The sequence below is a fragment of the Vibrio sp. CCB-PB317 genome (assembly GCF_022808245.1).
Lineage (GTDB): Bacteria > Pseudomonadota > Gammaproteobacteria > Enterobacterales > Vibrionaceae > Vibrio > Vibrio diabolicus.
The window spans coordinates 1,266,676-1,324,346 of sequence record NZ_JALGNU010000002.1 but is presented as its reverse complement, the minus strand read 5'-3'; the positions used below and the strand labels follow the sequence as shown (position 1 = coordinate 1,324,346).

Annotated in this window: 51 protein-coding genes and 1 pseudogene (2 of these 52 only partly in view); 33 read left to right on the top strand and 19 right to left on the bottom strand. The window is 45.4% G+C overall.

All coding sequences use genetic code 11. The features are described 5' to 3' along the window. The 5 genes and pseudogenes from MTR11_RS24220 to MTR11_RS14980 all read left to right on the top strand — a co-directional run. A pseudogene (locus tag MTR11_RS24220) lies at positions 1 to 379 on the top strand (DUF4150 domain-containing protein) (its annotated part extends 102 nt beyond the left edge of the window); the annotation flags it as partial. Positions 380 to 1,368: 989 nt separating this feature from the next. Continuing rightward, positions 1,369 to 3,606: a glycoside hydrolase family 19 protein gene (locus tag MTR11_RS14995; protein WP_243327960.1), complete on the top strand. Its 2,238-nt coding sequence runs from the start codon at positions 1,369 to 1,371 to the stop codon at positions 3,604 to 3,606. Then, entirely contained in the window at positions 3,606 to 4,169 is a 564-nt protein-coding gene (locus tag MTR11_RS14990; protein ID WP_243327959.1) for a hypothetical protein, read from the top strand. The genes MTR11_RS14995 and MTR11_RS14990 overlap by 1 nt, the downstream gene beginning before the upstream one ends. Before the next feature lie 78 nt (positions 4,170 to 4,247). Further along, positions 4,248 to 4,736 carry a hypothetical protein gene (locus tag MTR11_RS14985; RefSeq protein WP_243327958.1) on the top strand — a complete coding sequence of 163 codons (489 nt, stop codon included), beginning with the start codon at positions 4,248 to 4,250 and terminating at the stop codon, positions 4,734 to 4,736. A 203-nt stretch (positions 4,737 to 4,939) separates the two neighbouring features. Next, positions 4,940 to 5,350, top strand: a complete 411-nt coding sequence (locus MTR11_RS14980) for a hypothetical protein (protein WP_006741077.1) — start codon at positions 4,940 to 4,942, stop codon at positions 5,348 to 5,350. 114 nt (positions 5,351 to 5,464) lie between these two features. Here MTR11_RS14980 and MTR11_RS14975 read toward each other — a convergent pair whose 3' ends face one another. After that, complete coding sequence (locus MTR11_RS14975) at positions 5,465 to 6,601, bottom strand: multidrug effflux MFS transporter (RefSeq protein ID WP_243327957.1); 1,137 nt, start codon at positions 6,599 to 6,601, stop codon at positions 5,465 to 5,467. A 99-nt stretch (positions 6,602 to 6,700) separates the two neighbouring features. Between MTR11_RS14975 and MTR11_RS14970 the strand changes: the two genes are divergently transcribed. Then, entirely contained in the window at positions 6,701 to 7,474 is a 774-nt protein-coding gene (locus MTR11_RS14970) for an AraC family transcriptional regulator (RefSeq protein ID WP_243327956.1), read from the top strand. A gap of 93 nt (positions 7,475 to 7,567) precedes the next feature. Here MTR11_RS14970 and MTR11_RS14965 read toward each other — a convergent pair whose 3' ends face one another. Continuing rightward, positions 7,568 to 8,476: a LysR family transcriptional regulator gene (locus MTR11_RS14965; RefSeq protein ID WP_243327955.1), complete on the bottom strand. Its 909-nt coding sequence runs from the start codon at positions 8,474 to 8,476 to the stop codon at positions 7,568 to 7,570. Positions 8,477 to 8,611: 135 nt separating this feature from the next. Here MTR11_RS14965 and MTR11_RS14960 point away from each other — a divergent pair, with 135 nt between their 5' ends. The 9 genes from MTR11_RS14960 (at position 8,612) to mnhG (ending at position 16,684) form a co-directional block, all read left to right on the top strand. Further along, positions 8,612 to 9,331, top strand: coding sequence for an SDR family oxidoreductase (locus tag MTR11_RS14960; protein ID WP_046875926.1), 720 nt, complete (start codon positions 8,612 to 8,614; stop codon positions 9,329 to 9,331). 396 nt (positions 9,332 to 9,727) lie between these two features. After that, positions 9,728 to 10,663: a universal stress protein gene (locus MTR11_RS14955; RefSeq protein ID WP_046875927.1), complete on the top strand. Its 936-nt coding sequence runs from the start codon at positions 9,728 to 9,730 to the stop codon at positions 10,661 to 10,663. A 110-nt stretch (positions 10,664 to 10,773) separates the two neighbouring features. Beyond that, on the top strand, positions 10,774 to 10,965 hold the full coding sequence (locus MTR11_RS14950; protein ID WP_005392611.1) for a hypothetical protein: 192 nt from the start codon (positions 10,774 to 10,776) through the stop codon (positions 10,963 to 10,965). Between the two features lie 166 nt (positions 10,966 to 11,131). Further along, positions 11,132 to 13,801, top strand: a complete 2,670-nt coding sequence (gene mbhE, locus MTR11_RS14945; protein WP_243327954.1) for a hydrogen gas-evolving membrane-bound hydrogenase subunit E — start codon at positions 11,132 to 11,134, stop codon at positions 13,799 to 13,801. After that, positions 13,801 to 14,154, top strand: a complete 354-nt coding sequence (locus MTR11_RS14940; RefSeq protein ID WP_167427378.1) for a Na+/H+ antiporter subunit C — start codon at positions 13,801 to 13,803, stop codon at positions 14,152 to 14,154. The genes mbhE and MTR11_RS14940 overlap by 1 nt, the downstream gene beginning before the upstream one ends. Further along, the gene (locus MTR11_RS14935) at positions 14,151 to 15,647 is read left to right on the top strand and encodes a Na+/H+ antiporter subunit D (protein WP_243327953.1); all 1,497 of its coding nucleotides are present in this window, start codon (positions 14,151 to 14,153) and stop codon (positions 15,645 to 15,647) included. Before MTR11_RS14940 ends, MTR11_RS14935 begins: the two co-directional genes overlap by 4 nt. Beyond that, a complete protein-coding gene (locus MTR11_RS14930; protein ID WP_145534735.1) occupies positions 15,644 to 16,120 on the top strand; it encodes a Na+/H+ antiporter subunit E in 477 nt (158 codons plus the stop codon). The genes MTR11_RS14935 and MTR11_RS14930 overlap by 4 nt, the downstream gene beginning before the upstream one ends. Then, a complete protein-coding gene (locus MTR11_RS14925; RefSeq protein ID WP_005392606.1) occupies positions 16,113 to 16,391 on the top strand; it encodes a cation:proton antiporter in 279 nt (92 codons plus the stop codon). The genes MTR11_RS14930 and MTR11_RS14925 overlap by 8 nt, the downstream gene beginning before the upstream one ends. Beyond that, the gene (mnhG, locus tag MTR11_RS14920) at positions 16,391 to 16,684 is read left to right on the top strand and encodes a monovalent cation/H(+) antiporter subunit G (protein ID WP_243327952.1); all 294 of its coding nucleotides are present in this window, start codon (positions 16,391 to 16,393) and stop codon (positions 16,682 to 16,684) included. Before MTR11_RS14925 ends, mnhG begins: the two co-directional genes overlap by 1 nt. A 26-nt stretch (positions 16,685 to 16,710) precedes the next feature. Here mnhG and MTR11_RS14915 read toward each other — a convergent pair whose 3' ends face one another. The 3 genes from MTR11_RS14915 to MTR11_RS14905 all read right to left on the bottom strand — a co-directional run bounded on the left by MTR11_RS14915 (position 16,711) and on the right by MTR11_RS14905 (position 20,480). Then, complete coding sequence (locus MTR11_RS14915; protein WP_243327951.1) at positions 16,711 to 18,717, bottom strand: acetoacetate--CoA ligase; 2,007 nt, start codon at positions 18,715 to 18,717, stop codon at positions 16,711 to 16,713. 87 nt (positions 18,718 to 18,804) lie between these two features. Beyond that, positions 18,805 to 19,731, bottom strand: a complete 927-nt coding sequence (locus MTR11_RS14910; RefSeq protein ID WP_237309485.1) for an electron transfer flavoprotein subunit alpha/FixB family protein — start codon at positions 19,729 to 19,731, stop codon at positions 18,805 to 18,807. Next, positions 19,728 to 20,480, bottom strand: a complete 753-nt coding sequence (locus MTR11_RS14905; RefSeq protein ID WP_243327950.1) for an electron transfer flavoprotein subunit beta/FixA family protein — start codon at positions 20,478 to 20,480, stop codon at positions 19,728 to 19,730. Before MTR11_RS14905 ends, MTR11_RS14910 begins: the two co-directional genes overlap by 4 nt. 156 nt (positions 20,481 to 20,636) lie before the next feature. Between MTR11_RS14905 and MTR11_RS14900 the strand changes: the two genes are divergently transcribed. From MTR11_RS14900 to MTR11_RS14855, 10 genes are all read left to right on the top strand, one after another. Next, entirely contained in the window at positions 20,637 to 22,274 is a 1,638-nt protein-coding gene (locus MTR11_RS14900; RefSeq protein WP_243327949.1) for an electron transfer flavoprotein-ubiquinone oxidoreductase, read from the top strand. Positions 22,275 to 22,515: 241 nt separating this feature from the next. After that, on the top strand, positions 22,516 to 23,316 hold the full coding sequence (locus MTR11_RS14895; protein ID WP_005392600.1) for an ABC transporter ATP-binding protein: 801 nt from the start codon (positions 22,516 to 22,518) through the stop codon (positions 23,314 to 23,316). Continuing rightward, on the top strand, positions 23,316 to 25,268 hold the full coding sequence (locus tag MTR11_RS14890) for a long-chain fatty acid--CoA ligase (protein ID WP_243327948.1): 1,953 nt from the start codon (positions 23,316 to 23,318) through the stop codon (positions 25,266 to 25,268). The genes MTR11_RS14895 and MTR11_RS14890 overlap by 1 nt, the downstream gene beginning before the upstream one ends. Continuing rightward, positions 25,268 to 26,161, top strand: a complete 894-nt coding sequence (locus tag MTR11_RS14885; RefSeq protein ID WP_006741061.1) for a branched-chain amino acid ABC transporter permease — start codon at positions 25,268 to 25,270, stop codon at positions 26,159 to 26,161. Before MTR11_RS14890 ends, MTR11_RS14885 begins: the two co-directional genes overlap by 1 nt. Before the next feature lie 11 nt (positions 26,162 to 26,172). Continuing rightward, positions 26,173 to 27,240, top strand: coding sequence for a branched-chain amino acid ABC transporter permease (locus MTR11_RS14880; protein ID WP_104973556.1), 1,068 nt, complete (start codon positions 26,173 to 26,175; stop codon positions 27,238 to 27,240). 45 nt (positions 27,241 to 27,285) lie between these two features. Then, positions 27,286 to 28,530 (top strand): ABC transporter substrate-binding protein, encoded by a 1,245-nt coding sequence (locus MTR11_RS14875; protein WP_006741059.1) that lies wholly within the window; start codon positions 27,286 to 27,288, stop codon positions 28,528 to 28,530. 80 nt (positions 28,531 to 28,610) lie between these two features. Next, the gene (locus MTR11_RS14870) at positions 28,611 to 29,432 is read left to right on the top strand and encodes an ABC transporter ATP-binding protein (protein ID WP_005392594.1); all 822 of its coding nucleotides are present in this window, start codon (positions 28,611 to 28,613) and stop codon (positions 29,430 to 29,432) included. A 9-nt stretch (positions 29,433 to 29,441) separates the two neighbouring features. Continuing rightward, positions 29,442 to 30,644 (top strand): phenylacetate--CoA ligase family protein, encoded by a 1,203-nt coding sequence (locus MTR11_RS14865; protein WP_319941537.1) that lies wholly within the window; start codon positions 29,442 to 29,444, stop codon positions 30,642 to 30,644. Positions 30,645 to 30,768: 124 nt separating this feature from the next. After that, on the top strand, positions 30,769 to 31,374 hold the full coding sequence (locus MTR11_RS14860) for a methyltransferase domain-containing protein (protein WP_243327946.1): 606 nt from the start codon (positions 30,769 to 30,771) through the stop codon (positions 31,372 to 31,374). A 150-nt stretch (positions 31,375 to 31,524) separates the two neighbouring features. Then, the gene (locus MTR11_RS14855; protein WP_243327945.1) at positions 31,525 to 33,438 is read left to right on the top strand and encodes a BCCT family transporter; all 1,914 of its coding nucleotides are present in this window, start codon (positions 31,525 to 31,527) and stop codon (positions 33,436 to 33,438) included. Positions 33,439 to 33,527: 89 nt separating this feature from the next. Here the strand turns inward: MTR11_RS14855 and MTR11_RS14850 are convergent, their stop codons facing one another. Genes MTR11_RS14850 through budA form a run of 3 tightly spaced genes read right to left on the bottom strand, consistent with a single transcriptional unit; the run spans position 33,528 to position 36,801 of the window. Continuing rightward, positions 33,528 to 34,286 carry an SDR family NAD(P)-dependent oxidoreductase gene (locus tag MTR11_RS14850; protein WP_069549253.1) on the bottom strand — a complete coding sequence of 253 codons (759 nt, stop codon included), beginning with the start codon at positions 34,284 to 34,286 and terminating at the stop codon, positions 33,528 to 33,530. Beyond that, positions 34,283 to 35,986 (bottom strand): acetolactate synthase AlsS, encoded by a 1,704-nt coding sequence (gene alsS, locus MTR11_RS14845; protein ID WP_047008215.1) that lies wholly within the window; start codon positions 35,984 to 35,986, stop codon positions 34,283 to 34,285. The genes MTR11_RS14850 and alsS overlap by 4 nt, the downstream gene beginning before the upstream one ends. A gap of 29 nt (positions 35,987 to 36,015) precedes the next feature. Further along, the gene (gene budA, locus MTR11_RS14840) at positions 36,016 to 36,801 is read right to left on the bottom strand and encodes an acetolactate decarboxylase (protein WP_170901808.1); all 786 of its coding nucleotides are present in this window, start codon (positions 36,799 to 36,801) and stop codon (positions 36,016 to 36,018) included. Positions 36,802 to 36,898: 97 nt separating this feature from the next. Between budA and MTR11_RS14835 the strand changes: the two genes are divergently transcribed. From MTR11_RS14835 to MTR11_RS14825, 3 genes are all read left to right on the top strand, one after another. Further along, positions 36,899 to 37,780: a LysR family transcriptional regulator gene (locus MTR11_RS14835; protein WP_243327944.1), complete on the top strand. Its 882-nt coding sequence runs from the start codon at positions 36,899 to 36,901 to the stop codon at positions 37,778 to 37,780. Between the two features lie 129 nt (positions 37,781 to 37,909). After that, positions 37,910 to 38,566, top strand: a complete 657-nt coding sequence (gene hxpB, locus MTR11_RS14830; RefSeq protein WP_243327943.1) for a hexitol phosphatase HxpB — start codon at positions 37,910 to 37,912, stop codon at positions 38,564 to 38,566. Between the two features lie 422 nt (positions 38,567 to 38,988). Continuing rightward, a complete protein-coding gene (locus tag MTR11_RS14825; protein ID WP_243327942.1) occupies positions 38,989 to 39,744 on the top strand; it encodes a PhzF family phenazine biosynthesis protein in 756 nt (251 codons plus the stop codon). A gap of 69 nt (positions 39,745 to 39,813) precedes the next feature. Here the strand turns inward: MTR11_RS14825 and MTR11_RS14820 are convergent, their stop codons facing one another. Genes MTR11_RS14820 through MTR11_RS14810 form a run of 3 tightly spaced genes read right to left on the bottom strand, consistent with a single transcriptional unit; the run spans position 39,814 to position 42,363 of the window. Next, positions 39,814 to 39,942, bottom strand: a complete 129-nt coding sequence (locus tag MTR11_RS14820) for a DUF2474 domain-containing protein (protein WP_015313385.1) — start codon at positions 39,940 to 39,942, stop codon at positions 39,814 to 39,816. A gap of 20 nt (positions 39,943 to 39,962) precedes the next feature. Then, the gene (gene cydB, locus MTR11_RS14815; protein WP_243327941.1) at positions 39,963 to 40,970 is read right to left on the bottom strand and encodes a cytochrome d ubiquinol oxidase subunit II; all 1,008 of its coding nucleotides are present in this window, start codon (positions 40,968 to 40,970) and stop codon (positions 39,963 to 39,965) included. Positions 40,971 to 40,998: 28 nt separating this feature from the next. Then, positions 40,999 to 42,363: a cytochrome ubiquinol oxidase subunit I gene (locus MTR11_RS14810; RefSeq protein ID WP_218762194.1), complete on the bottom strand. Its 1,365-nt coding sequence runs from the start codon at positions 42,361 to 42,363 to the stop codon at positions 40,999 to 41,001. A 154-nt stretch (positions 42,364 to 42,517) separates the two neighbouring features. Here MTR11_RS14810 and MTR11_RS14805 point away from each other — a divergent pair, with 154 nt between their 5' ends. Then, positions 42,518 to 43,933, top strand: coding sequence for a PLP-dependent aminotransferase family protein (locus tag MTR11_RS14805; protein WP_047732476.1), 1,416 nt, complete (start codon positions 42,518 to 42,520; stop codon positions 43,931 to 43,933). A gap of 9 nt (positions 43,934 to 43,942) precedes the next feature. On the opposite strand, the gene MTR11_RS14800 is transcribed toward MTR11_RS14805, so the two are convergent. Together MTR11_RS14800 and MTR11_RS14795 are read right to left on the bottom strand one after the other, a co-directional pair. Further along, positions 43,943 to 44,491 (bottom strand): sugar O-acetyltransferase, encoded by a 549-nt coding sequence (locus MTR11_RS14800; protein WP_005499187.1) that lies wholly within the window; start codon positions 44,489 to 44,491, stop codon positions 43,943 to 43,945. Positions 44,492 to 44,740: 249 nt separating this feature from the next. Next, on the bottom strand, positions 44,741 to 45,061 hold the full coding sequence (locus MTR11_RS14795) for a DUF1840 domain-containing protein (protein WP_005392576.1): 321 nt from the start codon (positions 45,059 to 45,061) through the stop codon (positions 44,741 to 44,743). Positions 45,062 to 45,193: 132 nt separating this feature from the next. Between MTR11_RS14795 and MTR11_RS14790 the strand changes: the two genes are divergently transcribed. Beyond that, positions 45,194 to 46,030, top strand: coding sequence for a phosphate/phosphite/phosphonate ABC transporter substrate-binding protein (locus MTR11_RS14790; RefSeq protein WP_167713190.1), 837 nt, complete (start codon positions 45,194 to 45,196; stop codon positions 46,028 to 46,030). A gap of 11 nt (positions 46,031 to 46,041) precedes the next feature. Further along, positions 46,042 to 48,663 (top strand): ATP-binding protein, encoded by a 2,622-nt coding sequence (locus MTR11_RS14785; protein WP_243327940.1) that lies wholly within the window; start codon positions 46,042 to 46,044, stop codon positions 48,661 to 48,663. 86 nt (positions 48,664 to 48,749) lie between these two features. Here MTR11_RS14785 and MTR11_RS14780 read toward each other — a convergent pair whose 3' ends face one another. The 6 genes from MTR11_RS14780 to MTR11_RS14755 form a co-directional block, all read right to left on the bottom strand. Next, a complete protein-coding gene (locus tag MTR11_RS14780; RefSeq protein ID WP_243327939.1) occupies positions 48,750 to 49,652 on the bottom strand; it encodes a hydroxymethylglutaryl-CoA lyase in 903 nt (300 codons plus the stop codon). Continuing rightward, positions 49,633 to 51,693, bottom strand: coding sequence for an acetyl/propionyl/methylcrotonyl-CoA carboxylase subunit alpha (locus tag MTR11_RS14775; RefSeq protein WP_243327938.1), 2,061 nt, complete (start codon positions 51,691 to 51,693; stop codon positions 49,633 to 49,635). Before MTR11_RS14775 ends, MTR11_RS14780 begins: the two co-directional genes overlap by 20 nt. Beyond that, the gene (locus tag MTR11_RS14770) at positions 51,686 to 52,468 is read right to left on the bottom strand and encodes an enoyl-CoA hydratase-related protein (protein ID WP_243327937.1); all 783 of its coding nucleotides are present in this window, start codon (positions 52,466 to 52,468) and stop codon (positions 51,686 to 51,688) included. Before MTR11_RS14770 ends, MTR11_RS14775 begins: the two co-directional genes overlap by 8 nt. 94 nt (positions 52,469 to 52,562) lie before the next feature. After that, positions 52,563 to 54,170, bottom strand: a complete 1,608-nt coding sequence (locus MTR11_RS14765) for a carboxyl transferase domain-containing protein (RefSeq protein ID WP_243327936.1) — start codon at positions 54,168 to 54,170, stop codon at positions 52,563 to 52,565. A 113-nt stretch (positions 54,171 to 54,283) separates the two neighbouring features. Continuing rightward, positions 54,284 to 55,453 (bottom strand): isovaleryl-CoA dehydrogenase, encoded by a 1,170-nt coding sequence (locus tag MTR11_RS14760; protein ID WP_005392567.1) that lies wholly within the window; start codon positions 55,451 to 55,453, stop codon positions 54,284 to 54,286. Positions 55,454 to 55,498: 45 nt separating this feature from the next. Continuing rightward, positions 55,499 to 55,885 carry a MerR family transcriptional regulator gene (locus tag MTR11_RS14755; protein WP_005373242.1) on the bottom strand — a complete coding sequence of 129 codons (387 nt, stop codon included), beginning with the start codon at positions 55,883 to 55,885 and terminating at the stop codon, positions 55,499 to 55,501. Positions 55,886 to 56,094: 209 nt separating this feature from the next. Between MTR11_RS14755 and MTR11_RS14750 the strand changes: the two genes are divergently transcribed. Next, positions 56,095 to 57,273 (top strand): thiolase family protein, encoded by a 1,179-nt coding sequence (locus tag MTR11_RS14750; protein ID WP_243327935.1) that lies wholly within the window; start codon positions 56,095 to 56,097, stop codon positions 57,271 to 57,273. 70 nt (positions 57,274 to 57,343) lie between these two features. Continuing rightward, positions 57,344 to 57,671, top strand: the 5' portion of a protein-coding gene (locus MTR11_RS14745; protein WP_029798081.1) for a CoA-acylating methylmalonate-semialdehyde dehydrogenase. It continues 1,166 nt past the right edge of the window; the window shows 328 of its 1,494 coding nt (coding positions 1–328); its start codon is at positions 57,344 to 57,346; its stop codon lies off the right edge, out of view.

The window sequence follows — 57,671 nt, the reverse complement described above, 5'->3', positions numbered from 1 at the left end:
AAGCCAGTCGTTCCTATCCCTTATGGCAACAATGCTAAATCAGCAGACCTTGCAGGTGGGACTACGACGGTCTCTATGGATGGCGGTAACAGTGTCGCTATCAAGGGCAGTACGTTCTCAAAAAGTACTGGCGATGCGGGCGGTGACAGAAAAGGCGTTGCCTCAGGCACGATAGAAGCCGAAGCGAAATTCATTTCAGCCTCACCAACGGTTAAATTTGAAGGTAAGGGCGTATGTCGCCTGTCCGATCAAATGACCATGAATAAAGCTAACACTATGTGTTTGGGTGGCGCACAAAACCCATCGGTTTCTGTGACTGAAGAGCAGGAAGGGACGTATACGCTGGATATAGAATGCAAATATCCAAATGGGCTCCCTTACTCTAATGCACAATTTTCTTTAGTCGAACCTTCAGGTGCTGTCATTGGGAGTGGAGTGCTGGGCTCTAGCGGAAAAGCATCTGTTAATGGTCTCGCTCTAAAAGAATGCAGGTTAGTGCTCAGCGAAACTCAAGACTCTTACACCCCGAACCAATCTTTAACTGAAAATATTGTTACGGAAACTTACCCTGATCCGAATGATTTTTGTACGTTTGTCGCAGGTCGCCGCTCGCCATTTTGGGAAGATCGTGTTGGGGTTGCTAATGACTGGGGCATATTGATGTCCCCATCCTTCAGTGATGATGACTTTAAAGATATTGTGTTAGAGCAAAGCCGTATATCGTCTCCTTATGCGATTAGTCAAAATCACTCTAAAGATTTTTCTGATGCTTATGTTTCGGCACTTTATCACATCCAAACTGATACTACTGCGCTAGAGAAATATGAACCTTTAGTTGAACTGCTCTTGGAGCAAGTGCACGAAAATGGCGATATATTGAGAGTCTTATATCAAGCTGATGTGTTTGAGCCTCCCTATGAATTATTAGCGAAGCTTCGCTTTTTAGGGACTGGGAACACTGTGAAGTATTTGCAGTTTGTTTTATGGACGTTGATAAACAATCAAATCTGTTCATACATCGATGAGCTAAACAGTGAAATCATCGGTCGTTTAGATTTCATACAAAGCCAAGCTTCTGCAAGATCATTGAGTTCTGTTGAAGAGGGTATAAACGGTTATACAAAAGCACTTAACCACTTCAAACAAGCACTTCCTGACGTCATTAGCCAAATTTTCGAGACCAAAAATGACACCCTAATCTCTATATCGGCAATGGCCCTTGGGAGTACCGTTAATATAGCGAGCCAATCTAGCTTTGCTACTAATTTAGGTAGGGTTAATGCGGTGGTGTACACGAAGTCAAACAACTTGAACCGCCCATCATTTGTCACTTTTGACGATAACTTTTCTGACTAGGACATTTAAATCATGGATGCAGTTTTTCCGATAGCGCAACGAGAAGGTGACGCTTACTACACGCTCAGTGATTTTACGAAATTGTTTGCTCAAGCTAAGAGTGGTCGTTACTTAATAGGACAAGGATATGGTTGGCATAGTGGCGTTCACTTAACATCAAAAATGTTACCGTGGGGGAAAGGGCTCAGACCTATTCAAGCGATGCTTGATGGAAAAATAGTGGCATTTCGCATAAATCCTGATTACCTAACATCAACGTACCAAGAGCAAGAGTTTAAATACAGTAATAACTTTGTGCTTATCGAGCATGAGGCTGTAAACCCCGAAGATAGTGAAGATGTATTTAAATTCTATACACTTTATATGCACCTTGCGCCACCTTCAGATATTGGCGCTAATTCATCAATAAACACGCGTTATCGCTTACAAGAAAGGCGTAATGTACGCATTTTCGAACATAGTGATGTGCCTACTAACTCTAGCGTAAAAGTAAAAAAACGGTCGATGTCTAAAGGGACATTACTTGAATACTTGTATGCTGAAGAGAAGGAAACCCACCCATACCAGATCGGCAAAAATACCTACAAAATGATAAAGTGCCGTGTGGTAGAGAATGGTGAATCGGCAAGTGGTAGCGAAAAAGCACTGTTAAACAAGATTGTTTGGTTTGCTTCGGGTCTCAATAGTGACTTTGACATTTTAGAAGATTCCTCTGCTGTCCTATCAGAACCAGTTTCAGAACCTAAATGGATGTCGGACAACGCGGCAATGATTAGGGACGGTAGTGTGGTTTGTTTACTCCCGATCTTATTTAGAGAGGGAATAAAAGTTTCAGCTGGGGAAGATATCGGCTACATGGGACTGCACGAGTACAGCAACGATGCAATAGGAACTAAGAAAGACGATAATCGCGTGCATATCGAGATGTTTTCTTTTGAGGAGCCGCCCGAATTTTTCAAAAAACAGATTTCTCCCAAAAATGCGGAAGAAAATCCACTGGTCGTTCTCGATGGATCCGATAGTAGTGGTGCCGTTGATATGAGTAATTCGTTTATTCAGCAATTACTTGAATCTGTGACAGAAGATCAAGTAACGGACTTCTCCTCGTTCACTGCTCGCGATGCCAAAGTATACTTAGACGGTAAGCGTAAACACTTTGAGCGATTTATTGTGAAACATCCTACAGATTGGCATACAGAGTCGTCACAAAGTCTTTATGAATCAATCCATCAGACCGCAAAGGAAGATCTAGATATTAAGTGCTCCGCTGGTTTTGTGACTATAGAGGACTACCGTAACTCCCCATGGCGCGATCAAGTGATGGATAGCTTTGATCTTTTCTCGCAATTCGAACTGGAAAGAGCAGATAAGTTCTCATGGATGCAAGATTTACAAGGTGATTTGCAACTAAGCGATGATAAGAGTCTTTGGCATTATTGGCCTTTTATTCCTCAAACTCAAGGTGCCTTTAAGTTTACTCTAGAAATGCTACAAGAGGTATACCCTGAAGTTAAAGACTCTAAGCGGGATGTCTTACAAGGTATTGTTAATGAACTAAATGATCACATGCTTTTTTATAAGCTAGATACGCCTTTACGTAGAACACACTTTTTTGCTCAGCTTATGCAAGAAACCGGTGAGAGCCTAAATATGGCTGAATATACCAATTATCGTATTTCTACGCTGGATACATCAGAATTTAATACTGCTAGGTCACGTCGATATCCTTTAGATCACCCTAAATATGCAGGTAAGCGCTATATTGATGTTCACGGTATCGCAGACAAGAAAAATGGTAAATTCGTTAAAAAAGATGGTACTTCTCCTACTCTTGATGACAAAAGGATATTGTTTAACGTTATGTATGGAGGCAGAAGCGAAATGAAGAATGGTGATTTTTTGACAACTGATGATGGGTGGATTTTTAGGGGGCGTGGATTAAAACAGCTTACCGGCAGAGACAATTATGAGCGTTTCAATAAATGGCATTTACAAAATCAATCAGAGTGGCCATTGGACGTCGTAGATTTTTTAAATACACCAGAGCTTATATTAGAGGCTAAATATGCGACTCGCTCTGCTGCTTGGTTTTGGCTAGATATTAAAGGTCCTGAGAGGGCAGATAAAGGAGCCAACGATAAAGTTGTGAATGAAATAACACGTAAGGTAAACCGTTATACTAGCAATAAATCTTACCGGAAGCGTAGAGAAAACTTCAAACTTTTATGGGAAAATAAGGTATTTAACTAATGATAAAAAATATTAAACTTCATGCTATGTCAAGCTTTCTCATAATAAGCTTCCCAGTTTTAGCAGTACACCCACAGATAGACAAAAAACTAAGCGATACAACAGTCACTTTGTGTAAGAGCAACGAGGACATTTACTTTAATGCAAAGTTAGAGAACCGAAAATATGTTTCCTTGTGTGGGGCTGGGCATAGAAGTCCAAGTACTGGTTATGTAAAGTATCGATATGGGACAAGCGATAAAGTAGAATTAGAATACCCAAAAAGTGCAGAAACCCCAAAAGGTAAGTTTTTAAGTTATCATATAAGACTTGGTAAGTTACAAGGTAGGAATATTTTTTTCTATTCAGGGGATTACAGATATAGTATCGGTTATTTAGCTGATAACTGTAGCTTGCATGTTTATAAAGGTAGTGAGCTTGTATTTAGCTCATCTTGCGAAGAGACTTCCGAGCTGAACACGTTTGGTGGAGGTCAATCATCAGGCTCGGTGATATTAGAAGAAGAACTAATCAAAAGATTTCCTGAACAATTTCAAGACCCAAATGAACCGGAGTTTCACTGAATTTACAATAGATGTGTTAGCTTATAACGATCCTCTGGTTCTTGCGCGTGACTCTTGAATGTTTGATGAGGGGGCTCCTTGTTCATTAGGAATATAAACATCATTAGCTTTTTATCGTCCTTGTCTCTTTCACTTTCTGTAAGTGCAAGCTGTGATCAAGAATCCACCGTATTCACATGTGATTTAGAAAATAAAGGTGGCAGTTTGAAAGCTTGCTTTAATCAAGCCGAGAATTCGATGTATTTTTTTGTTGACGAAAATGGGTTGAAAACAGTTTATACTCCAAGACAAGGGAAGAGTTTAGATAACTATAAATGGATAGATATTTCTTTTGAAGAACCTGAATTCATTCCTTTGAAGTTTGAAGTAAATGAAAACAAGAATGCGTATTTTTCATTGACTAGAGGTGGTGGGCGGTTGAGTGTCGTTGCTAACTCCGTTGACATGATTGAAGATGAAAATGCTGTTGAGTACTACTGTGAATTGGAAACTGAAACAGCTCTGGATCCCAACGTTAGATTAAAAATAAAACACGTAAAGCCCAATGAGTTTGAAGCTTGGGATTAAATAGCAATAGATTCCAGTGAGAGCCTAAATAAAATTCATTTTAATAAAGAGTTAGCTTTTCTAGAAAATTTACTCGAGATGTTTGGATAAGAAATGTTCAGATAAAAAGCGCCGAAAGGCGCTTTTTATTTTCTTTAAAATAAAGTATGGTCTCCCTCCTTTTAAAATGGTAAGTGTTGAATAATTATACAGTGGTTAGGTAAATGAATAAAATAACTAAACTCGCTTTGGCTTTGTCCGTATTGACATCTGTTGTTGGGTGTCAACTGGTGTCAAATACGCCGATGCAATCGACAGCAACGAAGGAAATAATTGAAAAAGCAAAGGCAGAGTTTGATGGACAACGTTTTTATAAGTTGAATGAATATGATGAAGAAATCAACGTTTCAGATGACGGTGTCATTACCTTCAAGTCTTACTTACCACGCAGCGGCGGCTATGAATGGGTACCAATTGTGATACGCGATACTAGTTTTCGTGTTTCTTGCGATTATTTCAGTGAATATGTTGAAGCTGGAATGGTTGTTCAGGTTCAGTTTGTAGGTAAACGCGGGCGCATTGAAAATTACGACAAGCAACGTTGTGAAGAGTTTGGCGAGCCAACATGGCAATAAGATCTATGGATAATTAAAGCGCCGACAGGCGCTTTTTATTTACGTTTTAGTTAACCGTTAGAAAAGATGTAGACCAATCTTCGGAAGATTAGGCAAGCAATGCGTAGTATCTGGTCACAAGTTGGTATGAACTTGCCTTTTAGAAAACGCTAATAAAATCGCTAAACAGCTACATGCTAATAGAACGACACCTAAGTTTTGTGCTGTTCCAGCCATCGCTAATCCCGTCCCGATCATGATGTAGTACATGAGCCCAAATAAAGCGCCTGCGCTACCTACCTGTTGTTTATAATCAACGAGTGCGTCACTGAGTATATTGGGTATCGCAATCCCATAAGACATGACGACTAACACCATTGGAGCAACAAACCAGATTGATTGGCTCAGAATCAACACACCGACTGATCCCAAACTAAGCAATACTGCTGAGAGCCAAAGTAGTTGGCTTTTTCGAACATTTTTAGACACTAGGGATTTGTTTAAATAACTCCCAAGCAGAGTGCCTAACCCCAGTACCATGCCACTATATCCAAATTGTTCGGAGCTATACCCAAGTGCTGAGAAAGTAAATGCGCCAAGCTGGTAATAAGAAAATAGAGCAATGTTATACAAAGCAACCAGTAATCCTGAGCGCCAAATTCGCGCGTCTCTTACCATTTTCCAGCTAAGTTGACGCAACCGTACTGGTGTCTGTTCTTTCTGTGTTTCAGGAAGCTTAATAACGTTATAAGCGAGCAATACTAACGCGATTAAGAATAAAGCGAAAAATACATAACGATATCCACCAAGCCCTGTAAGCTGCCCGCCTAATAGCATGCCTACTACCGGGCTGATTGATATACCCATCCCCATTAAGCTGAAGACTTTACTCAGTTCTTGACCGTCAAACGCGTCACGAAGCATGGTCTGTGTGACAACAGAGCCTACCGCGATACCAAATGCGCTCAGGGCCCGCGCAGCCATGACAACAGCAAAACTCTCGGTTTGAGTTGCGAGTAAAGACGCAAAACCATAGATAAAGAGCCCAATTAACATGGTAGGCCTTCTTCCCAGTTTATCTGCGAGCACTCCCCAAACAACGACGCCAATGGCAAACGCTAGGAAGTAATTCGACAGTGTTTGTGCTGCTTGTGCGTGGTTTACATCAAATGATAGAGCGATTGAGCTCAACGCTGGGCTATAGATGGTTTCTACAATTTGCGGAAACATCAACATAACCAGCATGAGCCATAAAGAGGGCTTAGTATTCATATTGTTACCCATTGTTAATGAAGTTGGCGGGCAGTATAAATGAGGCTATGATTGAGCCAATAACAACATAAAAACCAAATACATCAACATTCGGACAAAATGGCACTTATTGACGAAGAAACACAGTTTGACGCAGACAAAATTTCTAATTGTGTAGTGGGAATTGCTGCGGATATTGGCAAGCACGACTCGGGTATGCATCAGCACAAGAAAGGGCAATTGTTGTACGCACCTCAAGGTTGTATGAGTTTTGCTCTGAAGGACTCGATTTGTATTCTGCCCCCGACAAAGGCGGTTTGGATCCCACCTAATACGCCGCATCGCGCACTGATGACGAATGTGGTTGCGTATCGATCTTTGTATTTTGATTGTGAGGTGTTTGCGTGTCCGAGTAAGATCACGATGATAGAAGTGAATACTTTACTCCAAGCCCTCATTGATAAAATGTCATTCTGGGAGTGGGATAAGCGTAAGAGCGAGATGATAAATACGACAGCACTCTTCTGGGAGGAGTTTTATGCTGCGAAACGTTATTCGTTTCAGTTGCCTTTGCCATCACATCGGCGCTTAACAACATTTCGCCGGGAGTTGGTTGAACCTTCATTTCTCGCTCCTTCGCTTACTACTCTTGCAAGCAAAGTGGGGGCAAGTACCAAGACGGTAACACGATTATTTAAGTCGGAAACGGGTATGAATTATCAAGATTGGCGTCAACAGTGGAGGCTCTTAAAAGCAGTTGAATTGTTATCAACGGGAATGCAAGTCAGCGCCGTTGCTGATTGGCTGGAGTTTTCTTCAGACAGTGCTTTTATTGCATTTTTCAAAAAGCAAACTGGGCAAACACCGCTAATGTTTATGAAAACTAGACCTTAAAACATCACGATGCTTACGTATTTCTTTAGTACAAATTTGGGCTTTATAGATTCCGTATATATTGGTTCACATAGTGAAATGCTATCGAGCACGTTACTTGTGTTTACTCGGCAGTTGACGAAAATATTGAGTAGCAAAGTCAATAAAGGCTCGGATGCGTTTTGGTTGATGTCGGTCGTGATGGTAAAGGAGTGAAAACTCCACACTCGGAATGCTCCAGTCGGTAAACACTTCTTTTAGCTTGCCTGTCTGGAGTTCTTGTTGGCAATAAAGTGCTGGTACACGGATGATACCATTTCCCGCCAACGCTGCTTTTATCATTACTCTGCCACTCTTACATCGTAACTGTCCACGTATCTGGTGTTCCGTTGACTGCTTTGTATTTGTGTTCTCGAATGCCCAGCGTGTCACACTACCTGTCAAACAAATGTGTTTTTCTAAGTCTTTTGGATGCGAAGGGTAGCCATGTGTTTCTAAATAACTTGGGCTTGCGTACGTCCCCATTTCCACATCAATCAGTTTGCGAGCGATAAAGTTGGAGTCGTCTAACTTTCCCATTCGAAAAGCGATGTCGAATTCATCCGCGATTAAATCGACACGATGGCTGCTAAAATCTAAGTTAATGTTCACTTGTGGGTGTTGGATTAGAAACTGAGCAACGATATCTGCGACAACGTCTTCCCCTAAATAACCCCCCACGCAGTTGATACGAATTTCGCCTCTTAATTCTTCTACATCATCAATCACTGCCATAACAGCTTGATCAATATTGTGAAGGGCGGTTTCACACTGTTTATACAGAACCTTGCCTGCTTCGGTGAGCTTCAGTGTTCGAGTGGTTCTTTGTAGCAAAGTGGCACCAATCTGTTGTTCCAGATTTGTTATTTGACGTGAAACGTGTGAGCGAGAAACGCCAAGTTGCTCTGCTGCTTTCGTGAAGTTTCCTAGTTGAGCGATTAGGACGAAAGAGCGGATATCCGCAAGGTTGATGTGTGTTTGCATGATGACTTCTGCGTAATTCAAAAAAGTATTGTTGCAGTATAACAACAGTGTTTCAACTAGGTCGGTATATATCAACAAACAAAGTTTTCTTAAACTTATCGCCATTGAGGTAAACCGTTCTATTAAGGATTCAAAATGAAAAAGTTAATTGTTATTACAGGCGCTAGTTCAGGCATTGGTGAAGCGATTGCACGTCATTTCAGCGAACAGGGCCATGCTCTTCTTTTGTTAGCAAGACGTGTAGAACGTTTAGAAGCATTAAACTTACCAAATACGCTTTGTGAAAAGGTAGATGTGACCGATAAAGCTTCTTTTGAAGCGGCAATTGAGAAAGCAGAAGCGTTGTATGGTCCGGTAGATGCACTTGTAAATAACGCAGGCGTTATGCTTCTAGGCCAGATAGATACTCAGGACGCATCGGAGTGGAAGCGCATGTTTGATGTGAACGTACTTGGCTTGCTAAATGGCATGCAGTCCGTTTTAGCACCGATGAAAGCGCGTAACAGTGGTACGATCATTAATATCAGCTCTATTGCGGGCAAGAAAACATTTCCTGATCATGCCGCTTACTGTGGTACCAAATTTGCGGTTCATGCGATTTCTGAAAACGTACGTGAAGAAGTCGCATCATCGAATGTTCGTGTTACGACTATTGCACCTGGCGCAGTGGAAACTGAATTACTTTCACATACTACGTCTCAAGATATTAAAGATGGCTATGATGCTTGGAAAGAGGATATGGGGGGCGTGTTGGCAGCCGACGATATTGCACGAGCAGTGCTGTTTGCTTATCAGCAACCGCAAGGTGTATGTGTTCGCGAAATTGCTTTGGCACCAACAAAACAGCAACCTTAACATTAATTTACAGCGACTTCTGGATCATTAGGGCTGTGAATATTTGCACACTGATTCGTGATTGATATGGCATCTTTCAACTAAGTCGTATGAAAATTTAGGTTACCCATTTAAGTCCGTAGCCTAAGTGTGTTATTGCTTATACCCAAGTTACTCAAGGTGAGAAAAAACTTTGAGTAATTTGGGTTTTTATTTGGTCTCAATTTTTAGTATGTAGCTCTATTGGGGTCAGCGGGCCACAGTCGTAAAGAAAAGGAGAAGGTGACGTAAAGCAAAATGAAGCAATATCCATAGCTTAATGAGAATTGATTTCATCAACGTCACAAGCCGTTACAATTATCCGTTAGGTATTATACTTTGTGGGTGGTTAATATTTAACCAAACAAGGAGGTGTGTATGAAACGATTCGCGAACATACTTTTTGCAACACAAGGATTGCCTGGTCATAGTGAGGCGCTCGAACAAGCGATGAGGATCGCATCCAGCAACAAAGTACCTGTTTCAGGGCTAATTGCGTGCCCCGATTTCCCCGCGGATATGCTCCAGTATCAGCAAAGTTATGAGCAATCGCTGCAAGACTCCCTCAAACAAAGCATTCAGGAATACAGACAGAAGCTCGATCTTTCTGAAGATGATCTGGCATTTCCTCTTACTGTGAAAAGCAGTGAAAAACCCGCTGTCTGTATCATTAAAGAAGCATTAGCTGACAACAAAGATCTTATCATCAAAGAAGCTGAACCACTCGGTGAAGGCGCTGAGGGTTTCAAAGCTATTGATATGACACTGTTACGCAAATGTCCTTGTCCATTATGGTTACACCGACCGATTGATAAGCCGAGAGACAAACGCCGTGTGGCTGTTGCTATAGATCCGTTAACGGCGAGCGATGAACAGCACTCATTAGCGGTGCGTTTACTTGAATTATCTCGTTCAATAGCCGACACCTGTGACAGTCGTTTACATGTGATTTCTTGCTGGGAATATTACTTAGAGAATTACCTACATGACAATGCTTGGATTCAAGTCGACGATGCTGAGTTGAAACATGAACTCGACAAAGCAAAAGCCGATCATAAACAAGCTCTACAACAACTGCTGGAAGAGTCGGGGATTACGGGTGAAATTGTGATTCATCATTTACACGGAAAGCCTGATGAAAAAATCCCGGATTACGTAGAAAGCATAGAAGTGGACGTTCTAGTCATGGGTACCTTAGCGAGAACTGGGATATCTGGCTACGTCATTGGTAATACGGCTGAAAACATTTTGCAATCTATAAACTGTAGTTTGGTCGCTCTTAAGCCCGATGGTTTTGTATCGCCGATTCAGTAATTGGTGTGTAACAAACCTGGGTTTAAGTGGTTGTTTTAGGTAAAGGAGGGAGACGGAGTTCTAGAACATGGAATTATCAGTGTATCAATAAGTTATCAGAGGAGAGTGACATGAAAAACCTATGCCCGAAATGCCACACAGAAATGATAGAACGTTCGAACGTTTATGTTTGTCCGAGAAATGATATCGGTGACTGCACCTACGATGCGTTCGAGTTAACTGATGACGATAATCCATACACATTCAGTCGAGAACACGTAAGTAGTGATCTACGTTCTTACACCGTAGCGGACAGTAAGTAGCTGTTTGTATTAACGTTCCTTTAAGTAGCATTCAGTGATTGCTGTTTGCTACTTATCCCTTGGTTTTATGATCTTTTTTGAAATACTTGGGCTAAAACAATCAAGTGGAGCTTTTTATCTTTGCGCCAAATAGGGCGAACTTTCTTATAAAAATGAATGGGCTGCGATGTTGAATAGCATAACGGGTAAAGAAAACCTGCCGAAAAATCCCGATAATCAGTTGGTCTTACTGATTTTCCCTGTGCTGCCAATTTTAATCTTCTCTTTTCTTTTTTACATCTACACACCCGCAGGCGTAAGCTGGAATGCGGAATGGATACCAGGCCTCGATATTAACTTCAGCTTTAGGTTAGATGGTTTGTCGTTCCTTTTTGCCGGGCTGATCAGTGGGATTGGCGCACTGATCCAAATATACGCTTTGGCTTACTTACGAGAGAGTTATAGCCGATTTTCCTTTCATTTATACCTAACCCTATTCATGCTTGCCATGCTAGGGATTGTGATGAGCGATAACATCCTGTTGTTATTTGTTTTCTGGGAACTCACCACCATCACTTCTTACTTACTGATTGGTTTTAATCACGAAAACAAAACGTCACGAAAAAATGCACTGCAGTCGTTGATCGTTACAGGTGCTGGTGGGCTAGCGTTGCTAGCTGGTCTTATCTTGCTGGGAGCAATGGCAGGGAGTTATGAGCTAAATACCATTATCGAGCAGGCAGACACGATTGCGCAGCATGAATGGTTTATGCCATCTCTCGTGCTCATACTACTTGGTGCATTTACTAAATCTGCGCAGTTCCCGTTTCATTTTTGGCTACCTAACGCGATGGCAGCGCCCACTCCAGTCAGTGCGTATTTACACTCGGCAACAATGGTAAAGGCGGGCATTTACTTGTTAGCGCGGTTATCGCCAGTTTATGCTCATAGCGAGGTTTGGTTTTATGCCTTAGTGATCACAGGGAGTATCACCGCCGTTTGGTGCACGTTTGTCGCATTAAAACAAACTGACTTGAAGCTGATGCTAGCCTATAGCACGAACGTGGCTTTGGGGAAATTAACATTATTACTAGGTATGGGCACAGATTTGGCCGTGAGTGCAGTATTGATGTTTATTCTCGCTCACTCTTTCTATAAAGCAGCGCTGTTTATGGTGGTGGGGAATATCGACAAAGCGACAGGAACGCGAGATATTGAACAACTGTACGGCTTGAAGTCAGTGCTCGTCATCAGCATGGTTGCGGGGAGTTTGGCAGCATTGTCGAAAGCTGGGTTTCCGCCGTTGTTAGGCTTTTTGAGCAAAGAGTACATGTACAAAGCCGCCGTAGAGCTCAATAACTGGATCGCCTTTGTACTTTTAATCGTGAATATACTGATGGTCGCGCTAACCATTATGCTTATTGCGAGACCATTCTTTGCTCGCCGTGATCTCGTGCCAATTGAAACGAAGCCGATTGAGGCCAAAAAGGCTATGTGGGTTTCACCTTTACTCTTGGCACTTGGCAGTCTCATCGTTCCTTTAGTCGGTTTAAATTGGTTAGATCACCACATCATCTTTCCTGGCTCTGCTGACATTCTGCCTGCAGCCGATATTAAAGCGACATCATTATGGCATGGTGTGAATGTACCGCTAGTCCTAAGCGTTATCACGCTAGTATTGGGGTATGTGGTGTACCGTGTTTATCCCACTGTGTCTGCATTTTTTCAGCGGTTACATCTATTCGTCCCCAAAGCGGAGAATGTTTTTGAACGACTATTAGATGACATGATGACACTGGCGAAGTGGCAAACGGCGCTGTTGCAGCAAAAGAAGTTGAGTCGTTATGTTCTGCTATTTTTCACGGTACTCGCCGTCGCTTTGCTTGGTCAGGTAGCATTTATTCCTCTGCCTTTGTTTGAACAGCTTTCAAACGTGGCTTTCTATGAGATTGGCATTGCCTTATTGCTGATTGGTGCAGCGATCGTATGTACGTTGTCTCACTCAAGGCTTCTTGCGATTTCTGCGCTAGGTATGATTGGTTTTATGACCACGCTTGTTTTCATGATCTACAGTGCTCCGGACGTCGCGAAGACTTTACTGTTAGTTGAAACATTAATGGTGGTCTTTTTAGCATTGTTAATGCGTCATATGCCGCGTTTAACCACCGTGCCCAAGCATTCAATAAAACGCAAAGTGGCGAATGCTTGTATAGCGGGCGTGATAGGTGTTTCGATTACTTTCCTCTTGTTAGGAATCACGTCCCAGCCGATGGATTCGTCGGTGTCGGATTTCTTTGCGGAAAATAGTGTCCCAGGCGGGCATGGGCGCAATATTGTTAACGTTATTCTGGTCGACTTTCGTGCGTTCGATACATTGGGAGAGGTTGTCGTCGTTGTCATTGCTGGGATTGCAGCAGTGAGCTTGCTTAAGACAAGAGCGAAAAAGCAAAACCGTATTCAATCATTAATTTTTGCAACCACGGCACATATCGTCGCGGCGCTCATGCTCGTGTTCTCAGTGTATCTGTTATTACGTGGTCATAACGAACCGGGTGGTGGCTTCATTGGTGCATTGATTGCCGTTATTGGCTTATCGCTTCTCATGTTCGCGGAATCACCGAAATACGTTCGTTCTAGATTGTATTTCAAGCCGTTTTTCATTGCGTTATCTGGCATTGCATTGAGCTTGATATCAGGAGCTTTGAGCTTTGCGTTTGATAAACCGTTTTTAACCGGGTTGTGGTGGAAAGATGTGATACCACTGGGTACGCCGTTGGTTTTTGATGTTGGTGTTTATCTTGCCGTTATAGGTGGCGTGATGGGGATGCTGCTTCGTATTAATGAGGAGCTAGAGTGATGGAAATAGTCTGGAGTGTTGTCGTTGGAGTATTTGTCGCCGCAGGCGTTTACTTAATGCTGGAAAAGCATATCTTGCGTCTTTTGTTCGGTATCATGTTACTCAGCAGTGCGGTTAACCTTGCTATTTTTACCGCGGGAAGGCTGACTCCTGGAGAGCCGCCATTGATTGGCGATAATGCACTTTTGCCACCAGATGGCGCGGCAAACCCATTACCTCAAGCGCTGATTTTAACCGCGATAGTCATCGGTTTTGGGCTACTTATTTTTGCTTTAATGTTGTTCTATCGAGCTTATAAAGATTCTGGAACCGCAGACGTCGACGAAATGCAACGTTCTGAGGAGGGTCAATGAGTTCGATTTTGCTGACGTTACCTGTTGTTCTTTCATTGAGTACGGCGCTGACCATTTTCTTTGTACGTCGCTCAACAAAAAGTGTTGAGTGGTTAAGTGGCGCAAGTGCGATTTTGAACCTTGTTGTCGCAGGCCTTCTCACAGAAAACATCATAAGTAATGGTATTCAAGCCGTTGCTTTTGGCCAGTGGCAAGCACCGTTTGGTATCGTCTTTGTCGCAGATTACTTCAGCGTTGCCATGGTGATGATTACCGCAGTGATTGGTGCGATATGTGTTTTCTATGCCATGGCGGACCTTCACCGAAAACCTTCCTATAGCAATTACCATGCGTTGACGCACGTGTTGCTTGCTGGTGTTTATGGCGCGTTCCTCACCGGAGATATTTTTAATCTGTATGTTTGGTTCGAGGTCATGCTCATCGCGTCATTTGGTTTAATGGTATTAGATGCAACGAAAACTCAAATTGATGGGGCAGTGAAGTATGTGATGTTGAACCTGATTTCGACGCTAGTGTTCTTACTTGCCATCGGTTTGTTGTATGGCGCAACTGGCACCTTGAACTTGGCCGATCTCTATACCAAAGCGGGAGAGAGCGAATTGAGCATCAACATGATGTTGTCCGCCTTGTTTTTGTTTGCCTTTTCTATCAAAGCGGCACTATTTCCTTTATTTGCTTGGTTGCCAGCTTCTTATCACACCTTACCAAGTGGTGTGGTTGCGCTGTTTGCTGCGTTGCTTACTAAAGTCGGCGTATACGCGTTAATACGAGTCTTCACATTAGTATTTCCGCTCGCCGAGAGTGGTTGGCAGCCGACTTTGATTTGGATTGCTGGCCTCACCATGTTAATGGGCGTTTTGGGGGCGGCAAGTCAATTCGACATTAAGAAAATTCTTTCTTTTCACATCATTAGCCAAATAGGTTACATGATAATGGGATTAGCGATTTACACTCCTTTAGCTTTGGCTGGCGCTATTTTCTACATTGTTCATCACATCATTGTAAAAGCGAATTTGTTCTTAATCGGTGGCTTTATTGAGCGCAAATATGGCTCTAGTCAACTTGAACATTTGGGAGGGGTATATAAAGCAATGCCTTGGTTAGCGTTCTTGTTTCTTGTCCCTGCGTTTTCTCTGGCAGGATTTCCGCCGCTCTCTGGTTTCTGGGGCAAATTTTTGGTGATCAAATCGAGTTTACAGGCTGAATATTACTGGTTAGCCGGTACCGCGCTGTTGGTGGGGCTGCTTACCGTCTACTCGATGACGAAAATTTGGAGTGAGGCATTCTGGAAAAAGCCGGTTAGGGAGAAAACAGAACAGACTCTGCAAGTCAAAGTACATTGGTTGTATTGCGTTCCAATTGCCGTATTGACCATGTTCACGTTGATCATAGGCTTGGTGGCGGAGCCTTTTTATCAGTTTTCTGTTCAAGCCGCTGAACAACTGTTAAATCCGAATGAATACATTCGAGCGGTATTGGGAGGAAATTTATGATCTATCTATTCCTCAATCTTTTCTTAGCATTAGCATGGATGATGTTAAACGGAAGTTATTCGAGTCTGAATTTTGTCGTCGGATTTACGGTCGGTTTTTTTGCCTTACGGTTGAGCCAACCATTTGGATTAAAAACCAGCTACTTTCGACGTTTTGCGTCGGCATTAAAGTTACTGGTGTACTTCGCTTATGAAATGATCATATCGGTTGCAAGAGTCGTGTGGGATGTCGTGACGCCAACGCATTTGAGCCAGCCAGATATCGTCTATGTCCCTTTGGACGTCGATTCCGACCTTGAAATCACGTTACTTGCGAATATGGTTTCGTTAACCCCGGGCACACTCAGTTTGGACGTTACGCCTGATAAAAAGCATCTTATCGTTCATGCAATGTTTGCGCCTGAGCATGAAGCAGTTATTCGTGGAATTAAAAACGGATTAGAGCATCGAATTTTGGAGGTGACGCGTGGATAGTTGGCTGCAAATAAGTGTCACTTTTGCCTATGCAGGGCTATTACTCAGTTTTGTTATGGCTTTCTTCCGTTTAATTTTAGGACCAACGCTGGCTGACCGAGTTGTGGCGTTAGATTTGATTTCATTTATTACCATCGGCTTTATTACGGTTTACACCTTAGACAGTGGTGAGGATGCCTTGTTAGATATCGCCATTACATTAGGTTTGGTCGCATTTCTTGGCACAATCGCATTTGCGCGTTTGATCGTTAAAAGGAAGGAGAAAGAATAATGGATGTGTTGATTGGGCTGTTTTTATGTTTAGGGACGTTATTGATCCTAAGCGCTAGTTTAGGTGTGTTGCGGTTGCCAGATCTATATACCCGAATGCATGCCGCAACCAAAGCCGGTACCGTCGGAGTTAGTTGCTTACTACTAGCGGTTGCCTTCTCACTCCCTGAAGTCACCGTGATCTCCCGAGTTATCGGTACGATGTTGTTTATCGTTCTCACGGCACCAATCGCCTCCCACCTGCTCGGAAGAGCAATGCGAGAGGTCGGATATAAGATTTGGCGTAATGATTAAGTTTTTTCTTGTTTAACCAATTGTCACTATTGATTCAGCTGGCTAATTTCTTCCAGAACTTCTGGGTTAGCAATAGCACCAATATTTTTTACAGCTTGCCCGTTCACCAATTGTTTCACGGCTAGTTCAACCAGTTTTCCTGATCGCGTTTTAGGAATATCACTGATAGCAAAAATTTGGCGTGGGACATGGCGCGGTGAACATTTTGTTTTCAATGTTTGGCGAATTGAATTGGTGAGTTGTTGGGTTAACTCGACGTTGTGAGCGAGTTTTACTAGTAACCAGATTTCTTCAGACTGCTGGTTTAACTTGCCGACGGCGATGGAGTCCTCGACCTCGGGTAACGCGTTCACTTGCTGGTAGATCTCAGCGGTGCCGATTCGTACGCCGCCTGGATTTAAGGTTGCGTCGCTACGGCCATAAAAAATAAAACCGTCATGTTCGGTTTGCATCACATCGTCGCCGTGGTGCCAGATATCGGTAAACTTGCTCCAATAAGCGTTGTGATAGCGTTCGCCGTTGTCGTGCCAAAAACCGATAGGGAAGTTAGGTAGTGAGTTATTGCAAGTCAGTTCGCCGCGTTGCTGTGTAATGGTTTTTCCCTCGTCGTCCAAAACACGCACGTCGATTCCAAGCCCTGAACCTTGGCATTCGCCTTTGTACACCGGTGAAATAGGGTTTCCAAGTACAAAACACCCACAAATATCCGTGCCGCCAGCAATGGAAGCCAAATGTAAATCCTGCTTGATGTGCTGATAGACATAATTAAATTGTTCTGGGTAAAGCACTGAGCCGGTCGAACACAGGGTTGTGAGTGACTTCAGGTCGTGTTCTGACTTGGGAGAGTAATTCGCTTGCTCTAGCGCCTCTAAATATTTCGCTGACGTACCAAACAGTGACACGCTATGTTCTTCTGCTAATCGCCATAAGACGGAGTGATCAGGGTAAACCGGGCTCCCATCGTAAATCACTAAGGTAGCACCACTCGCAAGTGCTGAAACATGCCAGTTCCACATCATCCAACCACATGTTGTGTAGTAGAAAACCTTGTCTTGTGGTTTGATATCGCAATGTAGTTGATGTTCTTTGAGGTGATTGAGCAAGGTGCCGCCCACGGAATGGACAATACACTTTGGTTGCCCCGTTGTGCCAGAAGAATACAAAATGAATAACGGGTCATTAAACAGTGTTGGTTGATATTGAATTGGTTGTGGAGAAAAGTGGTGAGCAATATCAGACCAATACACAAAGTCAGAAGTGCTAGCACTCTTAGCGTTTTGTATATATTCGATTTGGCATACGCTAATAGTGGCGTATTCGGAGACACTGCTTAGCTTGCTACTAAGAGTGGTGTTCTTGTCCGTCATATCGAAAGTTTTACCTCCGAACTGGTAGCCATCACAGCAAAAAAGAACTTTCGGTTTGACCTGACCAAAACGCTCTACGACGCTATCGATACCAAAATCAGGAGAGGTTGAAGTCCAAATGGCGCCAAGGCTGGTAGTAGCCAACATGGCTATAACGGTTTCTGGAAGGTAGGGCAAATAACCCGCAACGACATCGCCTTTGCCAACACCACAATTGAGTAGCCATTGCTGAACGACAGACACTCGTTCGAGCAACTGTGTACCAGTGAGCTGCTTGTGTTCACCGCTTTCATTAGTAAAAACGATAAACTCACGCTCAGGTGTTTGTTCGGCCTGAGAGAGGAGATTCTCTGCGTAGTTCAGCGTGGCGTCAGCAAACCATACGGTGTCCCTATTTACATGACTCTGAGTAGAATCTGTCTGTGTCCACTTGGGAGCACCAAGGCTTTTGACTTGCGAGCCAATATTTCCAATGACGTTACAGAAATGCCAGGTATGTCGCCAAAATTCGTCATTATGGTCAATGGACCACTGGTGTAAAGACGTGTAATTATTGATTGAGATATCTTCGGTTTGGTGCGCATTAACCGTCTCGATAAATCGTAGCAAGTTGCTATTGCTGATGCGCTCAGCAGATGGTGACCAAATAGGTGCAGAATTTTGCATAGGTCCCTCTAATTTCAATTCTTTTTGAATATGACCAAAACAAAATAAAGGGGCGAACATAGCAGTGTTCGCCCCTTATCTGATTGTTTAAAGTTGTTCGGCAAGCTGAGGTAGTACCTCAAATAAATCACCAACCAATCCATAGTCGGCAACTTCAAAGATAGGAGATTCTGGATCTTTGTTGATCGCGACAATCACTTTGGATTCCTTCATTCCTGCAAGGTGTTGGATGGCACCGGAGATCCCAACTGCAATATAAAGCTTAGGCGCAACGATTTTACCGGTTTGACCCACTTGTAAATCGTTGGCAACAAACCCAGCATCAACCGCCGCGCGAGAAGCGCCAATGGCGGCCCCCAGTTTATCGGCGACTTGTTCGATCAATGCGAAGTTCTCTTTGCTACCGACTCCGCGTCCACCTGACACAACCACCTCTGCCGCGCTTAATTCAGGACGCTCTGACACGGTTTTATCGACAGAAACCAATTCAACCATTGGAGCTGAGATGGTGACTTGCTGATGCTCAATGTCAGCTTGATTGTGACAAGTAACCGGCTCAAACGCAGACGCGCGCACTGTGACGACGCGAACCTTGTCGCTGGTGGTCACTTTGGCAAATGCATTCCCTGCGTAAATAGGACGAATAAAGGTGTTTTCATCGATAACTTGGACAATATCGGAGATTTGCCCAACGCCGAACTTCGCTGCAATTCGCGGTGCAAGATCTTTTCCTTTTGATGATGAGCTAGCCCAGATGGCGTCAAAACCTTCAGAAAAACCGACCACGATAGGTGCGATACTCTCGGCAAATTGATGCTTAAGTTGCTCATCATCGACACAAATTACGTTTGATATACCATCAACGCGACAAGCTTGCTGAGCGACTTCTTCACACTGGTGGCCTACTACGATCAAAACATTGTCTTGGCTGACTTGTTTTGCTGCATTAACCACTTTGAGTGTGTCCGCATGCAATTGGTTATTGTCATGCTCTGCTATGATTAAGTTCTTCATGAAATCACCTTCGCTTCGTTACGCAGCTTATCGAGAAGCTCTGAGACAGATTCAACCTTGATGCCACCTTTTCTTTGCGCTGGCGGTGTGACTTCTTGAATGGTTTGGCTAAATACCACTTCAACACCCAGACTGTCAGGTGTGATTGTATCTAACGGCTTGCGCTTAGCTTTCATGATATTAGGCAAAGAGGCAAAACGCGGTTCATTCAGGCGTAAGTCAGTACTGATCACCGCAGGTAAGTTCATCGCGACCGTCATCAAGCCGCCGTCCACTTCTCTCACGACCTGAACTTTTTGATCTTCTATCTTCACGTCTGAAGCGAAAGTTGCTTGAGGCCAGTCAAGTAGGGCTGCCAACATCTGAGCCACTTGGTTGTTGTCGGTATCAATCGACTGTTTACCCGTAATCACAAGCTGTGCTTGTTCTTGCTCGACCAGAGCTTTGAGCAGCTTAGCGACGACTAATGGCTCTATTTTGTCTTCAGTATCGACTTGAATAGCGCGATCGGCACCTAACGCAAGCGCAGTACGTAGTTGCTCCTGACATTGGCTACCGCCAGCACTGACAACGATGACTTCATCTGCAATACCTTGCTCTTTTAGTCGTACGGCTTCTTCAACGGCTATTTCGCAAAATGGATTAATCGTCATCTTGACGTTATTGGTTTCAACATCGCTATGGTCCGCTTTCACACGAACTTTAACGTAGGGATCAATGACCCTTTTGATTGGCACTAGTATTTTCACGTTAGATTCCTTTTTACAGTGAAGACTATGTGTTTACAGTGAAGACGATGTGATGACGTCTTTAAAATGATGTTAATTTACCTTTACGTTTGCGTCAACTTTAAATATATTGTTGCTTAACAAGTTGGCAACATGCAAAGAAAAAGGAATGCAATCATGGAAAGAGACTGCATGGAATTTGATGTTCTGATTGTAGGCGCTGGTCCCGCAGGTTTGTCTGCGGCATGCCGAATCAAACAGTTAGCCGCAGAGAAAGAACAAGACCTCTCTGTTTGCGTGGTAGAAAAAGGCTCTGAAGTTGGAGCGCATATTTTATCGGGTGCGGTGTTTGAAACGCGCAGTTTGGATGAACTGTTTCCTGATTGGCAGGAGAAGGGCGCACCACTCAATACCAAAGTAAACCAAGATAAAACCTACTATCTAGGCAATGAAATCAATGGTCATGAACTGCCTTCTTGGGCAGTGCCTAATACGTTACATAACGACGGTAATTACATTATAAGTTTGGGCAGTCTATGCCGATGGATGGCGTTGCAGGCTGAGAACTTAGGGGTGGAGATCTACCCAGGTTTTACCGCCAGTCAAGCCATCATCGATGAAGACAACCGCGTTTGTGGCGTGATCACGGGCGATATGGGATTGGACAAAAATGGTGAACAAAAAGGAAATTTCGAACCTGGTATTGAACTGCGAGCGAAGTTTACTTTATTTGCTGAAGGCGCGCGGGGTCATATTGGTAAGCAGTTGATTAATCGATTTAATCTCGCTGAAGATAAAACGCCTCAACATTACGCTATCGGCTTTAAAGAGTTGTGGGAAATACCACCAGAGCAGCATCAACAAGGGTTAGTGGTTCACGGCTTAGGCTGGCCGTTAGCGAACGAAGCCACAGGTGGCAGCTACCTTTACCATTTAGAGGGAAACCAAGTTGCCGTCGGGTTGATTGTTGACTTGAACTATAAGAATCCGCACTTGAGTCCATTCGATGAATTTCAGCGTTTTAAACATCACCCGTTGATTGAACAATACCTCAAAAATGGTAAACGCATTAGTTATGGCGCAAGAGCGATCACCAAGGGCGGTTTCCATTCGCTTCCCACGCAACAGTTTGCTGGTGGCTTGTTGATTGGCTGTGATGCAGGAACGCTTAACGGCGCTAAAATCAAAGGCACGCACACCGCAATGAAATCTGGCATGCTTGCCGCTGAAGCAGTATGTGAAGCCCTTGAGAGTCAGTCTGTTACTGTTGATTATCAAAAGCATTTCAAACAGTCTTGGCTGTATGAAGAGCTTTATCAAGCACGTAACTTCTCAAGTGGCATTCACCGCTTTGGATCGTGGCTGGGCGGTGGCTTAGCGCTGCTGGAACATAACGTGTTAAAAGGCAAAGCTAAGTGGCATATCCGTTGTGATAAGCCCGACCATCAGTCTCTGCTATTGGCGGAAAACAGCAATGAAATTGTCTATCCAAAGCCTGACGGTGTGTTAAGTTTCGATCGCCTTTCTTCTGTCTATCTATCCAATATCTTCCATGAAGAGGATCAGCCGTGCCACTTACGTTTGGCGAACCAGCGCATTCCCATCGAGCAGAATCTTGAGTTATATGCAGAGCCAGCACAGCGCTATTGCCCGGCTGGCGTTTATGAAATCGTACAGGGGGATCAGCAGCCAGAGCTGCAAATAAATGCGGCGAACTGTATCCACTGTAAGACCTGCGACATCAAAGATCCAAGTCAAAATATTACTTGGACACCGCCGGAAGGTGGTGGTGGCCCTAACTATCCGAATATGTAGTCGTCTGAGAATAATTTTTATTAACAATTTATTTACTTAAAGTTTGCGTTAGTTCAAATCTTTCTCGATGAACTCGATTGCAACTTAATCTTTCAAGCACTATTCTGATTTTAAATTGACGTTTACGTAAACTGAACGCAAAGTTGATGCATAGGTGTAAAAGCGGTTACCAGTATCAAAGTTAGGTTTGATCAAATAGTGCTCAATGGAACGCACTTAAATAACGAAAGGGAGATCAACTATGGTATCGGAATCGCCTCTGTTGCAGGTAAACGATATTTCATTGGCTTTTGGTGGGGTGAAAGCTCTAACTGACGTGAGCTTCCATGTGAATGAAAAAGAAATCTTTTCAATCATTGGTCCAAACGGTGCAGGTAAAACCTCAATGCTCAATTGCATCTCTGGTCGATACACACCAAACAAAGGCTCTGTAATCTTCGCTGGAGATGATGTAACCAAACGAACACCTAGCCAACGAGCTGAGTTAGGGTTGGGAAGAACCTTCCAAAACTTAGCGCTCTTTTCTCATATGTCAGTACTGGACAACATTATGGTTGGCCGACATCACCTACTAAAAAACAACTTCGTCACGGGGCCACTGTATTGGTTCTCTAACGCACAGAAAGAAGAGATGGCGCACCGCAAGTACGTGGAAGACGTGATCGATTTTCTAGAAATCCAGCACATTCGCAAAGCCACCGCTGGCACACTTTCTTACGGTTTACGTAAACGTGTAGAACTTGCTCGTGCCATTGCCTTAAAACCTAAGTTGTTGCTGCTTGATGAACCGATGGCAGGCATGAACTTGGAAGAAAAGGAAGACATGGCGCGTTACATCATGGATCTGAATGAAGAGTTAGACATCACCATCATCATGATCGAGCACGATATGGGCGTGGTGATGGATATCTCTAACCGCGTATTGGTGTTGGATTTTGGTAAACACATTGCTATGGGCGAGCCAGAAGAAGTGATGGCCAACCCGCATGTGAAACAAGCGTACTTAGGCGAAGAGCTACCGACATTAGAGGAGAGTGCATAATGGCACAGCAACATAATGATTGGGCAGATATAACCCGCTTAGATACCTTTCCAAAAGTATTGCAGCACAACGCCAAGCACTGGCCCGAGCAAGTCGCAATGCGTGAAAAGGAGTTTGGTATTTGGCGAGAGTTCACTTGGCAAGATTATGAAAACCGAGTGAAGTGGATGGCGCTCGCACTCAAAGACTTAGGTGTTGGTGAGCAAGACGTCGTTGGTTTGCTGGGTGATAACCGCCCGGAATGGGTATGGGGCGAGTTGGCTGCCCATGCGATTAAAGGCTTCTCGCTGGGCATCTATCAAGATTCCATGCACGAAGAAGTGGCGTACCTCATCAATTATGCCAAAGCAAAAGTCGTGGTTGCGGAAGATGAGGAGCAATGCGATAAGCTACTTGAACTCGGTGATGAGATCCCAAGCGTAGAATTCATTATCTATTGTGACCCGCGTGGAATGCGCAAGTACGACGACCCACGACTGATTGATGTTGAGCAGGTCTATAAAAAAGGTCAACTGATCGACAAAGCGGATCCCGATAAATATCTCAATATGGTTGCGGCAACCAAAGGCAGCGATCTTTCGATTCTTTGTACCACGTCGGGTACGACTTCCAAACCAAAATTAGCTCAGCTACACAGCGGCACGTTCTTGGATCACTGTGCGGCTTATCTGCGTGCAGACCCGCGCTCCCCAGGCGACAACTACGTTTCTGTTCTGCCTTTGCCTTGGATTATGGAGCAGGTGTATGTGGTTGGTCAGGCGTTGATTTCTCGTCAAATCGTTAACTTCGTGGAAGAACAAGAAACCATGATGTCCGACTTGCGCGAAATTGGCCCGAACTTCGTCCTACTTGCACCGCGTGTATGGGAAAACATTGTGGCAGACGTGTCTGCGCGAATGATGGATTCCACACCGTTTAAGCAGAAGATGTACAAACTGGGCATGAGCTTAGCCAACAAAGCGCTGGAGCAGGGTAAACGCTCTAAGTTGGCTGAATGGATTCTTCTGCGTGCTCTGCGTGACCGTTTAGGGTTTTCGAACCTGACATCTGCGGCAACCGGCGGTGCGGCGATGGGACCGGATACTTTCCGTTACTTGCAAGCGATCGGTGTACCACTCAAGCAGCTTTACGGTCAAACCGAAATGTGTGGTGCGTACACCGTCCACCAAGCCGATGACGTGGACTATGATTCGGTCGGCGTTGCGTTTGATAATGCAGAAGTGAAAGTCATCAACCCAGACAGCAATGGCGTGGGTGAGATCATCGCGAAAAGTACCGGCATGTTTACTGGCTACCTGAACAACCAGGAAGCGTATGACGAAGACGTACAAGACGGATGGATGCATACGGGTGATGCGGGTTACTTTAAAGATTCTGGTCACTTGGTGGTGATTGATCGTCTGAAAGACATGTCGGAAACCAGCCATGGCGACCGCTACTCTCCGCAGTTCATTGAAAACAAACTCAAGTTCTCGCCGTTTATTGCAGAAGCCGTAGTGGTGGGCAAAGGTCGACCTTGGCTATCCGCCATCATCTGTATTCGCTACGCGATTGTTGCGAAGTGGGCAGAGCAGCGAGGCTTAGCATTCACTAACTACACCAACTTATCTGCTCAACCAGAAGTGTATCAAGCTATTCGTGAAGAAGTGCTGAAAGTGAACGAATCCCTACCCGATGCACAGAAGATCAGCAAATTCATTCTACTTTACAAAGAGCTAGATGCCGACGATGGCGAGCTAACTCGCACACGTAAAGTACGCCGTGGTGTGGTTGCAGAGAAATACGGAGACATCATCGAAACCATCTACAGTGACGATCCAAAAGTCGATGTGGATACGGTGATCACTTATCAGGATGGCACCAAAACACGCATTCAAACGTCGCTAGTGATTGAAACGCTTATTGAACATGAGCCAACACTGGTGGATAGCGAACAACGGAGGATCGCATAGTGAATACGGATTTATTACTGCAACTCGTCATTAATGGCGTGATCGTTGGCATGTTGTATGGCGTGGTCGCCATGTGCTTTGTACTGATATACAAATCGACCCAGGTGGTCAACTTCGCTCAGGGTGAGTTCTTGCTGATTGGCGCGTGGGTATGTTGGGCGGCGCTTGTTCATCTGCAACTGCCATTTTTTATCGGCTTTTTACTCACGCTCGCGTTCATGATGGTGTTCGGTATCGCCGTGCAAACCATTGTGCTCAGACCGTTAATTGGTGAACCGATTATCTCTGTGATCATGGTGACCATCGGTCTGTCTATGTTCTTCCAAGCGCTGATGAAGTGGATATTCGGCGTCTCGGCTGTGTCGTATCCGCAAGTGTTCGAAACAAATGTGGTGAATATCGGTGGTTTGAACGTTGAGTTCGCTTACATTCTGAGTTTGATCTTCTCCATGTTCATCATGGGGGCGTTCTACTGGTTCTTCAAATTTAGCAAAATGGGTCTGGCAATGCGCGCAACGGCATTTAACCAGCAAGTAGCCCAGAGTCTTGGCATTTCCATCAAGAAAGTGTTCGCCATTAGTTGGGCTATTTCGGCAATGGTATCTGCAACAGCAGGGATTGTTATCGGGATCGTTAACGGCGTATCTGACGCGCTATCCATTATTGGTATCAAAGTTTTCCCAGCCGTTATTTTAGGTGGCTTAGATTCTGTAGTCGGCGCAATTGTCGGTGGTATCACCATCGGGGTGCTAGAGAACTTAGCTGAGTTTTTTGATAGCCAATACCTGCAAGTGGGTAACCTGTACAACATCGCACCATTCTATGTGCTGTTAATAATTCTTGCCTTCAAGCCATACGGCCTGTTTGGTACCAAAGATATCGAGCGTATTTAAGGAGAAATAACATGGCTCAACTTAGCATGCGCCCATGTGGGGATTTTCGAACCACATACAAAAGTGATACGCCAATTTTTGAAACCAAAACCATTAGAAGCTTAGCGATTGCTGGTGTCATCGCCATGTTGGCTGCACCTTTGGTATTGGATATCTATTTTCTTAACCTGTTTATTCAGATTGCGTATCTCGGTATCGCGGCGCTGGGTTTAAACATTCTGGTTGGTTTTACCGGACAAATTTCCCTAGGTCACGGTGCGTTCTTTGGCTTTGGTGCCTTTGCATCGGCTTGGCTGAATAACCAGTTCAACATTCCAGTCGTGTTTGCGATTCCGCTCGCGGGTTACTTAACCATGATTGTGGGGATGCTGTTTGGCCTGCCAGCTGCCCGAATTAAAGGTTTATACCTAGCTATCGCAACTTTGGCTGCGCAGTTTATTTTAGAGGACTTCTTTGCTCGTGCAGACTGGTTCAGTGGCGGCTCATATGGTGCTGGTGCCAATCCTATCAATCTGTTTGGCTTTGAGTTTACGACCGATGAAAGTTTCTTCTACATCGCTCTGTTTGCGTTGATCTTTATGTACATGTGGGCATCGAACTTGATCCGTTCTCGTGATGGTCGCGCGTTTGTCTCGGTACGAGATCACTACCTGTCGGCAGAAATCATGGGTATCAACCTAACCAAGTATCGTCTGCTCTCATTTGGAGTGTGCGCATTCTATGCGGGCATCGGGGGCGCACTCTACGGACATTATCTAGGTTTTGTATCAGCAGAAGGTTTCACCATCATGATGTCTATCCAGTTCTTGGCAATGATCATCATTGGTGGCTTGGGTTCAGTCAAAGGCACATTGATGGGTACGATATTTATCGTATTGCTGCCTGAAGTTTTGGAGTTTGGCGTGACGGGGTTGGCTGAGTTTAGCAATAACACTTCGTTCATTGATGGGCTTGCTTACTTCAAAGAAATGGCGATCGGCTTGGTCATCATGCTGTTCCTTATTTTCGAACCTCAAGGGTTATCGCATCGCTGGCAACAGATTCGAGCATATTGGAAACACTATCCGTTCTCATATTAACGTGGAATTAAGTGGAATATACCTCAATAACAAGGACAACGAGTTATGAACAAAGGACATTTAGCGACAACGTTGGTGCTATCTTCGGCACTGTTTACTACCGCCACTTGGGCAAAAGACTCTGTATTTGTCGGGCAATTGGTCGACTTTTCTGGACCAACAGCCTACGTGAGTAAGCCTTATGGTTCTGGCGTGCGAGACGCATTACGCTGGATCAACCAAAACGGTGGCATTAACGGTACTGAGCTCGAATTTGAAACGGTAGACATGGCGTATAAAGTGCCAGTAGCCATTTCCAACTACAAACGTTGGGTGGCGCGTAAAGACATGGTTGCGCTACAAGGTTGGGGCACGGCAGATACCGAAGCACTCATCTCGTTTGTGACCAAAGACAAAGTGCCAGTGTTCTCTGCCTCTTATTCAGGTCACTTAACGGACCCAACCGGCAAGAACCCAAAAACCGCGAAACCAGCGCCTTATAACTTCTTCTATGGTGCGTCGTACTCAGATGCGTGTCGTGCACTAGTGAAGTGGGCGAAAGAAGATTGGGAATCAAAGGGCAACCAAGGTGCGCCGAAATTTACCCATATTGGCGATAACCACCCATTCCCGAATGCGCCAAAAGAAGCGTGTGCAGAATATGCTGAAGAGCTTGGTTTTGAGGTACAAAACCCAGTCGTTGTGTCACTCAAACCGGGTGATTTCAAAGCACAATGTCTGTCACTCAAAGAGTCTGGCACCAACTACGGTTACATTGCCAATATCGGTAGCTCGGTAATCTCACTCGTGAAGTCTTGTAATACGGTTGGTACAGAGTTCCAGTACATGGCGAACATTTGGGGCGGTGACAAACCAGTACTTGAAGCGGCGGGCGATGGCCTTAAAGATTACGTTTTTCCTGGCATGACGGCGTTTTGGGGAGACGATAACGAAGGCATGAAACTGGTTCGTGAGATTTCTAAGCAGTCTGAATCAGAGCCTGGCGAGTTTAGAACTCACCACTACATTCGCGGCATTTGTTCTGCGTTCTACATGAAAGAAGCGATGGAGTGGGCGAAAGACAACGGTGGCATCACGGGTGAAAACATCAAGAAGGGCATGTATGTCCATGACAACTGGGTCCCACAAGGCTTAGAAGGTGTTTGTGTACCTGCGAACTGGAAGCCGGAAGATCACCGTGGCACAACAACCGTGAACGTGTTTATGGGTAACAACAACGGCGGCGCAGTCGATATTAAGAAAGTGTCCCAAGTGACATTGTCACGTCGTGACGATTGGCTAGGTTACTAATCGACGACTTATTAATAACAAAGCTTACTGAAAATAAGGATGGGTGAGAGAACACTCTCACCCTAGCAAGGAGTAGTTTGATGGCTGAATTAGCAACGAATATCGAACCGGCAGAAATACTGCTTTCAGTGAACAACATTGAAGTCGTCTACGACGAAGTAATACTAGTACTTCGCGGTGTGAGCTTAGAAGTTCCAAAAGGGCAGATTGTGACCTTACTGGGTGCCAACGGTGCGGGTAAATCCACAACGTTGAAAGCCATTTCTGGTTTGTTGAAAACCGAAGATGGTGAAGTGACGCGCGGCGAAATCAACTTCATGGGCGAGCGCATAGACAACAAAAGCCCGGAAGAGATCGTCCGTTCGGGCATCTTCCAAGTTATGGAAGGGCGCCGAATTGTTGAAGATATGACGGTAATAGAAAATCTTCGCTTAGGCGCTTATACACGCACTGACAACGAAGTTGAACAAGACATCGAAATGGTGTTTGATTATTTCCCTCGCCTTAAAGAGCGCACTGGTCTAGCGGGTTATTTGTCAGGTGGTGAGCAGCAAATGCTAGCGATTGGTCGTGCACTGATGGCTCGTCCAAAAATGATCTTGTTGGATGAACCTTCGATGGGGCTTTCGCCGCTATTGGTGAAGGAGGTGTTCAGCATTATTAACAAGATTAATAAAGATCAAGGCATTACCATGCTTTTGGTTGAGCAGAATGCCAACTTTGCCCTTCAAGCGGCCGATTACGGTTACATCATGGAATCCGGCAAAATCGTTCTGGATGGTAGCAAGCACGAACTGCTAAACAATGAAGATGTGAAAGAGTTCTACCTTGGCGGCGGCGATGAAGATCGCAAGAGCTTTAAGAACCTGAAATCTTACAAACGTCGTAAGCGTTGGTTGTAAGGAGCGATGATGAACGAACTATTTGATGCGAAAGAGTCTTTGTCTCCGCAGGCGCGAGAAGAATCGCTGTTTCAACGTCTGCCAACGTTGATTGAAAATGCAAAAGCCAACAGCGAACATTATGCGGCGCATTTTGCTGAGTTAGAGCCTACGTTGGCAAATAATCGTGAAGGGCTTACCCAGTTTCCGATTACGCGCAAATTCAATATGCCAAACCAACAGCAACTTAAACCGCCGTTTGGTGGTTTAAATAGTGTTGCGATTGGTCAGATGGCGCGTGTATTCCAATCACCGGGGCCGTTGTATGAGGCACAAACGGATGAGATGGATTTCTGGCGTATGGGGCGCGCGTTTCACGCGGCTGGATTTAGTGCGGGCGATTTAGTGCATAACACGCTCTCTTATCATTTCTCGCCTGGTGGATTTATTATGGATGGTGGCGCAAGAGCTTGTGGCTGCGCGGTATTTCCGGCGGGTGTCGGGAATACCGAAGCACAAATTGAAGCGATTAAACAGCTGCAGCCAACGGGTTATACGGGCACGCCTTCTTACTTGCTGACGTTGCTACAAAAGTACCAAGAACAATACGATGAGTCGCCGAGTTTTACCAAAGCGCTGGTCTCTGGTGAAGCGGTCACCGCAGACATGCAACAGATGTTTGAGGACAAAGGCATTGCAGTCTCTCAAGCCTACGCAAGTGCTGAGCTTGGTTTGATTGCTTATCAAGTCACAGGCGAGCAAGGCTTGGTGATTGCCGAAGATATTATCGTTGAAATCGTTAATCCTGATGGCATTCCTGTACAACCGGGAGAAGTCGGTGAAGTAGTCGTGACATCGCTCGATGAGAAGTTTCCGCTGATTCGCTACGCAACGGGAGATTTATCGGCATACCTAGAAACGGGCTCGGATTCGCCACGCACGAATGCGCGAATTAAAGGCTGGATGGGGCGTGCGGACTCAGCGGTGAAAGTGAAAGGCCTGTTTGTTTATCCGCATCAGATCCAAGAAGTCTGTCGTCGCCACGATATTAAAGGCTCCTTGAAAATTGAGCGTGATGGCTTCAACGATACCATTACTTTCTGCTGTCATGATGTTCATGTATCAGCAGAGGACATTCAAGCAACACTCCAGTCTGTCACTAAACTGAAAGGCAATGTCCAGTTTGTACCGAACCAAGCGGAGCAGCCGTTAATCAATGACCTGCGCAGTTAACCCATCATTGTAAAACGCATTTATAAAAAGCTAACAACGTAAAAATCAAAGACTAGGAGAGGGGATACCACATTGTGCTGCGTATCCCTTTCTTTTTGTGCCAGTACAATCAGGAGGGCGATAAATGAAGCAGGCACCGACCATCAATCAACAGTTTTGGGATAATTTGTTTACCCAAGGCACCATGCCGTGGGATGCCAAAACCACACCTCAAGAGCTAAAAGCTTACCTAGAAAACGCGCTTCATAGCGGTCAATCTGTATTTATCCCTGGCTGTGGTGCTGCTTATGAACTCAGCTCTTTTATTCAATATGGGCATGATGTGATCGCGATGGATTACAGCCAACAAGCAGTAAAAATGGCGCAATCGACGTTAGGCAAGCACAAAGATAAAGTCGTGCTGGGGGATGTATTTAACGCTGACTCTACGCACTCATTTGATGTGATTTACGAGCGTGCCTTTCTCGCTGCACTACCGAGAGACCAGTGGCCAGATTACTTTGCTATGGTGGATAAATTGCTGCCAAGAGACGGTTTGTTAATTGGTTATTTCGTTATAGATGATGATTACCACTCTCGCTTCCCTCCATTTTGTTTGCGAAGTGGGGAGTTGGAGGGTTATCTAGAACCGGAGTTTAAGCTTGTGGAATCCTCAGTGGTGGCAAACAGTGTTGAGGTTTTTAAAGGTAGAGAGCACTGGATGGTGTGGCAGAAAAGTTGCCGTATTTAAACGCTATGGCATCAAATAATGAATACCAAATCAGCGTCACATAATGCATATTTTAAAGACAATTATTCTTGTGGTAACGATAAGTGTTGTGAATTGGCGAAGTTGTGAGAAATGTAGATCATGTCCTTTGAAAACATAAGGATATATAATATGGACAAATCATTTTCTCTCATCGATAAGCCTACCTTCTTAGGCTCACTCTTTCTTTTACTCAGCGTCGTTATACCTTTAATTTTATTTCCCACACAAGGTGCGGATTGGATAGCTTCGGCCAAATTTTTCATGACCGATAAGCTTGGTGTGTTATACCTCGCACTGGGTATCGCAGCAATGTGTTTTATGATTTACACCGTGTTCAGCGATCTTGGCCAAATCAAACTTGGTGAAGCCGACGAGCAACCAGAATTTGGTAACGCCTCATGGGCTGCAATGCTATTTTGTGGAGGTATTGGCGCAAGTATTCTGTATTGGGGGTGTATCGAGTGGGCATACTACTATCAATCACCACCATTTCAGTTGGAAGCAGGCAGTGAAGAAGCCATTCGCTGGGCCGCGACTTATGGTCTGTTTCACTGGGGACCGATCGCTTGGTCAATTTACCTTATTCCTGCTCTGCCTATCGCTTACTTCTTTTATGTACGCAAACAACCTGTTTTGAAAATCTCTAGTGCGTTAATGCCTGTATTAGGAGAAAAGCGCGCAAATGGTGGTATTGGCAAGTTTATTGATGTGCTGTTTATTTTTGGTATGTTGGGTGGCGCGGCGACTACGCTTGGCTTAGCAGCGCCTCTTATCAACGGTGGTCTACATCATATCTTCGGTCTTCCAAACAATACCTTCAGCCAAGTGGCCGTATTACTTCTCTGTACTGCGATTTTTGGTTACTCCGCGTATGCAGGGCTTGAGAAGGGGATCAAATTCCTTAGTAACATTAACTTCTGGGGTGCGATGGGCTTGTTACTCTTTGTACTCGCCGTTGGGCCAACCGTGTTTATGTTAGAAACAGGCTTAGATTCTATTGGTCGTATGTTGTCTAACTTCTTTGTTATGGCTACCTGGGCGGAGCCGTTTGGTGGTTATGGTGAGTTTACAGATACACACTTCCCGCAAGACTGGACTATTTTCTACTGGGCATGGTGGTTGGTCTTTGCTCCTTGTATGGGATTGTTTGTTGCGCGTATCTCGCGTGGAAGAACGATCAAACAGATGGTCGTAGGTTCTATATTTTACGGTTCTTTAGGTTGTTTCTTATTCTTCATTGTTTTAGGTAACTATGGTTTATCGTTGCAATTGACGGGTGAGCTTGATGTCATCGCAATCCTCAACGAATCAGGCGCACCAGCGGCTATTTTTGCAACGTTAGACACATTACCGTTAGGGCCAATCGTTATTGGTGTTTTTACACTATTGTGTATCATTTTTACGGCGACTTCGTTTGACTCTATCTCGTACATTCTTGCGTCTGTGGTTCAAAATGATGTGACGGAAGAACCGATGCGCTGGAACCGTTTGTTCTGGGCGTTTACTTTGTCTTTTCTGCCAACCGTCCTAATGTTCATGGGAGGTTTATCGACATTACAAACCGCTGCGATCGTGGGAGGTTTACCGTTGTTAGTTATCTCGGTGATGTTGATGGTGTCCTTTGTCCGCGCGGCGAGCCTAGATATTAAACATCAAGCAGAATACGAAGAGCCAACCATTAACATTGAAGAACTGCCGGAAATTGACCCTTGGTCAACAGAGGGAATGGCTTTGGCGAAATTTGAGCGCTTTAAAGACTTAGCTCAACAGGCGGCTGAAGAAGAGCGCGAAGCAATGGCGGCCCTGATGAGCATGCGTAAGAGAATTCGCGCATTCGCCTTAGAACACAGCTGTGAATCTGGGCTTTCGGACCATCATTTACCAGAAGATATGCAAACAGAGCTACAGCAACTAACCGAAGCGCTTGAGTTGGCTCAACAGAAGAAACAAGAACTGTCTGAACAAGCCCAAGAATCTCGAATGGAATTTAATCATGTGTTATTAGGCGGCGCGTCGGCAGGTTTAGCAACGTCTCAGGCTTAAGAACAGACACACAAGAGCCGAGTACAAACTCGGCTCTTTTTTGCGTGGATACCTTACAGTTAAAAATTCTGCTCAGTCAGTGTTAATGCTTATACTATTTTAGGTTGACCATCTGATGCGGTGGCACCGCCGTCTACAGGTAGGTTTACGCCATTAATGAAAGATGCGTCATCACTTGCCAAGAAAGTCACGACAGACGCAATTTCTTCAGGTTCGGCTGCTCGGCCGAGCGCAATGCGCTCATTGAATTTATCGCGGATTTCCTGCGGCCAGCCGTTCGTCATGTTGGTTTTTACTAAGCTTGGGCATACTGCGTTAATTCTTACGCCCTCCGCACCATGGTCCAATGCCATCGCTCTAGTAAGGTTGACCACAGCGCCTTTACTCGCGCAATAGAATGCGGCACCCCAGTCACCACCCAAACCAGAAACGGACGCGGTATTCACCATACAACCTTTCGTTTTTAAGAGTTCAGGTAACGCAAACTTCGCGCAATAAACGACGCCGTCAATGTTTACACCAGAGATCTTCTTCCAGTCTTCCACACTACCTTCAATCACTGAACCAGGGACATGTACGCCAGCATTGTTTACTAAAATATCCAGTTTACCGAAACGGGTAACAACATCAGAAATCAGTGCTGCGACTTTATCTGGATCAGAAACATCAATGGAATGCGCAGACACGCGCTGTTTATCAAAGCTCTCAACGGCGTTTGCCAACTGCTCTTCATTCCAATCGGCAAGAGCGACGTTTGCGCCTTCTTCATACAAACGTTTTGCGATGGCCAAACCAATACCATTGGCAGAACCAGTCACGAGTGCGACTTTATTTTTTAATCCTCTCATGCGATTTCTCCTTCGAAACTTACAAAAACGGGATCTTGATTTTTCTCTGTGCGCGGCAACATCAGTTTGTCGTTGTCGCTGTAATCTACGGGGATAGCCACCACTGCTGGTCCTTCAACGTCCATGGCTTTATTCAATGTCGGTAGCAATTCGTGTTGACTAGTCACTGCGAAGCCTTTCGCGCCAAATGATTCGGCGTACGCCTTGAAATCAATTGGTCCAAATTTCACACCAGAGCAGCGCTGATATTTGTTGATCTCTTGCATTTCTACCATGTTGTAGGCGTTATCAACCCACACAATATGGACGATATTGCAGTTCAGTCTAACCGCGGTTTCTAACTCCATGCTCGATTGCATAAAACCGCCGTCTCCCGATATCGATACCACTTTGCTGCCAGGTTTCAGTAGGCTGGCACCAATGGCCCATGGCAGTGCAACGCCCATCGTTTGTTGGCCGTTAGACACCAGCATTTGGCGAGCTCGAAAACAACTTAAGTAACGAGCGATCCAGATGTGGAAGCTCCCCATATCAAGACATAACGTGGTATCTGGTGTGATGATAGATTGCATGGCTTTAATCAGTGCCAGTGGATGAAATCCTTGCTTGTTATAGACATTGGGATAGGTTTTGATCACTTGCCGTTGCAGTGCTACCTCTTCCAGTACTGAAAGTGCCGTTGGGGAAAGGCGAGCATATTCAGAGATGTAGCTGCCCATTTTGTCTAATGACTGAGCAATGTTTCCGACGATTTCAACACAAGGCTGATAATTAAGTTGGTATTCTGCCGGTTCAATATCGAGGTGAATCACTGGGTTGCGGTGGCTGTTCCAAAGCTCAGGGTCATACTCTATTGGGCTAAAGCCGATGGTGAGAATTAAATCGGCGTCCCGCAGTAAAACATCGCCAGGTTGGTTATTAAATAAACCGACACGCCCAGCAAAGTGGTGATAGTAATTGATGTCTACTGTGCCGGCGGCCTGGTAAGTGCCGACAACGGGTAGCTGCGTATTTTGAAGAAATCGGGCGATAGCAGCAGCGTTTTGGCTGCGGCTCGCGTGAAGGCCAAGTAAAACCACACAACGCTTTGCTTTGCTGATTCGACTGACCGCTTCTTCGATTGCTGCGATGTCTGCGCAACCAGGCTGTGTGTAAGGCGAGGGGACAATAATGTCCGTTTGGGTTTGCTCGGATAAAACATCTTGGGGGAGACTCAAAAAGCAAGCCCCAGGACGACCTGACTCTGCGATACGAAATGCGTTCGCCATGATCTCGCTTGCGGCGTCCACATGCTGCACTTCAGCACTGAACTTGGTTATAGAGCGAAAAATACTGACGGTATCCATGCTCTGGTGTGTTTGTTTTTGCTGGTCAGTTCGTTTCACAGCACCACCGATAGCAATCAGCGGATCGCCTTCGGAGTTTGCTGTTGCCACCCCTGTAACTAGGTTTCCACAGCCTGGACCTGACGTAACCATTGTGACGCCTGCTTTGCCGGTTAGTCTTCCCATAACGCCCGCCATAAACGCGCCGTTAGCCTCGTGACGTACCGGAATCATTTGGATGTTAGTGTCTTCAATCGCATCGAACAGTCGATCGATTTTTGCACCGGGAATACCGAAAATGTACTTAATGCCGAGAGACTCTAGCTGTTGAGCGATCAACTGAGCTCCATTTTTATTTGAAGGTTTGGATTGCATTTGTTGTCCTTATTATTTGCCTGACTTTGTTACTTTTCCGCCTTTTCTATAGCGGTATTTATATCTTCCGGAGCCAAATTGGCAGTGAGGAAGTCTGTCGATACTGGTGTATCAATCACTAGCCGCGAGACCTTGCCAATCTGGAGAAATCCTGACGAAATGCTGTAATCCTGGATATGACCACCTCCTTGGCGGTCATCGGTAATAAAGTGTTCGTGATAGCCGGGTACATTGATGCCAGTCGTATATTTAGGACTGCGAAAGCCGGCGACCACGCCTTGCTTATGCGTGAAGCGGAACGTTGGTTGTTCTTTGACCACTTCAAGCATTGGCCGATAAGGGCGTGTTTGTTTAGGTACGGTGCGAGTACGAACTGAATCGAAAACGCCATCAATGCGCACTGCGCAAAATAGGTTATCGCTTGGAACCATGTCGTCTATGAGGCTATGGACTTCATGACGTGACATGCGCGATGTCAGTGGCAGCTCGATATCAGGCTTAAAAAAAGTCATGACAGCAAAGGGCGTTTTTTGCGCCAGGTCTGCCGGGTTTGCGGAGCCATCCGACTTGAGTTGAAAAACTTCCTTATCAAAAGCAATCAACTCACCATCCAATTCATTGAACGTACCTAAACCAAAATCCCCATGTTTCAGCAGTTCTTCTATGGTTGTTGAGCCTTCGTAAACACCAGCGATCAAAGCACTCATCAACGAAGTCTGATAAATCTCACCATCTCCGGTAACGTGATGGTATTCAGAAAATTCTTTCGCTACTTCAAGCGAACAAGCACATAGAGGGTTATAAAATCCACGCATGAGTAAGACCAGTTATGCAATGAAGAGTATATTTAGATTGACTTCTACACGGTGCTAAATCCAATATAAAAAAGATTTATTTTGATATGGAAAAAATATGGAATTTCGCTACCTGAAGTATTTTGTCGCGGTCGCCGAGACTCGTCACTTTACCCGAGCCGCTGAACAGTTAGGGATTGCGCAACCTCCTTTAAGTCAACAAATCAAAAAGTTAGAGCACGAGCTTGGTGTGGACCTATTTAAGCGCTTGTCTAGAGGGGTAGAACTGACCCATGCTGGGCAAGTCTTTTATACGGATGCGGTAAATATTCTTGCTGATGTGGAACGCGCTAAAGCAAAAGCCCGACAGATTGCCCGTGGTGAAAATACGCAGGTTAAAATTGGGTTCGCAACGTCAACATCAACCTGCATTAAGGTATTAGAGAGGGTGGGGCGTATTCAAGAGAATGGGGTTCATTTACAGGCGGCGGAACTGTCAATGCCAGAGCTTGCCACTCAGTTAAAAAGCAAACAACTTGATCTCGCAATCATGCGGCTACCCTGTTACGCCAGTGAGCCTTTTGAGCACAAGGTGTTGTTTAACGACCCGTTTGTCGCGGTGATTCCGGCGGGCCACGAACTGGCAAAGTATCACTGTATCCAGATGAAACAGTTGAGAGGCCATAAAATTTTACTGTTTCCACGAGAGACGGGCCCCGCATTGTTTGATGGCATGAGCACACTTTTTGCCGACGCAGGAGTAAGACTCGAACCACAGTTTGCAGCACCGCAACTTCGTACGACGATTGCCATGGCGCAGGCTGGGTTAGGTATTGCCCTCGTTCCGCGTTCACTGGCTGAACATCTCGATGATTCTGCGACAGTCGCCGAGATTGATGATATCCCTCTCACTAGTCGTGTTGTCGTTGCTTGGGAGGCGTCTAATCTCAATAAGCTGGCGTTAAAAGTAGTCACGAACATCAGTCATGTTGAGGCTTAAAGATGAGTTATCGAACTGGCTCTGATAGCCACAGGCAAATGTGATACTCTCCCTCGTTATATGCAAAGCTATGCTTTGGTTGAATAGACAAATCTTACTCAACGAATAGAACTTACTGAGGATGTACCAATGATATACGCTGCGGTCTTTGATATGGACGGGTTGCTGATTGATTCAGAACCTTTGTGGAAGGAAGCGGAAAGGCAGGTGTTTTCATCAGTTGGCGTCCAAGTGACCGAAGTACTGTCAAAGCAGACTGCAACGATGACGACAGGTGAAGTAACAAGGTTTTGGTATGAACGTAATCCTTGGCAAGAAACGAGCCTAGACGAAGTAGAGAATGCTGTTGTTGATAAAGTGGAGGCATTAATAATTGAAAAAGGATGCGAATTAGAGGGTGTTACAGAAACACTCAAATTGCTTAAGGAAAAAGGGTTTAAGATAGGGTTGTCTACTAATTCACCTTATCAACTCATTCCCACCATTTTGAACAAACTCGGTATTGCCAGTTACTTTGACGCGATATCATCGTCAGACGATGTAGAACAGGGCAAGCCAGAGCCAGATGTCTACCTTTCAACAATCAATAAACTAGGTGTAGATTCAAGTAACTGTATTGCCTTTGAAGACTCTTATTCGGGTATGCTTGCGGCAACACGAGCAAACATAAAAACAGTCGTGATACCTCAACCTGATAAGTTCTACCAAGAGTTTAATGAAGCCAGTCTAAAGCTGAAAAAGCTATCAGAGTTTAATGAAAGCCATTTAGTGGATTTAATAGGATAAAGCTATTCATTACGATTGGTAATATTTATGACAGATGTCATACCATATGGAGAACTTTGATGAGATATTAGTTGCTTATGTGTAGGAGTGGTGAGGGATGAAATAAAGCTTAATGTCGTTGCATATTTGATCAAAGAAGGCTACGAAGAGGCCGATATAATCAACCCTAAGAAACAAGAAGAAAGGTGAAGTGCACTTGCCATCTTTTTCAAAAGTAAACCTGCGTCATCACAGTAGACGGTTACAAAACATGGGTTTACGGTTGAACTAGCCAAGATAGATGCATAAAAAGACTAACAAAGCATTTAAGAGGGACTCCCGAGGCTTGTCATTTTTAGGTTTCGTTTTTGCAGTGTAGTGGTTTCGGGTTAATGATAGCGTTGTTCACAACTTAGTGCGGCGTTAAACCGCAAGGATGGTGGATGATTAAAGCGCAAATATTTGATGTATTTTGTGATGAGTTGGCTCAAGGTAACCCTTGTGGCGTTGTCGAACTAAATCACTGGCTGAGTGATTCTGAGTTACTTCAAATCACTCATCAGGTCGCTCAACCTGTCACATCATTTGTGGTTCAGTCTGGCAGTGACTACCACATTCGCTGGTTTAGCCTAGAAGGAGAGATCAACCTATGCGGACACGGAAGTTTGGGCGCAGGCGCTGCAATCATTTCCAACTATCATCAGAATGAGGTCATTCTAAAAAGCCAATATGGTCATATTACCGTTACTGAACTGGATGGAATGTATCGGATAGTGATGCCAAGTTGGCAAGTAAAGCCTCATGTAATCCCCTTGGATATTTCAGGCTTTTCCAATCGCCCCGTAGATGCTTTTACAACGCGTGATTTGGTTGTTGTTCTCGAGTCCGAAGATGATGTTGCTCACTATAAGCCTAACTTTGATGAGCTGGTTAAAATTGATGAGTTTCATGCAGTCATCGTGACGGCTCAAAGCTCTGATAGTGGCTATGTGCTGCGTTACTTTGCACCTAAAATCGGTATTTCAGAGGATCTTGCCACAGGCTCAGCTCAGTGCTCATTGGCACCTTATTGGTTTGAAAAGCTGGGCAAAGAAAAACTGATGGCTCGCCAGCTATCTCGCGCTGGTGGCTATTTTGAAGTGGCTCGCGGTTCTGAATCTACTATCGTATTGTCTGCACACGTGAAAAGTCGGACTTGAATGTAAACGCCTCTAGCTCTTACACAAGATCTAGAGGCATCCATTTTTTATTGACTTAAAAGTGCCGAGCTAAGATTTTAACCCTGCAGCGGTCATCATGACGCGAAACAGCATTGATACGAACCCCAGAGCTAGCACACTGGCCGCCCAAATTCCAACCATCCACGCCCATTGGCGGCACCAATTTTTGATTTTCATACTCACTCCTTATCAACTCGTTAATGGTACGCTTCGTCTTCTTTCACTTTTCCGGAGAAGACGTAATAACTCCAAAAGGTGTAAGCCAGAATGATCGGGATGATGATCACCGCTCCAACGAGCATAAAGCGCTGACTGCTTGCAGGAGCCGCTGCTTCCCATATCGATATGCTAGGAGGAATGATATTTGGCCAGATACTGATACCAAGCCCAGCGAACCCGAGAATCACGATCACCAATGCCATCACGAAAGGGCTGCGCTCTTTTCGCTTTTTGACGGAGTCGGCAATCTTCAAACAGACCAGCCCAGTAATGACAGGTACCGGCAGTAAGTAGAACAAATTAGGCAGAGAAAACCATCTTTCCGCAATGGCAGGGTAAGCAAGTGGGGTCCAAGCGCTCACAATGATTAATGCGGAGATCATCGCCAGTAGTGTTTTATTAGTGAAGCGGTACATCGTGTTTTGCAGTTCACCTTCCGTCTTCATGATGAGCCATGTGCTACCAAGCAGCGCGTACGTTGCGACTAAACCCAAACCACAAAAGATGGGAAAAGGGCTGAGCCAGTCGAGTTGGCTACCTACGAAGACGCGGTTTTCCACCGCAAAGCCTTGAATTACCGCGCCAACAACGATGCCTTGGAAAAACGTGGTTAAAATCGAGCCGACCATAAAAGAGCGATCCCAGAACTTTAAGTGGCTTTCCAATGCTTTAAAGCGAAACTCAAACGCGACGCCACGAAAGATCAAAGCAATCAACATCAACGTTAAAGGGATGGTTAGCGCTTCAATAATCACCGCGTAAGCCATCGGAAAAGCGCCAAATAGAGATGCGCCTCCAAGTACAATCCAAGTTTCGTTACCGTCCCAAACAGGCGCGACACTGTTGACCATGACGTCTTTTTGTTTTTCATCCTTGATGAAGGGCATCAGTATTCCAATACCCAAATCGAAGCCATCCATGATGATGCACATCAAAGTGGCAAAAACGATGATCGCGAACCAAATCACGGATAAATCAAAATGCATATTCTCTACCTTCACTTTGTGACAAATTCTAAATGCGGCCTGAAACGGTCGTCATGTCGTGCTCATCGTGTTCGATTGCATCGGGGCCTTTCTTGATTTGGTGGATCATGTAGTAATACCCAAAACCAAACACCAAGCTGTACACAACAAGGAAACACAGCAGGCTGATGCTCATTTGTAGGTCTCCGTGTGCAGAAACCGCGTCACGCGTTTTTTGTACGCCATACACCACCCAAGGTTGCCGACCAACCTCTGTCGTAAACCAGCCAGCGAGTATTGCGATAAGACCAGATGGCCCCATAAATAATGAAAATTTGAGGAACCAACGCGAGGTATAAAGCGTGTTCTTTTTTCGTAACCACATGCTGTAGAAGCTTTGAAAAATCATCAGAAGTCCTAGCCCGACCATGATTCGAAATGACCAAAAGACGATAGGTGAGTTCGGTCGTTCCTCTTTCGGGAAGTCTTTCAGCGCCGGGATTGGCTCAGTTAAGCTGTGGCGTAGGATCAAACTTCCTAGAACAGGAATTTCTAAGGCATAGTCTGTGCGTTCTTGTTCCATGTTTGGCATGCCGAACAATATCAATGGGGTTGGTTTGCCATCGCTGTTATCCCAATGTCCTTCGATGGCGGCGATTTTGGCGGGCTGGTATTCCAAGGTGTTTAACCCGTGCACATCGCCAATCACGGCTTGGAGTGGCGCAAGGAACACTAAGATCCCGAGCGACATTGAAAACATCGTTTTTACCGCAGTCGATTGATTGCCTCTCAATAAATGCCAAGCGGCTGACGCGCCTACAAAGAGTGCTGAACTGACAAAAGCCGCGACGCTCATGTGCGCCAAACGATAAGGAAATGAAGGATTGAAAACGATAGCAAACCAGTCGGTTGGTGCCACGCGTCCGTCGACAATTTCATAGCCTTGTGGCGTTTGCATCCAACTGTTGGAGGCGAGAATCCAGAAGGTCGAAATGATCGTGCCTAACGCCACCATCGAGGTTGCAAAAAAGTGCAGCTTTTCGCCGACGCGACGCCAACCAAACAGCATCACGCCAAGAAATCCAGCTTCGAGAAAGAAGGCCGTTAACACTTCATAAGTCAGTAATGGGCCAGTGATAGAACCAGCGAAGTCGGAGAAACCACTCCAGTTGGTGCCGAATTGATAGGCCATGACAAGGCCAGATACAACGCCCATCCCAAAGTTAACCGCAAAAATTTTCGACCAGAAGTGATAGAGCTTTTGGTAATCGGGATTACGTGTTTTTAGCCATAAGCCTTCCAGCACGGCGAGATAGGTGGCCAAACCTATGGTGATAGCGGGGAAAATAATATGAAAGGATACCGTAAAGGCGAACTGTATCCGTGCAAGCATAAATGCGTCGAGGCCAAACATTAAACTTCCTTTGATCTTTTAAGTTTTATGAGAGAGCTATTTTAAAAGGAGCGGAATGAGGGAAGTAGGTACAGACAGTGACTATAAACCTATAACAGATTAAATATTGAAGTGTTATTATTTTGAATTCGGCTTTAGGGAAGGGGATTTGCGTTTGGCGAAGTATCAAGAGTTAGTGGAACAGCTTAAAAGGCAGATAAAATCGGGGATATGGCATCCGGGTGACAAGCTGCCTTCTCTGCGTCGCCAATCTGAACACTCGGGTTTGAGCTTGATGACGGTATTGCACGCTTATCAAATTCTGGAATCTCAAGGCTGGGTAACCTCACAGCCGCGCTCTGGTTATCGAGTCGCGCCCAATATTAAGAGTTCAAATGAACCTCAAGCACCAGCCGCGGTTTCGTGGACAGAGCAGGTAGACATCAATGAGTTTATCTTTGATGTTCTGCAGGCGAGTAAAAATCCATCCATGATTAATTTTGGCTTTGCCTATCCAGATCCAAGTTTGTACCCACGTTATCACGTGAATCGGGCGATGAGCGCAGCCGCTCGCAATATGCCGATTTCCACCACCTTTGATAACTTACCGCCGGGAAACGAACAATTACGCACCATCATCGCGAAGCGTTATGCTGCGAAAGGCATTGAAATTTCACCCGATGAAATTGTCATTACGGCAGGCGCGCTGGAGGCGTTAACGCTCAGTTTGCAAGCCTGCACAAGACCGGGAGATTGGGTGGTTGTGGAGTCGCCTGCATTCTATGGCGCATTGCAATCCTTAGAGCGGTTAGGTTTGAAAGCGCTCTCAGTAAGAACAGACCCAGTCACGGGTATTGACCTAGATTCATTGGAACGAGCGCTGCAAACACACGATGTGAAAGCATGTTGGCTGATGTCGAACTTCCAAAATCCTCTGGGTTTTACGCTCTCCAACGAGAAAAAACAAAAGCTGATTGAGCTGACACAGCGATATAACGTGCCAGTGATTGAAGATGATGTGTACAGCGAACTGCATGCAGGGAATGACTCGGTTTACCCACTAAGAATGTTTGATGACACGGGCAATACCATGTTGTGCTCCTCGTTTTCAAAATCATTAATCGCAGGGCTACGTATTGGTTGGGTTGCGGCAGGAAAGCGGGCGCTAGAGGTACAAAAGTTACAGCTAATGAGTACATTAGCGACGAGTGCACCAGTGCAAATGACATTGGTGCACTATTTAACAAGCCGCAATTATGAATCGCATTTGAAGCAGTTACGGAAAAAGCTGTTTGAACGTAAAAGTAAGATGACGGATCTGCTTAATGAGCTGTTACCTGAAGAAGTCAAAGTGTTAAGCCAAAGCGGCGGGTACTTTATTTGGTTAGAGCTTCCCAAGCATATCGACGCCTTGCAGATATATCGAGAAGCGCTAAAAGACAATATCAGTATCGCACCGGGAAAGATGTTCAGCCTGACAGAACAATACGATCACTGTATTCGTCTTAACGCTTCTTTTGAGCTTAATGACAAATACGTCCATGCTCTCAATTTGCTTGCCAACATTATTCGCTGTCATTTGGCAAAATAGCGACTTTCTTCAGTTTTTTGGTTTAATGGAGCGCGCCGGATTTCCAGCAACTCGATCGCCCGGCGCAACGTCTTTGGTTATGACAGAGCCAGCGCCGACGACGGCCTCATCGCCAATGGTCACGCCTGGCAGTATGATTGCGCCCCCACCAATCCAAACGTTATTGCCGATTTTTACCGGTTTGGCGATCTCATCTCCGGCTAAGCGTCTTTGTGTATCGAGTGAATGAGCGGCTGTGTAAATTTGCACTCTAGGCCCAATCATGACGTTCGCGCCAATCTCAACCTGCCCATTGTCCAGAATAATGGCATCCCAGTTGATGTAGGTGTTTTCCCCGATGGACAAGTGGCAACCGTAGGTAAGTTGAAGCGGTGGCTCTATACAGGCGCTGTTTTCTAATTGGACGCCCATTTCCGCCAATAGTTGTCTACGGATATCTGGGTTTGGCTCGTGGTTAAATTGGAAGACAAGCTGCGCGGTTTTGGCGCGCATGAGCTTTAGTTCTTCATCCAGGCAATTATAGGTTTCTCCAGAGCGCATCCGAGTCAGTTCTGACATAACAATCATTCCATTAATGGTTTTGCAGTTGAGGCCACAATGATAAGTGAGTGTTTCAGTCAATAGGAGATTTTTATTATTAAATCAGATGTTTATCAATGATTTATATTCAATAGGTTAGTTTTGAGTAAGCACTCGTTAAGAGTCATTCAAATAGAGAAGTGAAGTGAATTGGGTAAGTTCCTTTTAGCAGGGGAGGAAAGTATAGATTGGATGTTGCTTTCCTCTCCACAGCTTGATTTGGAGCATTTATTGGCTGTCCCACATCACTTCGCACTCTTCTTTAATAGCCGATTTTAAAAGCTCAATAAGTGGAAATGCTCTGCGTCCTAAACTGACCGTTTGTTCCTCTTGCTCCTCATCTTCTTCCATTGCTTGACTGTTGTTCTTCTCTATCGCTTCTTGTGCTGCGAGAGCGGAGGTCAATCTAGATAGAGCATCAGGGATGTCTTGAGCGGAAATTGACCCTGGTACTGAGCCACTATGGCCCATCATTTTGATCATCTTTATCGCAATATCGCCAAACATAGTGACGTTCGAGTGGCTATGGCAACGAAATGTAATAAGCATTTACCTGCTCCTGTTTTAGGTGTTCATTTGAGTATAAATGGTATCTGAGATACGAGGCAATTTAATCCGATAATTCGCAATCTTTCAGATAGCTATCTATCTTTAACGAGAGACAAACATAAGGAGATGATTTTGTTGAACTCCCAATTAAAGACGTTGATTTGGCGGCTTCACAAGCGAATATTTACGTTGCTTATGGTGTTATGCATATGGTCACCTTCTGTCGTTGCTCAACCTTCCATTGTTTTTGGTGTCGTACCGCAACAGTCGGCGACCAAACTAGTGCAACAATGGCAGCCATTACTGCAACGCTGGGGAGATCTTGCTGGCGTTGAGATTAAGTTTGCCACGGCACGTGATATTCCCACATTCGAAGCTCGCTTGATGGCTGGAGCCTACGACATTGCATACATGAACCCATATCACTTTACCTTGGTGAATCAAAACCCAGGTTATACGGCGTTAGCAAGAGCGAAAAATAAGCGCATCACAGGCATTATTGTAGCAAGGCGAGGGAAGTCGGTTTCCCTTGATGAGCTGCAAGACAAGACCATCGCTTTTCCTGCCCCACGAGCATTTGCTGCTTCTATCATCACACAATCAGAGTTGGCGCAGAAAGGCATCAAGTTTACGCCTAAATATGTTGGTTCGCACGACTCAGTCTATTTGGGGGTACTTAAAGGTTTGTACATTGCTGGTGGTGGCGTGAAGCGTACCTTTGAGAGCTTACCGAGTGAAATAAAAGACCAACTTAGCATCATTTATACAACTGCTGGTTATACGCCTCATGCTATTGCGGTTTCAAATAATGTCGATGAAGAGATTACTCTTGCCTTACGAAAGGCAATTTCGCAACTTAATGATGATCCAAAAGCACAGGAGAGTTTTACTTTACTCAACATTGACGGGTTACAGCTTGCACAAGACCAAGATTGGCAAGATGTTGTTCAATTGGGAATCTCAAGATAAATGGTTGTCCTATGACGCTGCGTTCGAAAACGATACTTGGCATTGCTCTTATTGAGGCCCTTGCGCTCGGTGTACTCATCATTAGTGGGCTTAATTGGTTGGAAAGTTCCAACGAGACTAGCCTCGAGGTTGGGAGCCAACACTTGGTGAGTGTATTTGCTCAGGCGTCGAGAGATGCGGTGATTGCGACGGACTTAGCCTACCTAGACAGTTTTGCTCGTTCTGTCGTGAGTGAGCACGAGCTGGCTTACATTCGTATTGTTAATCAAGATGGCGTCGAGTTGACGCTACAGGGGGATTACAGCGGTGTTGATACTGGTGTGAGACCGTTTGATGTGACCGATGGAGTTTACGATGTTGCGCAAGAGATTACTCTTGGAGAGCAGACTTTCGGTAAGGTTGAAATGGGTGTGAATGTTGAACATGTACATCAAGTACTTTCATTTGCGACTCATGCAAGTTTGGTTATCGCCTTTATTGAAATGTCGCTGGTGGCCATGTTTTCGTATGCTCTCGGTAGCTATTTGATGAAGCGGCTTGATCTTCTTCGTACTGGGGTAATCAAGGTTTCACAGCAAGGTCCGGGTTCGCAAATTTCGATTTCAGGCAATGACGAAGTTACACGTGTTGGCGAAGCGTTTAACCAAATGTCACGCTCTTTAGCGCAAGCGCAAACTAAACTTCAGCAAGAGCATCAAACCCAGCAACAGTTATCGGCCAAAATATCGCAGCTTGCCGAGGTGGCGGAACATGCGCGTGATACCATCATCATTACTCACCCTGACGGCACTATTGCATGGGTAAACCCCGCGTTTGAACAGCTAACCGAATATACGTTGGAAGAAGTCATTGGCAAATCGCCGGGCGAGTTACTCCAAGGGGCAGACACAGACCCAAATACGGTGGCATTGCTCTCAAAAAGTGTCCGTAAGCACTCTCCTATTAGGGTTGAAATACTCAACTATACCAAGTCGAAGCACCCGTATTGGGTCGAGTTGGAGCTCTCTCCTGTGTTTGATGAAGATGGCGGGCTGTTACGTTTTATTGCGGTAGAGCGAGACATCACCGACAGGCGCAGGATGGAGAGGCGTCTGTCGTCTGCTTTAGATAAATCGAAAAAGGCGATGCAAGCCAAATCGGAATTTTTGGCGAACATGAGCCATGAGATTCGCACCCCAATGAACGCGATCATGGGGATCAGCGAGATATTGCTTGAGAACGAAAACCGTCGAGAGCCAAGGGAGTTATTACTCTTGCTGCACAAATCTGCCAACAACCTTGTGACGATCATTAACGACATCCTCGACTACAGCAAAGTAGAAGCGGGCAAGTTGACGTTAGTTGAAGAGGAGTTTGACTTGCGTTCACTCGTCGAGAGTTGCACCGCTTTGTGTGCCTATCAGGCGGATAAAAAGAACCTTAAGTTGTTGGTTGATATGCCATTGTCTATGAATACGGTCGTGGTCGGCGATAAAGGTCGGATTAATCAAATCTTGCTTAACTTGATCGGTAACGCGGTGAAATTCACGGATGAAGGTCATGTGCTACTCAAAGTCAGAGAAAGTGAGCACGGTTTTGATTTTTCCGTGAGTGATACGGGCATTGGTATCCCCGAAGATCGATTGGCTCATATTATGGATAAGTTTGAGCAGGTCGATACCTCCGCGACAAGACGCCATGAAGGTACAGGCTTGGGGTTGGCAATCTCAAAACGTTTGATCAGCATGTATAACGGCGAGCTTTGTGTGCATTCGGATTTTGGCAAAGGGTCGTGTTTTAGCTTTAGTTTGCAGTTGCCTAAGCAAAGTCAGCTTCTTTCCGAACCGATAGAGCTGAGTGCAAATCGACTATTGTTGATTGATGATTATCAACCGCGCGTGCAACACTTGATACATTTAGCTCAAGAGATTGGCATTGAAGTTACTCATGCCAGCGATTGGTCAACTGCGCAGTCTTTGGGTAAAAAATTGGATGGTTTTGATCGTATCCTCGCGAGTGTAAACAATGCTCAAGATAGAGATGCACTCTATGAGCTTGATGCGACAGAATCCGCTGCCAAACGGGTACTGTTCCTTGCACCTTGCGTGATGGAGGAAGGGCAGGCATGGTCGTGCGAGCGGGATCGTTTATTGCCGCAACCGGTCACGCAGCATAAACTGCAAGCTCTGTTTTCTACTAAGACACAAAAGCGTCGAGAACTTTCCTCAGATGAGAACCCTGACTTTTCTAGCCTGCACCTATTAGTCGCAGAAGACAGCCATATCAATCGAATATTGATTGAAAAAATGTTGCAAGACACAGGTGTTAAACTGACGTTGGCGGAAGATGGTGTTGAAGCCGTTGAACTTTATAAACAGCTTTCTCCGGACTTGGTGATTACCGATATTTCTATGCCAAACAAAGATGGTTTTGGCGTGACAAAAGACATTCGTGAGTTACAGGAAAGTGGTGCGTTTCCTTGGTGTCCAATCGTCGCGTTTTCTGCACATGCGATGCAAGAGCAGCAACAAAAAAGTATCGCATTAGGTATGGATGATTACCTGACAAAACCAGTTCAGAAAAGTGATTTGCTTAATATGATCGCGAAGTGGGGATGCCATACCCTTGCAGAGGAAAAGCACGCTTCTGTTTAGTGTTTCGGTTAGATTAAATCGGCTCAAAAAAACGAGCATGTTATTAAACATGCTCGTTTGTAGTTGTGTATCGTGGGTTGAGCAATTTACAACCCGTTTGGGTCACCCAAAGCGAGTGCTACTTTGGAAGACGGACGTTTACCTAATGCATGGCAAATTTGCCAACCCGCTTCATTGATGATGTTGAGGTCAACCCCAGTTTCAATCCCTAGCTGCTTACACAGATAAAGCACATCTTCCGTTGCAACATTGCCACTGGCACCTTTCGCGTAAGGGCAGCCGCCCAAACCAGCAACCGCACTATCAATGGTGTTGATGCCCATTAACAAGGCTTGGTAAATATTGGCCAAAGCTTGTCCATAGGTGTCATGAAAATGTACCGCGAGCGCGTCTTTTGGCAGTTGCGTTAACAGCGAATCCAGCATGGCGATAACGCGATTAGGCGTTGCTTTACCGACAGTATCGCCCAGAGATATTTCATAACATCCCATATCAAACAGCGCATTCGCGACCTTGGTGGTTTGCTCTGGTTTTATTTTTCCCTCGTAGAGGCAAACCATAGTGCAAGACAAGTATCCGCGCACAGGTATGTTGTGCTGGTTCGCCAGTTCGATAACCGGCTCAAATCGAGAGAGACTTTCAGCGATACTGCAGTTAATGTTCTTTTGGCTAAACGCTTCAGAAGCGGAGCCAAAGACTGCAATTTGCTTTACACCACTTTCCAGCGCACGTTCTAACCCTGCTAGGTTGGGAGTAAGCGCGCTGTAAACAACATCTGGTTGCTGTGTGATACCCGCAAACACCTGAGCAGAGTCGGCCATTTGTGGCACCCATTTAGGTGAGACGAAAGAACCCGCTTCAATATGTTTTAAACCACTGTTGCTTAGCTGATTGATAAAACGGATTTTATCGACCAGCGTCACTGCCGTTTCATTTTGTAAGCCATCGCGAGCACCGACTTCGACGATATTAACCTTCGCTGGTAGCATATTCGCGCTCCTTATCGGCACAACCACTTTCTGGCGTAGAAGCCAAATGCAGCAGGATGGAACCGTGTTGTACTTGGTCTCCGTGCTGATAAAACACTTCATCAACGGTTGCTGCTACCGGAGCGGTAATGGTGTATTCCATCTTCATCGCTTCGAGTACCAAAAGCGGATCACCAGCCGCTACTTTGTCTCCCTTATTTACCATGACCGCCGATATCACACCGTTCAGTGGCGCGGTTGGGCTAAGTTCATCGTCTTGACCTTTTGCGGATTCAAAACTTGGTTGATGAGCGAAAGTGCGTTGCTGACCAAGATAAAACAGCGTTGTCTTTTGTTCGTCGCTAAGCGCATTAAAGGTGTAACGCTCATTATCAATATCGACGATAAACTGGTTGCCACTTTCAAGCAGGATGACCTGATGCAACTCCTCGCCGCATCGGACATTGAGGTGATTAAGATGCTGAAATCCTGTATCTTGCGATGATTGTTGCAAACGTACCTGATGGTTGGCATTGGCATCCGTGAAGTTAAATCGATAAACGTTGTCAACCGACAGTCTAAAACCTTGTTTGGTTGGCGCGGGTAACGTTGAGCTGTCTGATTTTGAAATGAGATCATTCCAGCGAGCGACCGCTGCCAACGCTAGCCAGATAGAATCTGACACATTTTGCTGCGCGCTAATGCCTTGCTGATGTTTAACCAGGAAGTCGGTATCAAGTTCGATATTGGCAAAGGCTGGCTGCGAAATAATGCTGTGCAGATAACCAATGTTTGTCGTTACTCCACGTACGTGATATTGAGTTAACGCCTGTTTAAGCTGTTTGAGCGCGATATCACGTGTTTGGCCCCAGACGATCAGTTTGCTGATCATCGGATCGTAGTATTCGCTGATGGTATCGCCTTGAGCAACACCACTATCAACACGTACACAAGCTAGGTGCACATCCTTGTCTGATAATGGTTCTTTTAAGTAATCAATGCGGCCCGTCGACGGCATAAAGTCGTTGTCTGCATCTTCGGCGTAAATTCGTAGCTCGATTGAATGACCGTTGTGGGTGATTTCAGATTGCGAGATCGGTAAATGCTCACCAGCTGCGACTTTTAATTGCCACTCCACCAAATCAACGCCGGTGATCGATTCAGTGACAGGGTGTTCAACTTGAAGGCGGGTATTCATCTCCATGAAGTAGAATTGACCTCGGCTATCGAGTAAGAACTCCACCGTGCCAGCGCCAACATAGTCGATCGCTTGAGCGGCCTGAACCGCAGCTTCACCCATTTGTTTACGCAGTTCATCACTAAGACCGGGAGCTGGTGCTTCTTCGACTACTTTTTGATGACGACGCTGAATGGAACAATCACGATCAGATAGATAGACACAGTTGCAATGCTGGTCAGCAAATACCTGAACTTCCACGTGGCGAGGCTGCAATATGCATTTTTCGATTAGAAGTTGCTTATCGCCAAAGCTTGAAAGCGCTTCACGCTGCGCACCGTCGATGGCCAAGGGCATTTCGGCGGCGCTGTTGACCACTCGCATGCCTTTACCGCCGCCACCTTGTGTTGCTTTAAGCATGACTGGGTAACCGATTTTTTCCGCTTCCGCTAATAAATGCTCAACGCTATTGTCTGTGCCGTGGTAGCCCGGAACCAAGGGCACGTTCGCCTCTGACATGATTGCTTTGGCTTGAGATTTAGAACCCATTGCCTCAATTGCGCTGGTGGAAGGACCAATAAAGACGATGCCATTTTCGCTGCACGCTTTGGCTAGTTTCGGGTTCTCGGAAAGAAAACCATACCCAGGGTGGATAGCATCAGCTTGCCATTTTTTTGCAGCATTGATAATCGCATCGATATCGAGGTACGACTCACTCGCCGGAGCAGGGCCGATAAATTCAGCGAAATCTGCTTGTTTAACATGTAAGCTGCTGCGATCCGCTTCGGAATAGACGGCAACCGTCTCTATAGCCATGCTTTTTGCGGTTTTAATAATTCGGCATGCAATTTCACCGCGGTTTGCGATCAGTATTTTTTTAAACATGATTCCTCCAATTGGCGGCGCGCTTTTCAAAAAATGCAGTCAGCCCTTCTTGTCCTTCGCTGGACACGCGGGCGGTTGCTATGGCTTGGCTAGTGTATTCAATTAATGAGTGATCGATAGGTTGGTTATCACAACGTAAGCAGAGTGCTTTTGCTGCTTGCATGGCTTGTGGACCGTTGTTAAGCAGGTGATCAATGGTGCGATTGACGGCTTCACGTGGTTGAGCGTCTATCTGATGAAGAATACTCATCGATAGTGCGGTTTCGGCATCAATCAGTTCCGCGGTTAAAAAGTAGCGTCGGCTTTGTCGTTGTCCAATCGCTCGGATTACGTAAGGTCCGATGGTAGCGGGTAATAAACCGAGTTTCACTTCACTCAAACAGAAGCGGCTTTCAGGTGTACCGATTGCGATATCGCAGCAGCAGATAAGCCCAAGTGCGCCTCCAAATGCAGCGCCGTGTACCATAGCAATGGTTGGTTTGCTAAAGGTATCCAGCGTATGCAAAAGTTTTGCTAGTTCCTTTGCATCTTGAAGGTTTTCACTCTCGGTTTTGGTGGCCATTGACTGCATCCAGCCAAGATCCGCACCCGCAGAAAAGTGTTTTCCCTGTGCAGTTAACACCAGTGCACGGAGAGAATCTTCCTTTTCGAGTTGTTCTAGTGTCTCAATCAGTGAGGCAATCAATTCGTCATTAAACGCGTTGTGTTTTTCTGGCCGATTCAGGCTCAACCAGGCAACGCCATTGCTGTCTTTTTCAAGCAGTAGTCCGGTCATGTGACTTCCTTTGTCTGATATTCCAATACTCGCTAATCAGCACTTTATTCATCATTGATGGATAGCGAGGAGTTAGGCTTTGCTTTGTATCCGACTACATACGGAAGATGCCAAATTTGCTGTCTGGTATCGGCGCATTAAGCGCAGCAGACAGAGCAATGCCGACAACATCACGGGTTTTCGCAGGGTCAATAATGCCGTCGTCCCACAAACGAGCACTGGCGTAATACGCATGGCTTTGAGTTTGGTACTGCTGCGCGATAGGACGCTTAAACGCTTCTTCTTCTTCAGTGCTCCAGTTTTCACCTTTGCGCGTTTTTATATCGCGGGTCACTTGAGCCATTACGCCTGCTGCTTGCTCACCACCCATTACGGAAATACGTGCGTTTGGCCACATCCACATCATGGTTGGATCATAAGCGCGACCACACATGCCGTAGTTGCCTGCGCCATACGAACCACCAATAACCACGGTAAACTTTGGTACGTCTGCACACGCCACCGCGGTCACCATTTTCGCGCCATGTTTGGCGATGCCTTCGGCTTCGTACTTCTGACCGACCATAAAGCCAGTGATGTTTTGCAAGAAAAGCATAGGAATTTTGCGTTGTGCGCACAGCTCAATAAAATGCGCGCCTTTCTGCGCCGACTCAGAGAATAGAATCCCGTTGTTGGCGACGATACCAATCGGCATACCGTGAATATGGGCAAAGCCACAGACTAAAGTTTCACCAAATAGCGCTTTAAATTCATCGAACTGCGAATCATCAACAATTCGGGCAATGACTTCTTTTACATCAAACGGCTTTTTAAGATCGGTTCCGACGATGCCGTACAGCTCACGCGCAGGAAAGCGTGGTTCCTGTGGCGTTTTTTGCTTGAGTTGGACGGGTTTCAAGTGGTTGATTTGAGAAACGGCCTGTCTTGCCAACTCTAACGCGTGGTGATCATTTTCTGCGTAATAGTCCGCCACACCAGAGGTACGGCAGTGAACGTCTGCGCCACCAAGATCTTCCGCGCTGACTTCTTCACCTGTCGCTGCTTTTACAAGAGGTGGACCTGCCAAGAAAATCGTGCCTTGTTCTTTGACTATGATGGAAACATCACACATCGCAGGAACATAAGCGCCGCCAGCGGTACATAGTCCCATGACCACCGCAATTTGTGGAATGCCTTTGGCCGACATACGGGCTTGGTTGTAGAAAATACGGCCAAAATGGTCTTTATCTGGGAATACCTCATCTTGGCGGGGTAGGTTAGCGCCGCCAGAGTCGACTAAGTAAACACACGGCAGTTGGCATTTTTCTGCAATTTCCTGTGCGCGTAAGTGTTTTTTCACCGTAAGTGGGTAGTAACTGCCGCCTTTTACCGTCACGTCGTTGGCGACGATCATGCACTCGGTGCCGTCAATCACACCAACACCCGCTACTACGCCCGCGCATGGAACGTAATCTGGATACACATCCCAGCCAGCAAACTGACCGATTTCTAAAAAAGATGAACCGGGGTCGAGTAGGGCAAGAATACGCTCACGAACCGGAAGTTTGCCTTTCTTCTGCTGATGCTCTCTTGCTTTCTCGCCGCCACCATCTTCGATTTGCGCGGTCACGGTATAGAGTTGATCCACAAGAGACGCCATAGAGCGGTAGTTTTCCTGATACTGCTCTGAATGGGTATTAATATTGGTCGTCAAACAAGCCATAAATAGCCGATCTCCATTCGGTAGACGGGTGGTACCACCCGTCTTTATTGAGGTTGAATAAGATTTGGGTTGATTAACAAAATGTTTTTTAGTCAGAACGCCTGGGCTGATTATTAGGCGCTTTCGTTAAACAATTCGCGACCGATAAGCATGCGGCGAATTTCTGAAGTGCCGGCTCCGATTTCATACAGCTTGGCATCACGAAGTAAACGACCGGTATCAAACTCATTGATATAGCCGTTACCACCGAGTAGCTGAATGGCATCTAATGCCATTTTGGTTGCCAGTTCTGCGCTGTAGAGGATCGCACCAGCAGAATCTTTACGTGTGGTTTCACCGCGATCACAAGCAGCAGCAACGGCGTAAACATACGCTTTAGCGGCGTTCATTTGCGTGTACATATCAGCGATTTTTGCTTGAACTAGCTGGAATTCACCGATGGATTTGCCAAACTGTTTGCGGTCGTGAATGTAAGGCACAACGATATCCATACACGCCTGCATGATGCCAAGTGGACCACCGGCAAGTACCACACGTTCGTAGTCCAAACCGCTCATCAATACTTTCACGCCTTGGTTTTCTTCACCGAGAATGTTTTCAGCAGGGACTTCGCAGTTTTGGAATACCAATTCACAAGTGTTCGAACCGCGCATACCGAGTTTGTCGAGCTTTTGCGCTTGAGTGAATCCCGGGTATCCACGTTCTACGATAAAGGCCGTGATGCCTTTAGAATGCTGGCTTGGATCGGTTTTGGCGTAGACAACATAGGTGTGTGCATCCGGGCCGTTAGTGATCCACATTTTGTTGCCATTTAGCAGGAATATATCGCCTTTACGTTCCGCTTTAAGTTGCATAGAGACTACATCAGAACCTGCTCCGGGCTCACTCATTGCTAGTGCACCAATATGTTCGCCAGAGATGAGCTTAGGTAGGTATTTCTCTTTTTGCGCTTGTGTGCCGTTGCGGTGGATTTGGTTGACACAAAGATTGGAGTGAGCACCGTAACTTAACGCAACCGAAGCGGATGCTCGACTGATTTCTTCCATAGCGATAACGTGGGCGAGATAACCCATGCCTGCTCCACCAAACTCTTCGCTGGTGGTCACACCTAAAAGACCCATGTCACCCAGTTTGGACCAAAGATGGTTTGGAAAGTCGTTAGATTGGTCGATAGATTGCGCTAGCGGCGCAATTTCTCTTGCAGCAAAACTATTGATTTGCTCGCGAAGCAAATCGGTATTTTCGTCATAAACAAAGTTCAGGGAAGAGTAGGTAGATTTCATTGCGTGTCCTTGCCTTTACGTCACCTACATCCCAGAGTTGAGGTGTTAGGTGACTTTTTCGCCTTTCATGGATCTCAGTGTGTTTTGGCATCGCAACTGCGCAGCATTTAACTCCATCATTACCGCTTGAATGTCGTTTGCTTGCTGTTGCAATGCTGCCTTCTTCTCTTCGATCAACCGAATCATATAGTTCAACTGCTCAGTACTTTGATCGGTATCGTAGAGTTCAAATAACTCTTTGATATCTGCAAGAGAAAAGCCCAATCGCTTACCTCGCAAAATCAGTTTTAGTCGAATTCGATCGCGACCATTGTAGATTCGTGTGTTGCCTTTACGTTCCGGAGTTAGGAGACCTAAATCTTCGTAGAAGCGAATACTTCGGGTAGTAATGTCGAACTCTTTCGCGAGCTCGCTGATCTTAAATGTGTTCATTCCTTAACCTTACGACTTTCGTATAACATTCATACGAATATACAATTCGTTAACGTTAAAGTAAACAAACAACATCCACTCTTGAGCCTTGATATCACTCGCATTTACTCGAAATAAAATAATCACTCGAACAAACAACAACCTCAAACTTGACGTTAACGTAAATGTTAGTATAGTTATGACGTAAACGTCAACAAAAGGTTAATGGAATGAAAAATGAAACATGGATTGTTGCCGCTAAGCGAACGCCTATCGGCTCTTTTCAAGGTGCATTAGCTTCAACAGATGTCACGGAACTCGGTGCGAAAGCCATCCAAGGGGCACTAGCCGAAAGCCAACTAGATGTGCAAAAAATAGACGAAGTGTTGATGGGATGCGTTTTACCCGCTGGCGTGGGACAAGCGCCAGCAAGACAAGCAAGTCTTAAAGCAGAAATGCCACAATCGATTGGTTGTACGACACTGAACAAAGTCTGTGGCTCGGGTATGAAAACCGTCATGCTGGCACATGATCTTATTCAATCTGGTAACGCGCACGCGGTTATCGCTGGCGGTATGGAAAACATGTCCTCTTCTCCTTATCTACTTAAGAAAGCGCGTGATGGTTTCCGCTTAGGCCATGAGCAAGTGCTTGATCATATGTTTTATGACGGTTTGCAGGATGCCTACCAATGCGAATTGATGGGTGTCTTTGCCGAACAAACCGCGCAAAAGTATCAGTTCAGCCGTGAAAGTATGGATATCTGGGCGCAGCAGTCATTGACTCGCGCGCAGCAAGCGATTGAGCAAGGTTTGTTCAAAGAAGAGATCGTGCCTGTTAACGTAAAAAGTCGACGCGACGAAACCTTGGTGGTAGACGATGAGCAACCGAGCAAACTCGACGTCACTAAAATTCCCACCTTACGACCTGCGTTTGCCAAAGATGGCGGCGTAACGGCAGCCAACTCAAGTTCTATTTCTGATGGTGCATCGGCAATGGTATTGGTTGATAGTGAATTTGGCCGTCAGGAAAACGTTCAACCTCTAGCCAAAATTGTCGCGTACAGCACGCATGCAAGACAGCCTGATGAGTTCACCATCGCACCCGTATTTGCGATTGAAACGCTGCTGGAAAAAACGGGCTGGGACAAATCAGACGTGGACCTTTGGGAAATCAATGAAGCCTTTGCCGTTGTCGCTCAATACGCGGTGAAAGCACTCGAATTGGACGAGAGCAAAGTGAACCCTCGCGGCGGCGCTTGTGCGTTGGGGCATCCAATTGGTGCGAGTGGTAACCGAATCCTCGTGACTTTGATTCACGCTCTTAAACAAACAGGCGGTAAACGTGGCGTTGCATCGCTTTGTATTGGTGGCGGCGAGGCTACCGCCATCGCGATTGAAATCTGCTAATTCATTCTCAACAAAGTTTCACTTACATAACAGTAGTCAGTAACAAGCTGAAAAATACAAGGATGTCATCATGACAGAACAAGTAAAGCAGTATATCGGTGGTGAATTTGCCATCTCCGACTCAAAACAATGGCTAGATGTAACTAACCCGGCAACCAACGAAGTGATTGCGCAAGTGCCTTGTGCCACGGAATCAGAAATGAATGCGGCGATTGCTAGCGCAACGGAAACGTTCAAGCGTTGGAAAGAAGTCGCTGCGCCGGAGCGTGCAAGATTGATGCTGCGCTACCAACACTTGCTAAAAGAGCAACACGATGAGTTGGCGATACTGCTTTCAAGTGAGACAGGCAAAACTCTTGCGGATGCAAAGGGTGACATTTGGCGTGGGATTGAAGTCG

Coding starts and splice junctions, on each gene's coding strand:
- MTR11_RS14995 (WP_243327960.1), top strand. CDS start 1,369: ATGGATGCAGTTTTTCCGATAGCGCAACGAGAAGGTGACGCTTACTAC.
- MTR11_RS14990 (WP_243327959.1), top strand. CDS start 3,606: ATGATAAAAAATATTAAACTTCATGCTATGTCAAGCTTTCTCATAATA.
- MTR11_RS14980 (WP_006741077.1), top strand. CDS start 4,940: ATGAATAAAATAACTAAACTCGCTTTGGCTTTGTCCGTATTGACATCT.
- MTR11_RS14975 (WP_243327957.1), bottom strand. CDS start 6,601: ATGAATACTAAGCCCTCTTTATGGCTCATGCTGGTTATGTTGATGTTT.
- MTR11_RS14970 (WP_243327956.1), top strand. CDS start 6,701: ATGGCACTTATTGACGAAGAAACACAGTTTGACGCAGACAAAATTTCT.
- MTR11_RS14965 (WP_243327955.1), bottom strand. CDS start 8,476: ATGCAAACACACATCAACCTTGCGGATATCCGCTCTTTCGTCCTAATC.
- MTR11_RS14960 (WP_046875926.1), top strand. CDS start 8,612: ATGAAAAAGTTAATTGTTATTACAGGCGCTAGTTCAGGCATTGGTGAA.
- MTR11_RS14955 (WP_046875927.1), top strand. CDS start 9,728: ATGAAACGATTCGCGAACATACTTTTTGCAACACAAGGATTGCCTGGT.
- MTR11_RS14950 (WP_005392611.1), top strand. CDS start 10,774: ATGAAAAACCTATGCCCGAAATGCCACACAGAAATGATAGAACGTTCG.
- mbhE (WP_243327954.1), top strand. CDS start 11,132: ATGTTGAATAGCATAACGGGTAAAGAAAACCTGCCGAAAAATCCCGAT.
- MTR11_RS14940 (WP_167427378.1), top strand. CDS start 13,801: ATGGAAATAGTCTGGAGTGTTGTCGTTGGAGTATTTGTCGCCGCAGGC.
- MTR11_RS14935 (WP_243327953.1), top strand. CDS start 14,151: ATGAGTTCGATTTTGCTGACGTTACCTGTTGTTCTTTCATTGAGTACG.
- MTR11_RS14930 (WP_145534735.1), top strand. CDS start 15,644: ATGATCTATCTATTCCTCAATCTTTTCTTAGCATTAGCATGGATGATG.
- mnhG (WP_243327952.1), top strand. CDS start 16,391: ATGGATGTGTTGATTGGGCTGTTTTTATGTTTAGGGACGTTATTGATC.
- MTR11_RS14915 (WP_243327951.1), bottom strand. CDS start 18,717: ATGCAAAATTCTGCACCTATTTGGTCACCATCTGCTGAGCGCATCAGC.
- MTR11_RS14910 (WP_237309485.1), bottom strand. CDS start 19,731: ATGAAGAACTTAATCATAGCAGAGCATGACAATAACCAATTGCATGCG.
- MTR11_RS14900 (WP_243327949.1), top strand. CDS start 20,637: ATGGAAAGAGACTGCATGGAATTTGATGTTCTGATTGTAGGCGCTGGT.
- MTR11_RS14895 (WP_005392600.1), top strand. CDS start 22,516: ATGGTATCGGAATCGCCTCTGTTGCAGGTAAACGATATTTCATTGGCT.
- MTR11_RS14890 (WP_243327948.1), top strand. CDS start 23,316: ATGGCACAGCAACATAATGATTGGGCAGATATAACCCGCTTAGATACC.
- MTR11_RS14880 (WP_104973556.1), top strand. CDS start 26,173: ATGGCTCAACTTAGCATGCGCCCATGTGGGGATTTTCGAACCACATAC.
- MTR11_RS14875 (WP_006741059.1), top strand. CDS start 27,286: ATGAACAAAGGACATTTAGCGACAACGTTGGTGCTATCTTCGGCACTG.
- MTR11_RS14870 (WP_005392594.1), top strand. CDS start 28,611: ATGGCTGAATTAGCAACGAATATCGAACCGGCAGAAATACTGCTTTCA.
- MTR11_RS14865 (WP_319941537.1), top strand. CDS start 29,442: ATGAACGAACTATTTGATGCGAAAGAGTCTTTGTCTCCGCAGGCGCGA.
- MTR11_RS14860 (WP_243327946.1), top strand. CDS start 30,769: ATGAAGCAGGCACCGACCATCAATCAACAGTTTTGGGATAATTTGTTT.
- MTR11_RS14855 (WP_243327945.1), top strand. CDS start 31,525: ATGGACAAATCATTTTCTCTCATCGATAAGCCTACCTTCTTAGGCTCA.
- MTR11_RS14850 (WP_069549253.1), bottom strand. CDS start 34,286: ATGAGAGGATTAAAAAATAAAGTCGCACTCGTGACTGGTTCTGCCAAT.
- alsS (WP_047008215.1), bottom strand. CDS start 35,986: ATGCAATCCAAACCTTCAAATAAAAATGGAGCTCAGTTGATCGCTCAA.
- budA (WP_170901808.1), bottom strand. CDS start 36,801: ATGCGTGGATTTTATAACCCTCTATGTGCTTGTTCGCTTGAAGTAGCG.
- MTR11_RS14835 (WP_243327944.1), top strand. CDS start 36,899: ATGGAATTTCGCTACCTGAAGTATTTTGTCGCGGTCGCCGAGACTCGT.
- hxpB (WP_243327943.1), top strand. CDS start 37,910: ATGATATACGCTGCGGTCTTTGATATGGACGGGTTGCTGATTGATTCA.
- MTR11_RS14825 (WP_243327942.1), top strand. CDS start 38,989: ATGATTAAAGCGCAAATATTTGATGTATTTTGTGATGAGTTGGCTCAA.
- MTR11_RS14820 (WP_015313385.1), bottom strand. CDS start 39,942: ATGAAAATCAAAAATTGGTGCCGCCAATGGGCGTGGATGGTTGGAATT.
- cydB (WP_243327941.1), bottom strand. CDS start 40,970: ATGCATTTTGATTTATCCGTGATTTGGTTCGCGATCATCGTTTTTGCC.
- MTR11_RS14810 (WP_218762194.1), bottom strand. CDS start 42,363: ATGTTTGGCCTCGACGCATTTATGCTTGCACGGATACAGTTCGCCTTT.
- MTR11_RS14800 (WP_005499187.1), bottom strand. CDS start 44,491: ATGTCAGAACTGACTCGGATGCGCTCTGGAGAAACCTATAATTGCCTG.
- MTR11_RS14795 (WP_005392576.1), bottom strand. CDS start 45,061: ATGCTTATTACATTTCGTTGCCATAGCCACTCGAACGTCACTATGTTT.
- MTR11_RS14785 (WP_243327940.1), top strand. CDS start 46,042: ATGACGCTGCGTTCGAAAACGATACTTGGCATTGCTCTTATTGAGGCC.
- MTR11_RS14780 (WP_243327939.1), bottom strand. CDS start 49,652: ATGCTACCAGCGAAGGTTAATATCGTCGAAGTCGGTGCTCGCGATGGC.
- MTR11_RS14775 (WP_243327938.1), bottom strand. CDS start 51,693: ATGTTTAAAAAAATACTGATCGCAAACCGCGGTGAAATTGCATGCCGA.
- MTR11_RS14770 (WP_243327937.1), bottom strand. CDS start 52,468: ATGACCGGACTACTGCTTGAAAAAGACAGCAATGGCGTTGCCTGGTTG.
- MTR11_RS14765 (WP_243327936.1), bottom strand. CDS start 54,170: ATGGCTTGTTTGACGACCAATATTAATACCCATTCAGAGCAGTATCAG.
- MTR11_RS14760 (WP_005392567.1), bottom strand. CDS start 55,453: ATGAAATCTACCTACTCTTCCCTGAACTTTGTTTATGACGAAAATACC.
- MTR11_RS14755 (WP_005373242.1), bottom strand. CDS start 55,885: ATGAACACATTTAAGATCAGCGAGCTCGCGAAAGAGTTCGACATTACT.
- MTR11_RS14750 (WP_243327935.1), top strand. CDS start 56,095: ATGAAAAATGAAACATGGATTGTTGCCGCTAAGCGAACGCCTATCGGC.